Source organism: Streptomyces nanhaiensis, from assembly GCF_046614825.1.
Lineage (GTDB): Bacteria > Actinomycetota > Actinomycetes > Streptomycetales > Streptomycetaceae > Streptomyces > Streptomyces radiopugnans.
Window position 1 is genome coordinate 1 of record NZ_JBKJFM010000023.1, and the last position, 52,755, is coordinate 52,755.

The following is a 52,755-nucleotide window of genomic DNA, read 5'->3' on the forward strand; positions in this document are numbered from 1 at the left end:
GGGGGGGGGGCGGGGCGGGGGCGGGCGGGAGCGCGGCGCGGCTCCGGCCAACAGCGAGATGGCCGAGGCCCTGCGCCGCGCGGGCCTGCTCTGACGTCCGGACGACCCCGCGGAGGCGGGGGGGGGCGCTGTGCGCCGCCCCCGCCTCCGCCGTTTTCCGCCCCGCGGCTCCCGGGGCTCCGAGGCCTGCCCGCCCTCGGGCACGCACCGTCCCCACCTGCTCACGGAACCGATATTGCCTTTTGCGGTCCCATCAACCTACGGTTTCGTAACCTACGCTCTCGTAGGTAGTGTTTCCCCCATCCCCGTGGAGCCTTCATGACCCTCGCCACCCCGTACGCCCCCGGATCGGAGCAGTGGACGGACGCCCGTCTGCTCTACGCCCTGGAAGAGGTGGTGGAGAAGGAGCTCAACCGTCATCTGAAGATCGCCAAGGACTGGATGCCGCACGAGTACGTCCCCTGGAGCGACGGCCGCAACTTCGACGGCCCGCTCGGCGGCGACCCGTGGGAGCCGGAGCAGTCCAAGGTCACCGACATCGGCCGCATCGCCCTGGTGGTCAACCTGCTGACCGAGGACAACCTCCCCAGCTACCACCACGAGATCGCCACCCTCTTCGGCCGGGACGGCGCCTGGGGCACGTGGGTGCACCGCTGGACCGCCGAGGAGGGGCGGCACGGCATCGTGATGCGCGACTACCTGCTGACCTCCCGCGCCGTGGACCCGGTGAAGCTGGAGGAGTTCCGGATGGCGCACATGTCGGAGGGCTTCGAGTCCGACAACCGGCACTCGATGCTCCACTCCGTGGCCTACGTCGCCTTCCAGGAGCTGGCCACCCGCATCTCCCACCGCAACACCGGCCACCAGTCCGGCGATCCGGTCTGCGACCGGATGCTCGCCCGCATCGCCACCGACGAGAACCTGCACATGGTCTTCTACCGCAACCTGCTGCGGGCGGCCTTCGAACTGGCCCCGGACCAGACGATGTCGGCGGTGCGCGACGTGGTGGTGAACTTCCGGATGCCCGGCCACGGCATGCCCGGCTTCGAGCGGGCCGCCGCGCAGATGGCGATCGGCGGCATCTACAACCTGCGCATCCACCACGACGACGTGCTCCAGCCGGTGCTGCGCCATCTGAGGGTCATGGAGATCGGCGGGCTCGGCCCGGAGGGCCTGAAGGCCCAGGAGGAGCTGGGCCTGTACCTGGACGGACTGGACGGCGAGGCCCGCAAACTCGACGAGCGCCTGGCCGCCCGCCGCGCCCGTATCGAGGCCCGCAAGGCGGCCGCCGGGGCCTGAAGCCCTTCGCCGCGCCCCGCCCTCCGGCGGGCCGCGCCCGATCCCGCCGCCGCGCCCGTCCCGTGATCCGACACGGGGCGGGCACGGCGCTGTCGGCCCGCAACGGGGTGTCAGGTCCGGACCATTGACACGGGCGCCGCCGCGGCCGATCCTGAGAGCGCTCTCACAAGGTCCGTCACCGTTCCGCCCCCTGACGACCGCCCGGCAAAAACCCGGCAAAAGCCCGGCGGACCGGGCCGGACACCTTCCGTACGAGCCCCTCACGTTGGAGAGACCTTGCCCCACACATCGTCTCCGCCCCGAATCCGCCGCGGAGCCCGGCGCCTGCGATGGCTCACGGCCGCCGCGGCGACCGCCATCTCCGGTGTCCTCTTCGCCAACTCGGCCGCGGCGGCCCCCGTCACGGAGCACTGGACCGGCGACTCCCCCTACTTCTCCCGGACATCGGCTCCCGGCGGCACCGTCGGCGTCGTGTCGATGAACGGCCCCGACGACGGCCGCGCGCTCCGGCTCAGGCTCGGCGCCCGCCCCGGCGCCGGCCCGGGCAACGGCGTGGAGATCAGCAGCAACGAGGCCACCTACCGCTACGGCACCTACGGCACCCGCATCAGGACGGCGGACTGCACAGGCCAGGGCCGCCTCGGTGTCGTCACCGGAACCTTCACCTACTCAACCGACCACTCCGACGGCAACGGCAACGGCCTGCCGGACAACGACGAGATCGACATCGAGGTCCTCTGCGCCCAGCCCCACGTCGTCTGGCTGACCATCTGGACCGACTACGACGGGTCGGTGGCGCCGGGGCAGCCGGTCCCCGTGCGCAAGATCTCCCGCGCGATCGACATGCGCACCGGGAAGGTCGTGCACAACTGCTACATGGTGCGCCTCGGCGGGGACTGCCAACCCGAACTGCCGGGCGAGAACAGCCCCGCGAGCGTCACGCCCGTGCCCGGCTTCGACTCCTCCACCCAGTTCCACACCTTCATGTTCGACTGGCAGCCGGACTCGGTGACCTTCTGGAGCCACGACGACAGCGGACGCAGGAACGTGCTGTGGGACTACCGCGGCCCCGCCTCCCGCATCCCGGACAAGCCGTCGGCCTTCATGCAGAACGTCTGGCACACCGACCAGTGGGACCCGCTGGACGGACCGGCCCGCGAACAGCCCCGGGCCGCGGTCTCCGCCTACGTCGACTCCACCACGCTCCCCCGCTGATCCCGGCGGCCCGGCGGCGCGCGGGCAGGAGGGCCGGGCCCTCCCCGCGCGCCGTCTTCGTCGCCTTCCCCGCGCACCGGTACAGGTCAGATCCCCACGGCGCCGATCTGCCGCAGCGCCCCCAGGTCGTCCCAGTTCCACCAGCTCTCCGCGATCTTCCCGTCCTCGAAGCGGAAGGTGGCGTGGCCGGTGGTCGAGATCTCCTTGCCGGTGGGTTCCAGCCCCTGGTAGGCGCCCGAGTGGCGGCCGGTGTAGGACAGCCGCGCGCACACCTTGTCGCCCTCGGCGACCAGGTCCTCGACGGCCACCATCGGCTCGAACGCCTCGAAGGCCTGCGCGTTCTCCTCCTTGGCCCGTGCGAGCCCGAGGTCGTAGGAGGTCAGCGCGGGGTCGTGGTGCGTGTAACCGTCGGTGCACAGCCCGTCGGCCGCGTCGAGGTTCCGCCCGTTGATCACCTCCTCGACGAAGGTGCGGACCACACCGGTGTTGAGCTGCTCGTCCCGGGAGACCTCCAGGTCCGTGAACGTCGGTCCCTCGTCGCAGGCCGCAGTCAGCCTCTGGAAGATCCGGTCGGTCTCGGGCAGATGGGAGTTGCGCATCGCCTCCTCGTAGGAGGGGAACTCCACGATCTCCACCACGTGGGCGGGGTCGGAGCGGTCGCGCGCGACGACCGAGTGGGTGGCCGTCCGCTTGCCCTGGGTCGCCCGGACCCAGTCGTCCATCAGCCGGTCCAGTTCGTCGGCCTGATGGGTCCTGCAGTCGATGACCTGGATGAACGTCATGGTGTCGCCTCCCACCGCTAGGAAAGTCGAGGCATTTCCAGGCTATAGCCGTTATGCGGCCTATGTCCCGTCCGCTGGGCGCGCTCCTCCCCCGGGGTCGGCCTCGGCCCGGACGGTCTTCCCGCGGTACGGCCGGCCACGCCCCACCGGGAGGCCAAAGCCTCCATCAGCGCAGGCCCACGCTCGGAATCCGCCTCCGGGCCCGCCCGGGGGTCGGGGCGCCGGCCGGCGTGGGCTCGGAGCCCGGGCCGGCCGGTGTCAGGGAGCGGGCGGCGGCTGCCGGTGGAGGCTGCGGATGGCGGCGACGTCGGCCGGCACGGCCGGCACGGGCGGCAGTGGCGGAGGACGGGCGCTGAACGCGTCGAGGCGGCGGCGCACACTGGTGGCGATGCCCTTGCCCAGCAGGTAGCGGGTGGGGGCGGCGGCGCGCGGGGCCGCGTCCAGGAGGCGGTGGGCCTCACGGCTGCGCATGCCGGTGTGGGACAGGACCAGGTGCGTCATCCGGTGCGGTCGCTCGGCCGGCACCGCCCCGATCGCGGCGGCGGCCTCCTCGTCCACGTGGTTGTCACGGGCTCCGAGCGCTCCGGCCGCCCTGACCCGGCCCAGGTCGCACACCTCGACCCCCGCCGCCGCGGCCGCGCCCACCAGGGTCGCGACCGCTCCCGGGCCGATGCCGTTGCTTGCGACGGACAGGCGCCGCAGCCGCCCGTACGGCGCGGTGGCCAGCGCCGCGGCGAGCGTCCGCGCTCCCTCGTCGCCGAGCCCGTCGGTGCCCAGCAGCAGGTGCCGTACGGGGCCGGGGCGCAGCGCCTCGGCGACGGCCGCCGCGCCTTCCGGGCCCAGCGCCTGCTTGCACAGGTCGAGCCGCCCGTCGGGCACCGCCGTACCGGCGGTGAAGTCCATTCGCCCGTGCGGGACCTGCCCGGTGCGCAGCCAGGCCAGCAGGGGTGCCAGGTCGGCGGCCGGGCGGGGCGCGACGGGCGCGACCCCGGTGAAGCCCGCCGGTCCTGCGGTGTGTCCCGTCACCACTCGGCCTCCCGGTAGTCCTTGAGGAAGACCCCGGAGACCGGTGATCCGGCCTCGCCGCGCACGATGGGGTCGTACACGCGGGCCGCGCCGTCGACGACGTCGAGCGGCGTGCGGAAGCCCTGCCCGGCGAGCCGGGCCTTCTTCGGCGCCGGGTTCTCGTCGGTGATCCAGCCGGTGTCCACCGCGCACATGTGCACGCCGCGGGCGGCGAGTTCGGGGCCGCTGGTGCGGGTGAGCATGTTGAGGGCGGCCTTGGCCATGTTGGTGTGCGGATGGCGCGCGGTCTTGTTCCGCACGGCGAACCGGCCCTCCACCGCGGTGACGTTGACGACGTAGCGACGCGGGTGCGGGGAGGCCAGCAGCAGCGGCAGCAGGCGGTCGCACAGCAGTGCGGGGGCGAGGGCGTTGACGAGTTGGGTCTCCAGCACCTCCACCGGATCGAGTTCGCCCAGCAGCGCGGACCAGGAGTTGCGCGGGGCGGTGTCCGGCAGCAGCCCGGCCTCGTCCGTCCCGGGAAGGACGCCGGGCCCGGGCAGCGCGTCGGCGAGCGCGGCCGGTGGCAGGGCTGCGCCGGGCATCGGGCGGTAGCCGGGCGCGTACAGGGCCTTGCCGGAGGGCAGTTCGCGTTCCCCGGCCGCGAGCGGGGCGTACGCCTCGGGCGGGCGGCGCACCGTCTGGGCCGCGTTGTTGACCAGGATGTCCAGCGGCCGGCCGTCGGCGCGCAACCGCTCGCACAGGCCGACGACCTGGCGCGGGTCCCGCAGGTCGATGCCGACGACCGTGAGCCTCTCCAGCCACTGCCCGCTGCCGGGCGCGGCCTGGAAGCGGCGCAGCGCGTCCGCGGGGAAGCGGCTGGTGACCATCAGCTCGGCGCCGTCGCGCAGCATCATCAGGGCGAGCTGGAAGCCGATCTTGACCCGGCCGCCGGTGAGCAGGGCACGGCGGCCGGCGAGGTCGGTACGCACCTGTCTGCGGGCGGAGTTGTCGGCGGCGCAGTCGGGGCACAGACGGTGGTAGAAGGCGTCGGCGCGGCGGTAGGGACGCTTGCAGACGTAGCAGTGGCGGGGGCGTGCGAAGACGCCGAGTGCCCGGTCCTGCCCGGACGTGTCCGGTGACGCGTCCAGTGGCACGTCCTCGCGCCGGGTGTCGGATCCGGTGGCGGTGGACGCGGTGACGGCCGCGTCGGCGGCGGCCCGGTGCTCTTCCCGCGCCTTCCTGCGACGCAGCCGGCCGTCGCGGGCGAAGGAGGCCGCGACCTGTTCGGCTCGCAGCCGCACCGGATCGTCGGCGGGCAGGGCGCGCAGGCGCGCCACCGTGCGGTCGAACGCGGCGAGTTCGTCCCCGGTGACCCCGCCCGCCGTCTCGGCCCCGCCCATGTCCTCCCCCGTGCTCGGTGCCCCGGTGGCCCCGGCCGGATTCGAACCGGCGTCCTCCCGCATGGCATGCGGGCGCGTCCGCCGCTGCGCTACGGGACCTCCGCCGGCCTGCCCGGACGGCCGGATTCGAACCGGCGTCCTCCCGCACGCCATGCGGACGCGACTGCCTCTGCGCTACGTCCGGGCATTGCCGGGGATGCTACCGCCTCCGGCGCGGCCCGTTCGACGCGTTTTCGCACGCGGTCGGCCGCGGTGCGGTCCGGCGGCCGGGCCGAGGGGTGGCGGGGGATCAGTCGCAGGTCCTGCGGTACTCCGTGCCGCCCGCGTACGTCTCCCACTCGGCCCGGCCGAGACCGGCCCCGCCGAGCCGTTCGCACGCGGTGGACAGCGGGTCTGCGCGGACCTCCAGGGCCCCGGACAGGTCCCACAGGTCGAGCTGCGTGACCGTCTGGGAGGCGAGGGTGCGGCCGTCGGGGAGGAACGCCAGCGACACCGGGAAGGGGGTGTCGCCGTACAGTGCGGATCCGATCCGGCGCGGGCGGCTGCGGTCCCTGATGTCCCACAGCAGCACCGCGTCGTCCCCGATGGAGCTGGAGGCGAGCAGGGAGCCGTCCGGCGAGAGCGCGACCGCGGCCACCGCGCCGTTGTGGCCCACGCCGGTGCGTGCCAGCCTGCGCGGCCGCCCGGGGTCGGAGACGTCCCACAGCGACAGGGCTGCCGAACTGTGCCCGACCGCGAGCAGCCCGCCGTCGGCGGACACGGCGGCCGACGAGCGGCCGGCGCCGATCTGGCCGGTGCTCACCTCGCCGATCCGCGAAAGGCGCCCGCCTGCCTCCGGGATCCTCCACAAGAGCGCCCTGCCGTCCGTGCCGGCGGTGATCAGCCTGCGGCCGGTCGCGTCGAAGGCGACCATGCGCACCGCGCCCCCATGGGCCGACTCGGCCTCCCGGGCGGTCCCGTCCGGGTCCGAGGCGTCCCGGAGGAGGATCCTCCCCCTGTCGTCACCGGTCGCCAGCAGCGAGCCGTCCCGTGACCACGCGAAGGCGGTCGGGGTACCCCGGTGGCCCTTCAGCGGGCTGCCCGCGGGGCGGAACGAGCCGCCCTCGGCCCTCCACAGGGCCACGCCCCTGCCGTCCGGGCCTCCTGCGGTCGCCAGGCGGCGCCCGTCGGGCGAGAGGGCGGAGGCGTACGGCGGGTTGGAGCCCCACGGCCCCGAACCGGGCTGCGAGTAGTCGACCGGCGGGAGTCCCCGGGGGCGCTTCGGCCGCCTGACGTCCCAAAGGAGCACCCGCCCGTCCGGGGCGCTGCTGGCCAGCAGGCCGCCGCCGAGGGTGAGCGTCCCGTCGGTCGATCCCGAGGCGTGTCCGGGCAGGGGGGCACGGAGGCGGCGCGGCCGGTCCCGGTCCCCGGTGTCCCACAGCAGCACCCTGCCGTCGGTGCCTCCCGTGGCCAGCAGGCGGCGGCCGGTGGCTGCCGACAGCGAGGTCACCGGCGCGCCGTGGACGAGCGGCATGTCGGTGCGCCGGGGCATCGACGGGGACAGACTCACCAGTTGCACGGTCCCGTCGTGGCCGGCACAGGCAAGCACGCGGGGGTCGCCGGTGAAGCTCACCCTGTCCACCGGCATGAACAGGCCGACGTTCAAGGAGGAATGAAGCCGCCTGGGGTCGCGGGGGTCCTCCACGTCCCACACCTCCACCTCCGAGGCCAGGGTGCCGAGCGCAAGCGTCCGGCCGTCGGGCGACAGGGCGGCCGAGATGACGGACGAACCGGCGCTCTCCCGGGTCAGGGGGAGCGGGGACCCGGACTTGACGGGTTCGGGGCCGTCGGCGTCCCAGAGCTGGACCGAATCGCGGCCGTCGCTGGTCACCAGCAGGCTCCCGTCGGGCGACAGGGCGAGCCGCGTGTTCTCCCGGTCGTGGGAGGGGTCGCCGCCGTGCGGGATCTTGGCCCTGACGGTGACTTCCCGGGGAACCCGTCCGGCGTCCGCCGCGCCCATGTCCAGCAGGTAGGTGTTGTGGTAGTTGGCGACGGCGACGCGGCGCCCGTCCCCGGTCCACACGGCCGAGGTGAGGGGCGCGCCGAAACCGGGCACCTGCCCGATCTGTTCGGGACGGCTCCGGTCACCGGTCTTCCACAGGCCCAGTTCCTTGTCGTCCCCGGTGATCAGGACCTTGCCGTCGGGCCGCCAGGCCAGCGCGGTGACCCCGGAGCCTTCGGAGGAGACCTCGGCCGTCCCGGCCGGCTCCGGCCGCTCCGGCTCCGAGACGTCCCAGAAGCGCAGCAGCCCGTCGTTCGTTCCCGCCGCCAGCATGCGCCCGTCGGGTGAGAGGGCGACCGCGGTCAGTTCGGCGCCGAGGCCGTCCACGGTGGCTGTGTGGCGGGAGGTGGTGAGCGTCTCCAGCAGGCTCGCCCGGGTGGCCGGGGCGTCCGGATCGAGCCGGTGGGCGGCCACCCCCAGTTGCAGGGCGAGCCGCGGGTCGCTGTCCCGCAGCGCCTCGGCCCTGGTCATCATGGCGCGGGCGGCCGACTCCCGCGCGTGGCGCAGCGCCTCGCCGCGCTGCCACAGCGCGACCCCCGCCGTCGTCACCGCCACCACCAGGAGGAAGGCCAGCGCGGTGACCGCGGTGTTCCTCAACCGCCTCAGGCGCCCCTGCCGACGGGCGCTGGCCGACAGGAACTCCCGTGTCGCTCCGGGCAGTCCGCGCCGCGTGGACCAGGTCAGGCCCTCGGTGAGGTCGGTGCCGTCGAGCAGGTCGCCGGGGTGGCCGCTGGCGGTGTGGCGCGCCTGCCGCTCCTCGGCCCGGTGGAGCCAGGCGTGGAAGTCGCGGTCCTCGGCGACCCAGTCGCGCAGTTCGGCCCAGTCGCGGACGAGGGCGTCGTGGACGAGTTCGGCCGTCGCCCGGCCGGGGGTGCCGTCGGGCCGGGGCGTGGTGCGGGTGGTGACGATGCGGTGGCGGGTCAGGGCGGCCAGCACCGCGTCGAAGGCCTGATCGGCCTCCTGCCCGTCCGGTGGTGCCGCCAGGGGACCGGTGGCCAGGGCGCGCAGGTCGGCCAGGGGGACGTGCCGCCGCGTGGCGGGGACGGCGTGGGTGTCGTCGGCGGGCCTCACCAGCGCGGTCAGGACGCGCCGCGCCATGGGCCGGTGCTCGGCGGGCAGGCGGCCCATGGCCGTGTCGCACCAGGTGGCCAGGCTGCCGTCGACCTCGCCGATGCGGTCGTACGCCCGGTGGGTGAGCCGCCCGTCCTCGCGGCGCTCCCACAACTGGCTCAGCGCCAGCTCCAGCGGGGGCAGCAGGGTGACCGGCGCCTGTCCGGCCGCGGACGGGCCGGCGGCCAGGACGTCGGTGACGATCCGCTCCGGCAGTCCGTCCTCCAGCCGGAGGCCCACCGCCTCGGCGGGGGCGGTGACGATGGCCCGCAGGTCCGCCGCGCTCAGGGTGGCGGGGACGTTCAGCAGTCCCGGCGTCAGGGCCTTCAGCAGCTCCGGGGCGCGGGCGGCCAGGCGCGGGTAGAAGTCGTCCCGCATCACCAGGACCAGGCTCACGGGAACCGGTGATCCGATCAGCTCGACGAGCTGCCGTTCGGCGGCGGCCAGGCGTTCGTCCCCGTCACCCTCCCTGTCCCCGCCCCCGTCTCCGTCACGGGCGGCGTCGCGCGTGGGCTGGGCGAGGAGCTCCTCGAACTGGTCGACGACCAGCAGCAGGCGGCGCCCGGCCGGTTCACCGGCCAGTCTGCGTTCCGCGGCGGACAGAAAGCCCTCGCTCGCGGCTCCGGGCAGTCCGGCCTGCTCCAGCTCGGCCGGGAGGTCCTGCCCCGGGCGGGCGAGCACCGGCAGCCAGCGGTCGCTGCCGGGCAGCCTGCCCTCGGCCAGGGCCGGCAGGACGCCGGCCTGGAGGAGCGAGGACTTGCCCGCGCCCGAGGGTCCCAGCAGCAGCACCGCCCGCCGCTGCCCGCCGAGCTCGGCCAGCACCTCCTCCACGGCTGCGTCCCGGCCGTGGAACCACCCGGCGTGCTCGGCGGTGAAGGGTTCCAGCCCCCGGTAGGGGCACACCTGGTGCTCGCTCAGCTCCGGTAACACTTCGCGCAGTTGCCGCGCCGGCGTGGCGTAGGCGATGCCCACGCCCCTGGAGTGCCGGTCCGGTCCGGTGATCGCGGTGACCATGCCGATCACCAGGCCGGTCGTCTCGTCCAGGACCGGCCCGCCGCTGAAACCGGTCGTCAGGTCGTTGGCGTCGGCCAGTTGCAGCAGTGTGCCCGCCTCACCGGCCGGCAGCAGGTCGCCGGCCGTGCCGTAGCCGAAGTGGCCTCCCTCCGGCGCCTGTACGGGGAACCCGAAGGAGGAGACGCGGTGGCCCCGGCCGTCCTCCGCGGATCCCAGGGCCACCGGTTCGGCGCCCGCCGGGGTGCTCTCCAGCCGCAGGACGGCGATGTCCTGGGCCTCCGGCGCCCGCCAGCCGCCGGGCAGGACGTGCCCCTCCGGCCGCGGTGCGCCCGGCAGGTGGGGGAAGGCCAGCCGCACCCGCCCGCCCGGCTCGCCCCCGGCGGCGCGCACCACGTGCGCGCAGGTGACGACGGTGTCCGCGGCGACCAGGAACCCCGTCCCGGCCGTGGCACCGCCGTCCGCGGTGATCCGTACGACCGAGGCCGGGAGCGCTCGGCGGCGCCCGCCTCCGGCGCCGGCGGGCGCGGGGTCCGCGAGGGTCACTCGGTTCCCCCGTCCCGTCCGGTGGACCCCTCGCCGCGCTCACCGCCGTTCCACAGCACCCGTACCTTCAGGTGGACCGAGGAACCGCCCTTGGTGATGACGGCTCCGGCCTGGGCCGACAGGTCCACCCCGAACTCGACCTCGACCTCGTCGGGACCGGCCTGCCGCAGTTGGTCCAGCACCGCCCTGGCGGTGTCCGCGACCGGGGCCAGCGTCTGCTGCAGCGTGCGGGGCATCTCGCGGACCGTGTCGGCGATCCGTCCGGCCTTCACCGGCCCGCCGGCTCCGGCCGCGCCCGGTTCCGGCGGCGCCTCGAACAGGACCGTGCCCCCGTTCTCCAGCGGAATCCGCGCAAGGTCTCGCATCGTTTCCCCTCCCCGTTCCGGCCCGCGGCCAGGCCTGCGCGCCTGACCGGACAGCCGGAAAGGCTAGCCGGTGGTGCCCCGCCAGGAGGCGGAACGCACTGTTCGCACCGGCGGGCGCCGCGCCGGGAGGGCCGCGCCGGCCCGCAGCGCCTCCCGTGACCGGGTTCGGGGGACGGCTCCCGGGAAGGGGTTCCGAGGACGGCGGGCGCTCCGGGCGGGTGGTCAGCCGTTGACGCCGGTGTAGTGCCGCAGGCTCCGGTTCCACAGCAGGCGCGCGGCGACGAAGAGCGCAAGGCCCACCGCCGGGGAGGCCGCCGCCAGCCAGAACGGGACGCCCAGCGCCGCGCCGTTCCCGGTCAGCGCACCGGCCGGCAGATAGGCGACGAACGCCAGCGGCAGCACGAAGGTGAAGACCCCGCTCACCGCCTTCGGCAGGATCGACAGCGGATAGCTGCCGAAGGTCGCCATCAGCTCGTCCACCCAGGTGCTCCAGTAGAAGGCGGACGGGAAACGCAGCGCGGCGCAGGAGACGGCGGTGAAGACGGCCGCCTCCACCAGCATGCCGCCCGCCACCCCGGCCGCCAGGAAGAGCGCCCGTCCGGCCGTCCAGGGCTCGGCGGCCTGCTGGACGGCGAAGGCGAACATGGTGGCGCCCACCGCCAGGTCCCCCAGGCCGTGGGTGGGGAAGACGCTGAGCTGGATCTGCCGGTAGACGGGCATCGGGCGCAGCAGGCAGGCGTCGAGCCGGCCCTCCTGCACCAGGAACGACAGGCTGTGGACCCGGCCGAAGATCAGCACGTACAGGGCGTGGGCCAGCATCCGCATGCCGACGATCAGCAGTACGTCCGCGCTGCTCCAGCCGCCCATGCCGGGAAAGCGCTGGAGCAGCACGGTGGCGAAGACGATGACGGACGACTGCCAGGCGACCCCCATCCCGACGGACATCAGGAACTCGGCGCGGTACTCGAGCTGCGCGCGGAAGTTGAGCCGGGTGATCCGCCAGGCGACGCGCCAGGCGCGGGCCCACCGCCGCAGCCGTCCGGCGGCGGCGGGGTCGACGGCGAGGGACACGGCGGTCACCCTCCCTGGGAGACGACGCGAAGGGCGGCGCGGTGCCACAGCCACCGGGTGAGCACGGCCAGCCCGACCGCCCACACCGCCTGCACCAGCAGCGCGTGCGGGGCCTCGGAGGGCGGGATGCGGCCGATGTAGAGGGACAGCGGGGTGCTGAGCGTGGCCTGGAAGGGCAGGAAGTCGCTCATCGTGCGGAACCAGCCGGGGAAGAACCACAGCGGCGCGAAGGCGCCGGAGAGCAGGTTCTGCGCGAACTGCACGATCCGCAGGGCCGCGCCGTCGCGCAGCGTCCAGAAGCACAGCAGGTCGACCAGGAGCATCACCCGGTACAGGACCAGCTGCCCCAGCACCACACCGGCCAGGAACGCGGCGCCCGCCTCGGCGGAGGCGGGCGGGGGCAGCACTCCGGCCGAACGGCACAGCAGGTAGCCGGCCGCCACCCAGGCGAAGCCGTAGAGCTGGTCGCCCAGGGCGCGCAGCGCGTGGTAGCGGCGCGGCGCCACCGGGCGCAGGAACCAGTGGACGATGGTGCCGTGGTGCAGATGCTGCTGGACGGTGTCGCGTCCCGAGTGCCGGTCCAGTTCCCGGATGCGCAGGACCAGTACGGCCAGGACGGCGTAGGCGACGGCCTGCTCGCGGTCGAGCCCGGCGACGGCGCCGTCGGTCTGCGCGTACAGGCCCCGCCACAGGAAGACCACCAGGAAGACCTGCACGGTCAGGCGCAGGGCGGTGGCGGTGAGCCGGGGCGGGGAGAGCAGCTCGCCCCGCGGGGTGATCCAGGCCGTCCGCCAGGGCCGGTGCGGCGCCCGGGCCGGTGCCGCCATCAGGCGCTCCGCCCGGCGGCGGGCGCCGCGCCGTCCCCGGCCGCACCGTCCGCCACCGCGCCGTCCCCGGCCGCGCCGTCCGCCACCGCGCCGTCCCCGGCCGCGTCCCGCACCGGACGTTCCTCCCGCCGCAGGTAGGCGGCGCGCATCACGTCCTCCAGGTCGTTCTCCTCCAGCGCCAGGTCGGTCACCCGGTAGCGCTCGACGATCGCCCGCAGCGCCCGGTGGACGGTGGGCGGGGCGGCACCGCCGGAGCCGCCGGAGCCGTCGGAGCCGTCCGGACCGAACACCACACGCGGCCCCTCCCGGCGCACCACCCGGATCCCGGGCGGCGGCGCGTCCTCCAGCTCGGCCGGGTCCAGCGTCGCGTGCACCTGCCAGGTGCCGCCGAACCGTCCGCGGATCTCCTCCAGTGAGCCGTCCAGCACGATCCGGCCGTGGTTGATCAGCACCACCCGCTCCGCCAGCCGGGCCACCTCGGTCATGTCGTGGGTGGTCAGCAGCACGGTGCGGCCGCGCCGCTCCACCTGGTGCCGCAGGAAGCCGCGGACCTGTTCCTTGACCACCACGTCCATGCCGATGGTGGGCTCGTCCAGGAAGACGACCGGCGGGTCGTGGAGCAGCGCCGCGGCCAGGTCGCACCGCACCCGCTGGCCGAGCGAGAGGTGGCGCACACGGGTGTCCCAGAACTCCGACAGTTCCAGCAGGGAGTCGAACTCGGCCAGCCGGGCGCGGTGTTCGGCCTGCGGCACCCCGTAGACGTCGCGCAGGACGGCGAACGACTCGCGGGCCGGCAGGTCCCACCACAGCTGGGTGCGCTGGCCGAAGACGGCCCCGATGTTGCGGGCGTTGCGCTCCCGCTCCCGGTAGGGCACCACCCCGGCGACCCGGGCCTCACCGGAAGTGGGGGTGAGGATGCCGGTGAGCATCTTGATGGTGGTGGACTTGCCCGCGCCGTTCGGCCCGAGCAGGGCGAGCAGCCGGCCGCGCTCCACGCTGAAGGAGACGTCCCGCACGGCCGTCTTCTCCACCCGCAGCGGGTCGACCAGCGATCTCAGCGCGCCGGCGAGACCGGGCCGCCGTACCGCGGTGCGGAAGGTCCTGGTGAGGTTCCGGGCGACGATCCCCTCCGCCGCCGTGTCCGGTCCGGCTGCCAACGTTGCCAAAACGCGTCTCCGTCCGTCGGTCCCCGACGAGGCTGCCGGACCCCGCGGAGCGTCGGCAAACGATTTCCCGGGCCCCCGTCCGCGGGCGTCGGCGCGCCCGCCCGGGGCAGACGGGGCGGTATGAGGACATCGACGAGGACATCCGCACCGGCACCGGCGTCGATACGCGGGGGCGCCAGACGGGCGGCGAACAGCTCCGCCATGACGACGGCCGCCCGCTGGGGGCTGGTCGCGTACGGCGTGATCTACCTGCTGATCGGTCTGCTGGCCCTGCGGATCGCCTTCGGCGACCGGGAGGGCCAGGCCGACAGCGGCGGCGCGCTGCGGGAGCTGGCCCAGCAGCCGTTCGGACGGGTACTGGTGTGGGCGGTCGGCATCGGGCTGGCCGGGCTGGCCCTGTGGCGGCTGTCGGAGGCCCTGCTGGGCGCGGCGCGCCCGGACGGGCACACGGCGAAGGAGCGGCTGCGCTCGGCCGCGCGGTGCGCGGTGCTCGCCGTGCTGTCGGCCTCCGCGATCGCCTTCGCCGCGGGGGGCGCGGACGGCGGGTCCAGCGACCGGCAGTCCCAGGACCTCACCTCGCAGGTGCTCGGCCTGCCCGCCGGGCGCTGGCTGGTCGGCGCACTCGGCCTGGCGATCGTCGCGATCGGCGTGTGGAGCGCGGTGCGGGCGCTGCGGCACGAGTTCCGCCGGGAGCTGGGCCCGGTGCCCGCGCGCCTGCGCCGAGCCGTGGACTTCCTGGGCGTGGCGGGCGGCCTCGCGCGCGGGCTGGTGTTCGCGGTGGCGGGCGGCTTCGCCGTCCTGGCGGCCGTGCGGTACGACCCGGACCGGGCGAAGGGCCTGGACGACTCCCTGCGCGCCCTCGCCGCCACCCCGGCCGGCCCGTGGCTGCTGGCGGCGGTCGCCGTGGGGCTGGCGCTGTACGGGCTGTTCATGTTCGCGATGGCCCGCTGGCACAAGGGGTAGGAGGCGGGCGCCGCCTTGCCGGCGGGCCGCTGCACTCCTCCGGGGGACATGCGTACGGGCCGTTGCGGTGGCTCGGATGGTGATCCGACCGGTGTTCCGCCGGGTGGAGCCTCTTTCTCCCGATCATGGTCCGGCCACCGAACCGGATCCCGGGGAGTCCCCTCAGAACCTGGTGCCGCATCAGGCGGCTTTCACCCCGGGCGGTCTGCGACGATGGCGCCATGGACGAGGAAGTCATTCCCATCCTCCGCGTCGAGGACGCTGCCGCAGCGGTCGCCTGGTACGAGCGGCTGGGCTTCGCCAAGCAGTGGGAACACCGCTTCGAGCCGGGACTTCCGGCGTTCGTCGAGGTCGCCCGGGGCGGGGTGCGGTTGTTCCTGTCGGAGCACGACGGTGATGCCCGTCCCGGCACGTTGGTCTACCTCCGCGTTCGGGACGTCGAGGCCGTCGCTTCCGAGTTCGGTGCGCAGGTGCAGGACGCCCCGTGGGCGCGTGAGATCGAGCTGCGCGACCCCGACGGCAACCGGCTTCGGATCGGCACACCGGCGGAATGACACTCGCCGGCAGCACGCGGCGGTGAAACCGTCACGCCGCCGGTCGACGGCTGCGAGCCGTGGTCGGCAGGGCGAACGCTGCCTGACGTGGCACAGGACGTGCCCGCGCGGAAGGTGGTGCTGGGCGTCCCGTTCTACGGCTACGGCTGGAAGGACGTGCCGCCGCACGGCCACGGGCCGCCCCGGCCGGCCGGGGCGGCGCTGGAGGGCCGGCCCTACCGGTTCGTCGCCGGGCAGCCGGGCCGGGTCTTCCGCGACCGGGCCGCCGGGGCGGTGTGGAAGTACGACGCGAGCAGCCGGACGTTCTGGACCTTCGACGACGCCTCGACGGTGCGGGCCAAGGCCGCCTTCGTCCGCGAACAGGGCCTGGGGGGCGTGATGGTGTGGTCGCTGGACGGCGACGACGCACGCGGAACCCTGCTGTCCGCCCTCGACGCGGGCCTGCGGGAGGGGAGTTGACGGGCGGTTCGGCCGGGCGCGGCAGGCGGGTCGCCCGAACGGGTGGAGATGAGTACGAGCACTCATGAGGCGGCACCGCGCAGCCGCCATGCCGGCCACCGGAATCAGGTGTGCCCTGCCCCTCAACACCCTTCCGCACTTTCACGCGGCACGGGGGCGGGGCGGCATGACCTCGGTGATCGCATGGGGCGGGGCGCGGAATGGCGGAAGACCGGCAGTCGGATGTCTGGCAGCAGTTACTCGACCTCGCGGAGAGGCCCAGGGGGATGGGCTCCCCTGCCGCCGACAGCCCACGTATGACGCTGGCGTCCACCGACACCCCGGGGTCCGGTCCCGGCGGCACGGGTGGCCTCAAGCAGAGCAACGGCCCGTGGACGTCGGCCGCCGGTGTGGCCGACGATCTCGCAGGCAGCATGCGGACCGCGGAGAACCGGCTCGGGACCTCACACTGTGACGTGGGTGCCGAGGGAGCCGGGCCGGCGAGCATCGCGGCCCTGCACACCGTCCGCCGGTCGTGGGAGCGGCGCCTGGGGGACGCCCGCAAGGAGTGCGAGAGCCTCGGCGGGAAACTGCGGCAGGTGGCCAAGGACCACGACGAGAACGAGACGGCCGCCAAGTCGTCCTTCGAACGGCTCGGGGGGTGACGGTGGCGAGCACACTGACCTGGCGGCAGCTCCGTGATCTGGACGTCGCCGGAATCGAGGAGGCCGCCGACGGCTGGGCCGGGGCGAGCAACCGGTCGGGATCGGCCCGCGACCGGGTCGACAGCGAGATGCTGGCCAAGTTGAAGGGCTCACAGGAGGGAGAGGGCGCACGGGCCGCAGTCCGGAGACTGGGCCGGCTGAGCGAGAACTTCCACTACATCCACGTGGAATGCGGGCTCGCACGCACCGTCCTGGACGGTTTGGCGCACGAGCTCAAGGGCTTCCAGAAGAAGTTGAGGGACGCCCTCGACGACGCCGAGGCCCTGAAGTTCACCGTCCACGCCGACGGTACCGTCAGTTACCCCTCGGCCGGGGAGGGAGTGGACGGTGTCAAACCACCGGGTGGGACCGTCACCGGCTCGCACGACCTGTTGAAGCCCACCACAGATCCGTCCCTGAAACTGCCCGACCGCAACCCGAACCGTGCCAGGGCCCAGGAGATCGCCGACCGGATCGCGCGCGTGATGAGAGACGCACGGACCGCGGACGGCGACTACGCGGAGGCGATCCGGAGGCTGAGGACGAAGCCGGGGATCGAGGTAAGCGACGCGATGTGGGCCGACGCCCACCGCGACTCCGCCATCGCACGCGACGCGGCCTACGACTACCTCGGCAAGGAGATCCCCCGTGACCTGACCCCGGCCCAGCGCAAGGAGTGGTGGGAGGAGCTCGGCAAGGAGGAGCGGGAGCAGTACCTCACCCTCCACCCCCGTGAGATCGGTTCCCTGGACGGCATCCCCGCGGAGGTCCGCGACAGCGCCAACCGGACCTACCTGCCGCTGCTGATGGGCAAACTGGAGGGTGAGGGGACGGAGAGCGCAAAGATCCGGAATCGAACGCCAACATCGGCGCCATCGTCGCCGACCGGCCCGACCTTGTCACCTCCGAGGAGCACCGGTGAGAGCCAGATCGGCAGCGGCAGTACTGATGGTGCTGGCAGTCTCCAGCTGCGGGATCGCAAGGGAAACGGGGAAGAGCGTGGAAGAATCGGCCATGAGCATGCAGGAAGCGGCCGAGGAAGCCGACAAGATCGTCAGCAGCACCATGCGGGCCGTCAAGCCGCCCGTCGCATGGGCCCACAGCGTCTCGTCCGAAAGCTCTTGCGGCACCTCCGGCGAGGGCACCAGGACAGGGTCGGTCACCCGGCGTGCAGCCGTCCTGACCGTCATCTCCGACGAGCGGAGAGGGAACTTCCTCGGTGTCCTGGAACGCCACTGGAAGAACCGCGGATACGAGATCACCAGCGTACGGAACCACCCTGACAACCCGGCTGTATTCGCGGCGACTCCGGACGATTTCCGCATGTCCCTGGAAGTCGGTTACAAGGGACAGGTCTTCCTCGATGTCACGACTCCCTGCATGGCGGAATCCGAGGTGACGCCGCCCAGGCCGGAGCCCGGCGGACCGGAGTACACGGGAAGGAAACCGCCACTCCCCGACAGGCACTCCGACTTCTGGTCCGCGCGGACCCCCGTGCCGTCCGGCGGGCCGGAGGCGGACGAGGGCTGAGCGGGCGCCCCGCCCGTCCGGCCCGGTGCCGGGTCAGCCGGTCCAGGCCGGACGGCGCGGATCGTCGGCGCGGACGACCACGTCGGCGGCCTCCCCCGGCCGCACCTCCTCCTCGTAGCGGGCGAAGGCCGGCAGCTTCCAGTGGTCCTCGGCCGGGGTGCGGCGGGCCAGGGCGGCGGGGGTGAGCAGCAGGTGGACCGCCAGGTCGAGCGGGAAGCCGCGGCCGAGCAGCAGCGGGCCGTCCATCACCAGCACGCCGCCGGGCGGCAGTTCGGTGTACGGGCTGCGGGTCGCGCGGTCGGCGGCCGGGTCCCACAGGTCGGGCAGCACCCGGCCGGTGCCGCCGGGGCCCAGCGGGCCGAACACCTCGCGCCACAGGGCGCCGTCGTCCAGCCACAGGTCGTAGTACGCGTCCGGGTCCCGGTGGCCGTACTCCAGACGCAGGGAGGCGGGCCGCAGGAAGCCGGCCGCGCTCACCCGGTGCACCGGGCGGCCGCGCAGCCGCAGCGCCCCGGCCAGGTCGTCCGCCCACTCACCCGGCCGGGCGGCCGGGGCGCCGTCCACGGCGGCCCGCAGCCAGGGCGAGCCGTCGGCGGCCTCGGCGCCCGCGAGGCGGTCGGCGAGCGAGGCGGTCGCCCGCTCCCGGGTGACGGGCGTGAACGCGCCGCGGGCCGGAGGTGTCACAGCCGCACCATGACCTGCTCCAGGTCCTTGCGGCGGATGTCGGGGACCTGCGCGCCGTCGGCCGGGTAGCCGACCGGGATGACGTAGGCGGCGCGCTCCTCGGGCGGGCGGTCGCAGACCTCGTTGAGGAAGCGCATCGGGCTGGGGGTGTGGGTCAGCGTGGCCAGGCCCGCCTGGTGGAGGCAGGCCAGCAGCAGGCCGACGGCGATGCCGACCGACTCCTTGGCGTAGTACGGGCGCGGGGAGCCGGGCCCCTTGTGGACCTCGAAGACCACGATCACCGCGGGCGCGGTCTCCAGGAACGGCTTGCGCCAGTCGGTGCCCAGCGGTGCCAGGGCGTCAAGCCACTCGTCGGACGCGCGGCGGCCGTAGAACTCGCGCTCCTCCGCCTCGGCCGCCGCGCGCAGCCGCGCCTTGCGCTCGGGGTCGGTGAGGACGACGAAGCGCCACGGCTGGACGTTCGCCCCGCTGGGCGCGGTGGCGGCGGTGCGGACCGCCCACTCCAGGACGCCCTCGGGCAGGGGGCGGTCGGAGAAGTCGCGCACGGTACGGCGGCGGGCCATCACGTCGTGGAAGGCGCGAGCACGGCTCTCGGCCTCCTCGGCGGGGACGCGCAGCGGCCGGTGCGGGACGGTGGGGCAGGCGGCGGGCGGCTCGTCGGCGAGCCCAGCGGTACGGTCCATGTGCCGCAGCACAGCACACCCTCGGGCGGCGGTAAACACCGCGGTGCGTCCGTCCGCGTGCCCGTCCGCGCCGCCGTTCGCGCGTCCGGCGGTACGTCGGCGGAAAACCGTTTGCGGCACCGGACCGCCCGTCCTAACGTCTTCCCCGGCCCTGTAGTCGTCGATCGGAGAAGGCCGTTGCTCGCCTGAGGTCCTGAGGCACCGGACCGCGGGACGCCTGTGCGTCCGCGCGGCACCCGCCTGTGCGACGACCTCGGGCTTCGAGCCGCCCTCCGGACCGACCGGGCCGTACCGGCCGACCGGACCGTCCCCGTCCAGGGGTTCCGGCTCCGCGCCTTCCACGCGCTCCCCCACCGTCGTACGGGTCCCTTCCCGGTGCCTCCCGCATGTCGCTCCCCTTCCACGCCGAGAGCAGCAGGAGGCCCCCATGGCGCTTTCCCCTTCCCACCCACCCGCACCGTCCGCTCCGTCCGTCGTCTGCACCGGGGTGCACTTCGCCTGGCCGGACGGCACCCCCGTGCTGGAGGACTTCCAGTTCTCCGCGGGCCCCGGCCGCACCGGGCTGGTCGGCCTCAACGGCGCCGGCAAGTCCACGCTTCTGAAGCTGATCGCGGGCGAGCTGGCCCCGGCCAGGGGCTCGGTGCGCACCACGGGCGAGGTGGGCCACCTCCCCCAGACCGTCCACCTGGACACCGCGATGCGCGTGGACCGGGCCCTGGGCATCGCCGGGACCCGCGCCGCGCTGCACGCCATCGAGGCCGGGGAGGCGAGCGAGGAGAACTTCGCGGCCGTCGGCGACGACTGGGACGTGGAGGAGCGCGCCCGCGCGGTCCTCGACCAGCTCGGCCTGGGGCACATCGGCCTGGACCGCACCATCGGCGAGGTCTCGGGCGGCGAGGCGGTCCTGCTGCGGCTGGCCGCGCTGCTGCTGGCCCGGCCGGAGATCCTGCTGCTGGACGAGCCGACGAACAACCTCGACATCACCGCGCGCGGGCGGCTGTACGAGGCCGTCCGCTCCTGGAACGGGGTGCTGCTGGTGGTCAGCCACGACCGCGAACTGCTGCGGCACATGGACCGGATCGCCGATCTGCGCGACGGCGGGGTCCAGTGGTACGGCGGGAACGTCGACGCCTACGAGGAGGCCCTGGCCACCGAGCAGGAGGCGGCCGAGCGGGCGGTCCGCGCGGCGAGGGCGGACGTCAGGCGGCAGAAGCGCGATCTGGTCGACGCGCACGACAAGCTCGCCGGGCGGATGCGCCAGGGCCGCAAGGCCGCCGCCACCGCGGGCCTGCCGAAGATCGTGGCGGGGGCGCGCAAGCGCGCGGCCCAGGTCTCGGCGGGCAAGCACCGCATCCTGCACGAGGAGCGGCTGGAGGAGGCGCGGGGGCGGCTGGACGAGGCGGCCGAGGCGCTGCGGGACGACGACGAGATCCGCGTCGACCTGCCGTACACCGCGGTGCCGCGCGGCCGTACCGTCCTGACCCTGCGCGGTCTGGAGCTGCGCTGCGGGGCCCGTGCGGAGCTGGAGTTGCGCGGGCCGGAGCGCGTGGCGCTGGTCGGGCGCAACGGCGCGGGCAAGACCACCCTGCTGCGCACGATCGCCGGGGAGCTGGAGCCGGCGGCGGGCGAGGCGGTGGCGCACGTTCCGGTGCGGTATCTGCCGCAGCGTCTGGACGTGCTGGACGACGAGCTGTCGGTCGCGGCGAACGTGGCGCGCTTCGCGCCGGGGGCGACCGACAACCGGGTCCGGGCGCGGCTGGCCCGCTTCCTGTTCCGGGGCGCGCGGGCGGACCGCCCGGCCGGGACGCTGTCGGGCGGCGAGCGCTTCCGGGCGGCGCTGGCGGCGCTGATGCTGGCCGAGCCCGCACCGCAGCTGCTGCTGCTGGACGAGCCGACGAACAACCTCGACATGGCGAGCGTGCGGCAGCTCACCGGCGCCCTGGCGGGCTACGAGGGCGCGCTGGTCGTGGCGAGCCACGATGTGGCGTTCCTGCGGGAGATCGGGATCACCCGGTGGCTGCTGCTGGACGGGCGGCTGTCCGAGACCGATCCCCTGTAGCCGCCGAGGGGGCCGGGCGGCCGGGGGCGGGGCGGGGGCGCGCCTCCGGTTCAGCTCCCGGCCGTTCCCGGGCGCGCGCCGCCGGTGAGCATGCGGCGGGTCAGCTCCGCGAGCCCGTCCTCCAGTTCCGTCCGGGACGCTCCGGGCAGGGCGGTGCCGCGGAAGCGGTGCGAGGCGACGAACGACAGCAGCCACCACGCGCCGGCGGCCGGGTCGAGGTCCGCCGTGATCTCGCCCGCCCGCTGTCCCCGGGCCAGCAGCGCGGTCAGCTCGTCGGCGAGGCGGCGGGTGCAGCGGCCGTACGCCTCGGCGATCGGGGGCTCCTCGGTGAGGGCGGCGGCGTCGGCCAGCAGGGCGCCCAGGCTGCCGCGCGCGTGCATCCGGTCGATGTGGCCGGGGGCGAGGACGTGGTCGAGCAGGGTGGCCACCGAGCCTCCGCAGCAGGTCTCCAGTTCCTCGCGCAGTTCCGCGCCGACCCGGTCGGCCACCCGGTCGAGCACGGCGGCGTACAGCGCGGCCTTGGAGCCGAAGTTCTGGAAGACCACCGGTTCGCTGACGCCGACGCGGGCGGCGATCTCGGCCGTACGGCCGCGCCGGTAGCCGGCTTCGGCGAAGACGGCGGTGGCGGCCTCCAGGATCGACGCCCTGCGGTCGGCCGCGCTCAGCCGGGTGCGGCGGGGGGCGGTGGTCGGTTCCTGCTGGGACACCGCCCCATCGTATCCGTCCGCTTGCCCGGCTGCTTAGTGGCGACTAAGGTGAGGTTTGTTAGTCGCCACTAAGTAGTTGGGGGAACCGCCATGCCCAAAACCACGGCCGACAGCCCCGGCCTCCTCATCAACCACCCCCGGCGCTACGAGCTGTTCAGCTCGCTCGCGCTGCCCCTGGTGCGCCGCCGGCTGTTCGAGCGGCTCGCCGAGCGCTCCGGGGTCCGCCCCGGCGACCGGGTGCTCGACGTCGGCTGCGGCACCGGGGCACTGACCCTCGCGGTCGCCGCGGCCGTCTCGCCGGACGGCTCCGTACTGGGCGTCGACCCGTCGGAGCCGATGGTGGAGCACGCGCGCCGCCTGGCCGCCCGCCGCGGTGCGAACGCCTCGTTCACCCTGGGCACGGCCCAGGAACTCGACGCCGCGGACGGCTCGTTCGACGCCGTCGTCACCAGCTTCGCCGTCCACCACGTCCGCGCCGACCGGCGCGAGCACGCCTTCGCCGAGATGTTCCGCGTGCTGCGGCCGGGGGGCCGCCTGCTGGTGGCGGACTTCCGCGGGCCCTCCGGGCGGCACCGGGAGATGATCGCCGCGGCCGGCTTCACCGGCCTGACCCGGGGCCGGGAACTCCCCTTCGCCCACTGGATCACGGCCACCCGCCCCTGAGGCGCGGGGAGAGGTTTCACAACCACGGTGAGACAGCAATACTGTCCGACATGGATCCGGCTGCCTCACTGACCGTCGACGAGCTGGCCGCGCGCGCCGGCGTCACCGTCCGCACGATCCGCTTCTACTCCACCCGGGGGCTGCTGCCGCCGCCGGAGATCGGGCCGCGGCGGGTGGGGCGGTACGGGCCCGGCCACCTGTCGCGGCTCGCGCTGATCGAGGAGCTGCAGCACCAGGGGATGACGCTGGCGGCCATCGAGCGCTACCTGCGGCAGCTGCCCCCCGACCTCAGCCCCGAGGACCTCGCCCTGCACCGGGCCCTGGTGGCCTCCTGGGCTCCGGACGCCGAGGCGGAGGCCACCAGGGAGAAGCTGGAGCGGCGGGCCGGGCGGCCTCTGACCGAGGAGGACCTCGACCGGCTCGCGGCGATGAACGTCCTGGCCCGGACCGACGACCCGGACGTCTTCCGCATAGACCCGGTGATCCTGCACCTGGGGGTGCGGCTGCTGGAGGTGCCGGTCTCGCTGAAGACGCTGCTGGCGGCGCGCGAGGTCGTCCTGGAGCACAGCCGCGAGGCGGCCCGCGAGCTGAGCAGGATGTTCAAGGAGGAGGTCTGGGATCCCTACCGGCGGCGGGAGTCCGATCCCGAGCAGGTGGAGACGATGCGGACGCTGTCGGCCCATATGCAGCCCATGATCGTGCAGGCACTGGTGACCGCCTTCCAGCGCTCCATGCGCGAGGAGCTGAAGGCGTCCTTCCCCGACGAGGGCTGACCCGCGCGGCGCGGGACGTGCACTCCGGCGGTCCGGAGGGCTTCCCCGCGCGCAGGGAAGGGAACGCCGGCCGTCGCGGGGATCGCCGCCCCCGCCGCACGGCGCGGCCGGCAGGACGCAGCGGCCGGGGCGGCCTCCCCGGCCCCGGCCCCGTCCGCGGCGGTATTCACGGCCCCGGCCACCGGGGCCGTGACGTACAGGCGGCCCGGCCCGCCCCGTGGAAACGGATCCGGCGCTGGGATGGCCCCGCTTCCGGAGGCGTCCCAGCGCGATCCCGGCCCTGCCGGGGGTGCGGGGCACGCGGAGGCGGACGCCCCTCGCGCACCGGGCGCGGGGCGGGGGCCGCGGAGGCGTCCCCCGCCCGGCAGGGCCTACGCGGCGGGCTCGGCGGGCGTGTCGGTGAAGGTCTCGCCCTTCTCCGCCTTCTCCACCAGCAGCGCGGGCGGCGCGAACCGGTCGCCGTACAGCGCCTGGAGCTCGCGGGCGCGCGCCGTGAAGCCGGGCAGGCCGCCCTCGTAGCCGTTGATGTACTGGAGCACACCGCCGGTCCAGCCGGGGAAGCCGATGCCCAGGATGGAGCCGATGTTGGCGTCCGCGACCGAGGTCAGCACGCCCTCTTCCAGGCAGCGCACGCTGTCGAGCGCCTCGGAGAAGAGCATCCGCTCCTTCATGTCCTCGAAGGGCACGGCCGCGTCGGAGCGGGTGAAGTGCTCGCGCAGCCCCGGCCACAGGCCCGCGCGCCGGCCGTCCGCGTCGTACTCGTAGAAGCCGGCGCCGCCGCTGCGGCCGGTGCGGCCGAACTCGTCGACCATCCGGTCGATGACCGCGTCGGCCGGGTGCGGCTCCCAGGTGCCGCCCGCGGCCTCCACCGCGCGCCGCGCCTCGTTCCGGATCTTCCGCGGCAGGGTCAGGGTCAGCTCGTCCATCAGGGAGAGCACCTTGGCGGGGTAGCCGGCCTGGGCGGCGGCCTGCTCCACGGAGGCCGGGTCCACGCCCTCGGCGACCAGCGCCACGCCCTCGTTGATGAACCGGCCGATCACGCGCGAGGTGAAGAAGCCGCGCGAGTCGCCCACCACGATCGGGGTCTTGTTGATCTGGCGCACCAGGTCGAAGGCGCGGGCGGTGGCCTCGTCGCCGGTGCGCCCGCCGCGGATGATCTCCACCAGCGGCATCTTGTCGACGGGCGAGAAGAAGTGCAGTCCGATGAAGTCCTGCTGCCGCTCCACGCCCTCGGCCAGCGAGGTGATCGGGATGGTGGAGGTGTTGGAGCACAGCAGCGCGTCGGGGGCGACGACGTCCTGGATCTCGGCGAACACCTTGTGCTTGAGGGCGGTGTCCTCGAAGACGGCCTCGATCACCGCGTCGCACCCGGCGAGGTCGGCGGCCTCGGAGGTGGGGGTGATGCGGGCCAGCAGCGCCTCGCGCTTCCCGGGGGTGGTGCGGCCCCTGGCCAGCGCCTTGTCCAGCAGTCCGGCGGAGTACGCCTTGCCCTTCTCGGCGGCCTCGGCGCTCACGTCCTTGAGGACGACCTCGATCCCGGCCTTCGCGCAGGCGTAGGCGATGCCCGCGCCCATCATCCCGGCGCCGAGCACGGCCACCTTGCGCACCTTGCGGGGCTCGACGCCCCGGGGGCGGCTGCGGCCGGAGTTGACGGCCTGGAGGTCGAAGAAGAACGCCTGGATCATGTTCTTGGCGGTCTGCCCGGTCGCCAGCTCGGTGAAGTAGCGCGACTCGATCGCCTGGGCGGTCTCGAAGTCGACCTGGGCGCCCTCGACGGCCGCGGCCAGGATGTTGCGCTGGGCCGGGTAGGGGGCGCCGCCGAGCTGCTTGGCGAGGTTGGCGGGGAAGGCCGGGAGGTTGGCGGCGAACTTCGGGTTGGCGGGGGTGCCGCCGGGGATCCTGTACCCCTTGACGTCCCAGGGCTGGACGGATGAGGGGTTGTCGTCGATGAACGCCCGCGCCCGCGCGAGCATCTCCTCGGGGGTGTCGGCGACCTCGTGGACCAGGCCCTTGTCCTTGGCCTGGCGCGGGCGGTACTGCCTGCCCTGGAGCAGTACGTTCAGCAGGGCGTCGGTGATGCCCAGCAGCCGCACGGTGCGCACCACTCCCCCGCCGCCGGGCAGCAGGCCGAGTGTGGCCTCGGGCAGGCCGATCCTCGAGCCCGGGGCGTCGAGCGCGACGCGGTGGTGGCAGGCCAGCGCGATCTCCAGGCCGCCGCCGAGGGCCGCGCCGTTGATGGCGGCGACGACGGGCACGCCGAGGGTCTCGACGCGGCGCAGGTTCCGCTTCATGGCCATGCCGCGCTCGTAGAGCTCGCCTGCCTGCTCGGGCCGTACCGCCAGCAGGTCGTTGAGGTCGCCGCCGGCGAAGAAGGTCTTCTTGGCGGAGGTGACGATGACGCCGCGGACGCTCTCGCGCTCGGCCTCCAGGCGGTCGGCGACGGCCGCGAGCGAGGCGGCGAACGCGGCGTTCATGGTGTTGGCGGACTGGGCGGGGTCGTCCAGGGTGAGGGTGACGACACCGGTGTCGTCCTGCTCCCAGCGGATGGTGGAGGGGGTTGCGGGGGCTGCCATGGTGGGTTTCGGTCTCCGTTGAGGTCTGGCTGCGCCGGAAGGTTCCAGGCGGGCGGGGCCGGGGGCGCGGTGGGGGTCGGTGGGGGTCAGAGCCGCTCGACGACGGTGGCGATGCCCATGCCGCCGCCGACGCAGAGGGTGGCCAGGCCGTAGCGCAGATCGCGGCGCTCCAGCTCGTCCACGAGGGTGCCCAGGATCATCGCGCCGGTGGCGCCCAGCGGGTGGCCCATGGCGATGGCGCCGCCGTTGACGTTGACCTTCTCCATGGGCAGGCCCATGTCGCGCACGAAGCGCAGGACGACGGCGGCGAACGCCTCGTTGATCTCCACCAGGTCCAGGTCGTCGACGGTCAGCCCCGCCTTGGCCAGTGCCTTGCGGGAGGCCGGGGCCGGGCCGGTGAGCATGATCGTCGGCTCGGAGCCGGAGACGGCGGCCGAGACGATCCGGGCGCGGGGGGTGAGGCCGTAACGCTCGCCGACCTCGCGGCTGCCGATGGCCACCAGCGCGGAGCCGTCCACGATGCCGGAGGAGTTGCCCGCGTGGTGGACGTGGTCGATCCGCTCCACCCAGTGGTACTTCTGCAGCGCCACCGCGTCGAAGCCGCCCGCCTCGCCGATGGTGGCGAAGGACGGCTTGAGGGAGGCGAGGGAGTCGGCCGTGGTGCCCGGGCGCATGTGCTCGTCGCGGTCGAGGACGACCAGGCCGTTGCGGTCGGTGACGGGGACGACCGAGCGGTCGAAGCGGCCCTCCTTCCAGGCGGTGGCCGCGCGCTCCTGCGACATCGCGGCGTACTCGTCCACGTCGCGGCGGGAGAAGCCCTCGATGGTGGCGATGAGGTCGGCGCCGATGCCCTGCGGGACGAAGGCGGTGGAGAAGCTGGTCATCGGGTCCATGGCCCAGGCGCCGCCGTCGGAGCCCATCGGCACCCGCGACATCGACTCCACGCCGCCGGCCAGGACCAGGTCCTCCCAGCCGGAGCGGACCTTGGCGGCGGCCAGGTTGACGGCCTCCAGACCCGAGGCGCAGAAGCGGTTCTCCTGGACGCCGGCGACGGTGTCGGGCAGCCCGGCGGCGATGGCGGCGGTGCGGGCGATGTCGGCGCCCTGGTCGCCCAGGGGGGTGACGACGCCGAGCACGATGTCGTCGATGGCGGCCGGGTCCAGGCCGGGGAAGCGGCGGCGCAGCTCGTGGATCAGGCCGACGACCAGGTCGATCGGCTTGGTGCCGTGGAGGGCGCCGCCGGCCTTGCCGCGCCCGCGCGGGGTGCGGATGGCGTCGTAGATGTACGCGTCGTTGCTCGCGTGGGTCGTCACGGTCGAAGATGCCTTCCGGAAAGGGGTGGGTCAGGAGATCAGGAGAGCAGGGAACGGCCGATGATCTCCTTCATGATCTCGGTCGTGCCGCCGTAGATGGTCTGGATGCGCCCGTCGGTGAACGCCCTGGCGACGGGGTACTCGCTCATGTAGCCGTAGCCGCCGTGGAGCTGGAGGCAGCGGTCGGCGGTGCGTTTTTGCAGTTCGGTCGCCCACCACTTGGCCATCGAGGCGTGGACGGCGTCCAGCCCGCCGCTGACGTGGTCCTCGATGCAGCGGTCGACGAAGGCGCGGGTGACGGCGCACTCGGTGGCCATCTCCGCCACTTCGAAGCGTACGTGCTGGAGCCGGGCGAGCGGCCGGCCGAACGCCTCGCGCCCCATGACGTACTCGCGCGTGATCTCCAGCAGGTGCTCGGCGCCGGCGATGCCGGCCACCGCGATGGCCAGCCGCTCCTGGGCGAGCTGCGTCATCAGGTGGACGAACGCGCCGTTGAGCTCGCCCAGCAGGTTCTCCTTGGGCACGCGCACGTCGTGGAAGAACAGTTCGGCGGTGTCCTGGGACTTCTGGCCGATCTTGTCGAGGTTGCGGCCGCGTTCGAAGCCTGGCATGCCGCGCTCGACGACCAGCAGGCTCAGCCCCTTGGCGCCGCCCTCGGGGGTCGTCCTGGCGACGACGATCACCAGATCGGCCAGGATGCCGTTGGAGATGAAGGTCTTGGAGCCGTTGAGCAGCCAGTGGTCGCCGCGGTCCTCGGCCGATGTGCGGATGCCCTGGAGGTCGGAGCCGGCGCCGGGCTCGGTCATGGCGATGGCGGTGATCGTCTCGCCGGAGCAGAAGCCGGGCAGCCAGCGCTTCTTCTGCTCCTCGGTGGCCAGGGAGGTCAGATACGGGCCGATGACGTCGTTGTGCAGGCCGATCGCCAGGCCGGGCGTGCCCGCCCTGGTGAACTCCTCGGCCAGCACGGCGCCGTAGCGGAAGTCGTCCTGCCCGCCACCGCCGTACTCCTCGGGGACGGCCACCCCCAGCAGGCCCTGGCGTCCGGCGGCGCGCCACACCTCGCGGTCGACGGCGCCCTCGCTCTCCCAGCGCTCGTAGTGCGGCAGCACCTCCCGCTCCAGGAAGGCCCGGACCGTCCGCCGGAAGGCCTCGTGGTCCTCGGTGAAGATCTTCCGCTTCATCGTGAGCCCTCCTCGGGCATGGGGACGGGCAGGTCCCAGTCGCGGGCCACCTCGGCGGCGTCCGCGCCGGGTGTGGCGGGCGGGCGGCGCAGCGCGCCGGGAGTGGCGGAGAAGCGGGGGGCGGGGGCCGGCTGGACGGCTCCCGCGTACTCGGTGTAGGTGCCACGGGCGGCCAGGTGGGGGTGGGCGGGGGCCTCGCGCAGGGAGAGCACGGGGGCCACGCAGGCGTCGGTGCCCTCGAAGACCTCCGTCCACCGCGCCCGGGTGCGGGTGCGGAAGCGGGCGGCGACGGCCTCGCGCAGCCCGTCCCAGCGGGCGGGGTCGTCGCGGTGGGCGGCCGTCTCCGGATCCAGGCCGAGCAGGCGTGCGAACTCGTCGTAGAACGGCCGCTCCAGCGCGCCGACCGCCATCCAGCCGCCGTCGGCGGTCTCGTAGAAGCCGTAGAAGGGGCAGCCGCCGTCCAGCAGGTTGGCGCCCCGGCGGTCCTGCCAGGCCCCGGCGGCCAGCATGCCGTGGATCATCGCCGTGAGGTGGCTGGTGCCGTCCACGATGGCGGCGTCCACGACCTGGCCACCGCCGCCCTCGGTACGGGCGTGGTGGAGGGCCGCGAGGACGCCGACGACGAGGTAGAGGGAGCCGCCGGCGTAGTCGCCCAGCAGGTTGGCGGGGATCGCGGGCGGACCGCCGGCCGGGCCGATCATGCCCAGCGCGCCGGTGACGGCTGTGTAGCCGATGTCGTGTCCGGCGCTGGCGGCCAGGGGGCCGTCCTGGCCCCAGCCGGTCATCCGCCCGTAGACCAGTCTCGGGTTGCGGGCCAGGCACGGCCCGGGGCCGACGCCCAGGCGCTCGGCGACCCCGGGGCGCCAGCCCTCGATCAGGACGTCGGCGCGTTCGGCGAGGTCGAGTACGGCTGCGGGGCCGCCGTCGGCCTTGAGGTCGACCACCACCGAGCGCTTGTTGCGGCCGGTGACGTCGAGGGCGGGGTCGATGCCCAGCGTCTGCCCGCCGGGCCGGTCGACGCGGACGACGTCGGCGCCGAGGTCGGCCAGGAGCATCCCGGCGAACGGGCCGGGGCCGATGCCCGCCAGCTCCACCACCCGCACTCCGGCCAGCGGGCCGGGGCCCGTGCCTGCCGCTGCCATCCGGTCTCCAACCGTCCGGGCCGCCGCGCCGCGACCGTATGACACCAATGATGTAACACCGGCGATGCTAAGAACACGTTCCACTTTCCACAACCCCTCGCGGGACATGGTGTGCCGCCCCGACGGCCGGGCCGCCGGGGCCGCGGAGAACGCGCACCCGTGCGGGGAACCGGTGCGCTGCCCGTGCGCGAGCGGTGCCCGGATCTCGCGGGCCTGACTCCGCGGCCGGTGGCCACGGACGGGGCGACCGGATGCGGCGCCCGGACGGGAAGCCGACCGCAAGCCCGCCGCGCGTCTCGCGCCTCCCGTGCTGTGGGCGCCGCCGGCCCACCGCCCCGGCACGCGGTCAACCGGGGGCCGCCCGGACTCGGGCACCCGTCGAACGCGGAGCGGCGCGGCCGAGGCACCGACGGGTCTCTCGCAGGGGTCCCAGAGGCAGCACCGGAAAGCTCGGCGGATCCACTCCGCCGCCAGGTCAACAGAATTCGAAGAGCACCGGCAGGTGGTCGGATCCCCCGACCAGGGGGATGACGTGCGCCCGCTGCTTCGTCACGTTCCTGGCCACCGCGTAGTCAAGTTCAGCCGAAGAGGAGGGGTACGTCACCTCCCCCGAAGCGATCACGGTCCAACCAGGATCCCACCCGACGCGGTCCTCGAGCTGCCGACTCTGGCGATTCCTGCGGTTCACGTTGTAATCACCCAGCGCGATCCACGGATAGTTCCTCAGCGGCGCGCTGGCCGAGATGTTGGAGAGCAGTGGAACGGCATCTCCTCCCCCCTTGGGGAAGGCATGGAGACTCCAGATCAGCATATTGCCGTAGCGGATACCGATCGCCGGCCTGGAACTTTGCCTCGGCAGGCCGGGGCCGCATATGAGGACATCTTTCAATATGTCCAGCCGCACTGGCGCGACCAGTGCCAGATTAACCCGTCCAGGGGCATCCGGAGTTCCCGACACGTCGGTGATGACGTAGTAAATGTAGTAGCTCACGCCTTGACGATAGATTTTTATGTCCCACTTCACCTCGTAGAACTCCACCCCACCCCAGTGGAAGTGAGCCAAAACGTTCGCCGGCGGGTTCCCGTATCCCTTCGGGGGGTCTCCTGCCTCTTGAAGAGCCAAAACGAGGTCAAATCCCGCTCCACACCTGTTCAGGAGAGTCATCACGTTACTGGCATATTTACTCTCCCCCATCCCACTGGCGCCCTGCATGTTCCAAGTGATTGCCCGCATTGACTTCCCCTGTTGGCCGTGAAACCCGTTTCCCCGGCTCTCCCTCCGAGGCGCGGACCGACTCACGTGGTGACGCGGTGATCCCCGGCCGGATTTCCTCGAACGTAGGACCCGATCAGCGTCCGGTTCCCGTCCGGATACGGGATACGGCCGCGACGCCGTACTCGCCGTTCACGCCGGACCACCGGCGCGGCACAGGCCGCCGGGAGTTCCGGTGCGACAGCGGCGCCGGACTGCCGGGGGGTGGTTCCACGCCGCTTCTCCGAGCCCTCTTCAGGCGCGCTCGCCAGTCCGTTCCGGCGGATCGGCCGCCTGACCGGCCAGGCCGCTCGCGTACGCAAGGCCGGCTCCCCTGTCGTCTTCCAGCGCGAGTGCCGGAGGTTTCCGTGAAAGCACGTCCTGCATGGTCGAGGACATGGGAAGAAACCTGTCGAGTGGGGGGTCAGCAAGGGATTCGACGGTGTAGGGCGTCGCGGCTACGGCAGGGTCCTCCGAGCCGTAGACGAGAGACGCCTCAGGCGCTCCATCGGCACCGAAGACGGTCACCACGTTGACGAGTTCCCAGAAGAGAATGATCTTTCCCACGTCCCCCTCGTTCACGAACTCCTGAGAAACGAAGGACGTGTTGCTTGTGCGTGTGTTGACCTGTTGCGAGGTGCTGGAGGCCGTGCTCAGCGACGCCGAGATGCTGGTGGATATGGGCCCCCACCCGGCATTCGCGCTCAGTCCCAGGGACGCGGCAAGGGTGCTTTCCTCGCTGGTGGTCACATCCCTGCCCGATGTGACGGTGTAGTTTTCCACTCGACTTTGGTGCGGCCCCATACTGTAAGACTTCGGAAGCCTGCGCCAGTACTGCTCGAGGGCCACCTGTTTCCTCTCGCCATGGGCGGTTGTGGTTCCGCATCCCACGGTGACCCGCGGCGAGTCCGGAGGTATCACAACATTCTTGTACGGTTTCGGGGGAGGGCCGATCCCATGCGGAACGAGCAGGTCCTGCAGCGTGACGGCGACCGGGTTCGGCTGGTCTCCTTCCTTTCCTATCGACACCTGTTTGACGGCCGCAAATGCCCCCGTGTACTGGTTGACGAACAACAGGTACCACCCCGTGAGGAGCGGGCCGACGTAGAACTCACTCCTCTTCTCCGGGAGGACGACGCCCGCCGGTAGGTCCGCGCCGAACCGCTTGCGCCCTTTCTCTGGGCCGAGTCCGAGCTGTGCCCCCGTGTCCGAGACGAGGTACACTCCCAGTCGCAGTGGCGTCCTGTTATCGAGCACGACCCACCCAGTCGGACTCTTGGTGTTCACCGGAGAGGCCAGGTTGCCGTAGAGGGCGTCCAGGCACGTCCGATTCATCTTCATGTCGCCGGTCTCTCTACGGAGTGCTTTCGTCGAGTTTGAGCTCTGTCGCGTGGACCACCGTGGGCTGCGTACTGGCGAATATCGACCCCACAGCCGACTGCTGGAACAGGTCCGGCTGTGCCACCTTCCGGCTGTCATAGACCGTCACCCGGTCCACCAGCTGCCAGTACATGACCATCATCGGATATTTGTGATCTGCCGGACTCTGCGGAAGCTCCCTTTTCTCGGACACATAGGACCGGGTCTCCTCACTGATGGAAACCTGCTGGAAAGTGGTGGAGGACGCGTTCAGAGAAGTGGAGATCGAAGCAGACACCGGTCCCCAGCCCGCGCCGACGGAGACTCCCACCGATTCCTCCAGGGTCTTCTGCTCGGTGGTGGTGCTCTGCAAGCCGGACACCACCTCGAAGGAGTAACCCTTCGTTTCCCCCGGCGCGATGGTGTAAGACTCGGGAAGGCTCTGCCAGAACTGCTCCCGAACGACGACGTTCGGCGGCTCGGTGACATCGGCGAATTTCGGCAGGCTGCCACACCCGACGACCACCGGAGGCGAATCATCCGGGATGATGACGCCCTCATCGATGTTCGGGACCGGGATTGGTCCCACGTTGCAGGGCTCCAGCAGAAGCCAGCCGGTGACGTTCACCTCCCTGGTCTCGGATGTGACGAGAACGACTGCGGCGAATCCTCCGCTCAGACTGTTCTCGAACAGTAGGTAGGAATCCCGGATCGGCCGTACACACGTTTCCGCGTTCGACTGCACCGCCAGACCCGGCCGATCGGGCGCCGGAGTCCGCAAGTCCGCAGCGAAGCCCCAGCGGCCGTCCACGACCGTGTACACGGTCACGGGAATCGGAAGCCTGTTGCGAATTGTGACGTCTCCGGGAAGCAGAGCAGCCGCGTCCGGTGGAGACGGCAGTTTCCCTGTGAGTGCTTTCCGGTAAACGCTGTTCATCTGCATGGCTGATCCTCTCTCCCGGAAGACGACTTCCGGGTCTGCGAGGCCTGCGCCACTCGCTTTCGGGGTTGTGATGCTCTTTCAGGTCAGCCCCGCATGTCACGCTAATCCATCCGGGTGCACGTCGCATCTCCACGGCTGTAGGCCGCCTGGGATCGCCGTCCGGCTCCGGTCACCACTCGGCCTTTCGAGATCCCGGACTCCGGGGGCATGCGATGCGGTCCCTCCTCGTGAATTTCCCGCCGATGTGCCCGCAGGCGGGACGCCGGGCCCGTCGTCCCGTTTTCGGGCCGAGTTCCACGACTTCCCCCGCCCCCGCGGCGACGCGCCGTTCGGGTTCACGGACGCGGTCCCATGCTCCGACGAGGCGGTGAGGCACCGGTCGTGCGGCCGGTGCATGACCGGACGCCGCGCGGGGCGAAGGCTCCGGGCGAGACGGAGCCGACCCACCGGGTGACCACACGCACGGTGACCGACGTCTGGGGGTAGGCGGTGGGAAAGGCCCGCAGCCCGTCGTCGCCCCCGAGACGTGGAACGGCTCCTCCCCCGTACGCGGCCCGGGGCCGGTCCTTCAGGCGCCCGGATGCCCCGCTGCGGAAGCAGCCCGCCGCGGGGCATCCCCGTGGGGCGAGGGACCGGGGTCAGTCCGCGTCGAGCTCCGCCACCAGCCGCTTCGGCGCGACGGTGCGGTAGCTCTCCTCCACCCAGTCGCACAGCAGCTCCGCGTCCGGCGCGCCCGCCTCGCCCAGCGGGACGGTCACCCAGCCCGCCCGGCCGAGCCCGTACCCGGTGGGGAGGGCGCCGGGGGCGGACATCGCGTGGGCGTGGGCCCCGGGGTCGGTGAGTTTGACGGTGACGGTGGGCGGGGAGTCGCCCTGCCCCGCCACGAGGTGCCCGAGGAAGAGGAAGACGAAGATCTTCCGGTTGACCTTGACCACGGACTCCCCCCAGGGGAAGTCCTCGTACGCGCCGGGCAGTTCGAGGGCGAATCCGCGCACCCGCTCACGTACCGCCCGCGGATCACGCCGTGCCCCCCGCACGTCGTCGCGTCCCCCGCGCCCCCTCGTCCGATCGTTCATGGCTCCAGCGTAGGGTCGGCAACCGGCAGGTGATCCCGTCCGCCACTCCCGCTCACTCCACGGAACAGGCGAAGCCGGAAGAAAACCGAATGAGAAAACAGAGAAAGACCAACCTCTTGGTTCTCGGGTCCACCGCCGTGGCAGCGGCGGTCTTCCACTTCGGGCACTCTCTGCCGTCCTCCGGCCATTCGGTTCGCTCCGGCCCGTTCTCCGACGACCCGCTCTGCGCGGACGTCGTGTCCAAAGTGCCCGAAGCGGTCCTGTCGCGGCAGCGCGACGGGGCCACGAGAGCCGGCACCGCATCGTGGGGGGACGCGTCGATCGTTCTGCGGTGCGGAGTCGGGCCGGTGCCGCCGACCCTCGATCTGTGCATGAACGTCAGCGGCGTCGACTGGGTGCTGGACGAGGGCAGGATGGAGGCCGACGGCGTCCAGGTCCTCACGACGTACGGGCGCGCACCGGCCGTCGAAGTGACCATCGAAGACGCGCCCGGCCGCGCCGGGGACGTCCTGGTCGACATGAACCGTTCGGTCAGGGACGTACCCCAGAAGTCGAAGTGCCTCAGTCTCGACGAGGTTTCATGACCGGGTCGCCTGATCCGCCCCGGTCTCACCGGGCAGGCCGACTCCCGCACGCGGCGCCTGCGCCGGGGGCGGGAGTCGGACTTTCGCACCCGTCGCGGCCGCGCCCCTTCGCGCGCTCGCCCATGCCGCCGCCGTAGGGTCGGACCCCGACAGACGTCTCCGTCCGCTTCCCCCCTCTCACCCCCAGGAGGTCAGGAGTGCCCCGCAACGACCGCGAGTACGACGTGGTGCTGTTCGGCGCGACCGGTTTCACCGGCGGGCTGACGGCCGAGTACCTGGCCGCCCACGCCCCCGACGGCTGCCGCTGGGCGCTGGCCGGGCGCAACCGCGACAAGCTGCTGCGGCTGCGCGAGCGGCTGGCGCAGATCAACCCGGCCTGCGCCGAACTGCCGCTGCTGCACGCCGATGTCACCGATCCCGGCTCGCTGCGCGCGGTGGCCCGGAGCGCCGCGGTGGTGGCCACCACCGTCGGCCCGTACGTCGAGTACGGGGAGCCGCTGGTGGCCGCGTGCGCCGAGGCCGGGACGGACTACGCCGACCTCACCGGCGAGCCGGAGTTCGTCGACATGATGTACCTGCGCCACCACGACCGGGCCCGCCGCACCGGTGCGCGGCTGGTGCACGCCTGCGGTTTCGACTCGGTGCCGCACGACCTGGGCGTGCTGTACACCGTCGAGCGCCTTCCCGAGGGGGCGCCGCTGCGGATCGACGGCTACGTGCGGGCCTCCGCGGCCTTCTCCGGGGGTACGTTCGCCTCCGCGCTGACGGCGTTCTCCCGGGGCCGGCAGATGCGGGCCGCGGCTCGGGAGCGGCGGCGGGTGGAGTCCCGTCCGGCCGGGCGCCGGGTCAGCGCGCCGCTGGACCGGCCGCGCCGCAGCGGGAAGGCGGGGGTGTGGGCGGTGCCGCTGCCGACGGTCGATCCGCAGATCGTGGCCCGCTCGGCGGCCGCCCTGGAGCGCTACGGCCCCGACTTCCGCTACCGCCACTACGCCGCCGTCCGCACGCTGCCCATGGCCGTGGGCGGCATGGTCGGGGTGGGTGCGCTCTTCGCCGCCGCCCAGCTCCCGGCCGCGCGCCGCGCGCTGTCGGCCCGGCTGGCGCCGGGGGACGGGCCGAGCCCGAGCAAGCGCGCGGAGAGCTGGTTCAAGGTCCGCTTCTTCGGCGAGGGCGGCGGCCACCGGGTGGTGACGGAGGTGTCCGGCGGCGATCCGGGCTACGACGAGACCGCGAAGATGCTGGCCGAGTCGGCGCTCTGTCTGGCGCTGGACGACCTGCCCGCGACCTCGGGCCAGGTCACCACGGCCGTGGCGATGGGGGACGCGCTGATCGACCGGCTGGTGCGGGCCGGGGTGGGCTTCCGGGTGGTCTCCTCCACGGAGCGCCGCTGAGCGTTCCGGAGGGACCGGGTCCGGGGAGCCGGGTGGCGGGCGGGTGGTCAGCCCGTCACCCAGGAGGCTATGACGTAGAGCATGGCTATCACCCAGCCCACGGCGAGCGTGCCGGCCAGGGCGAACGCCAGGGCGGGGCCGCGCCCGAGGTCCGAGGCCAGGGAAGGGGCCATTTCGGGGGTTCCGTGCATGTTCTCCATGATCCGCTCCATGCCCTCAGGGTGCCGTGCCGGCACGGCTTCCAAACATCCGTACGCGTACTCATCCGCGTCGGGGATCAAGCTAGTTGCGGGTACTGACAACCCGATCCCCGTGCGGGCGCACGGGAGCGCGGGCACAATGCGTGCATGGATCAACGGTCTTGGGCCCGGCTGTGGGCCGCGCTCGGCGGCGATCCCTCTCTGTGCGAGCGTGTCCGTCTCGTCCCCCGCACCTCCCCCGACGGGGCCGGCGGCGTGCTGCCCGCACGGCTGCCGGTGCGGGAGCTGGCACGCTCCACCGTGGCGGTGTGCGCGCTGGCGGCGGCCGAGTTCGAGGCGCGCTGCGCCACGGGGAGGACGGGGACGGCCGTGCCCGGGGTCGGGGTGGACGACGGGGCGGTGGCCACCGCGTTCGTCAGCGAGCGCCATCTGCGGATCGACGGGCGCGCGCCGGCCACCTTCGCACCGCTGTCGCGTTTCTGGCGCACCGACGGCGGCTGGCTGCGCACCCACGCCAACTACCCGCACCACCGCGCCCGGTTGCTGTCCGCCCTCGGCGTGCCGGACGACGGCGACGACGAGGCACTGGCCGCCGCCGTCGCCGCCGTACTGGCGGAGCGCCGCGCCGAGGAGGCCGAGGAGGCGGTGTACGCGGCGGGCGGTCTGGCCGTCGCCGTCCGCACCCCCGAACGGTGGTCGGCGCATCCGCAGGGCGCGGCCGTGGCCCGGCTCCCGCTGGTGGGGATGGAGCGGCTGGACGACGCGCCCGCGCCGCCGCTGCCCTCCCCCGGTTCGGGGCCGGGCGCCGGTCTGCGCGTGCTGGACCTCACCCGCGTCATCGCCGGTCCCGTGGCCACCCGCACCCTCGCCCTGCTGGGCGCCGACGTGCTGCGGATCGACTCGCCGCACCTGCCCGAGAGCGCGGACGCGCACGCCGACACCGGGTTCGGCAAGCGGTCGGCGCTGCTGGACCTGGCGTCCCGCTCCGGCCGCGCCTCCTTCGAGGAGTTGTTGGGGAAGGCCCATGTGGTGGTCACCGGCTACCGTCCCGGCGCGCTGGACCGCTTCGGGCTGTCGGCCGGGGAGCTGGCCGGGCGGCGGCCGGGTGTGGTGGTGGCGGAGCTGAGCGCCTGGGGCGGTCCCGGTACCGGGCCGTGGGGCGGCAGGCGGGGCTTCGACAGCCTGGTGCAGGCTGCGAGCGGCATCGCCGTGACCGAGGGCGGGCCGGACGGCGGGCCGGGTGTGCTGCCCGCGCAGGCCCTGGACCACGGCACGGGTTATCTGCTGGCCGCCGCCGTGCTGCGTTCGCTCACCGACCAGCGCGGCGACGGGGGTTCGCGGCTCGTACGGCCGGCCCTGGCGCGGACGGCGCACTGGCTGCAGCACGAGCTGGAGGATCCGCGGGCTCAGGAGGAGCCGGGCGAGGCCGGGGAGCCGTACGACCCGGCCGACTGGCTGGACGAGACCGGCAGCCCGCTGGGCCGGCTGCGGCACGCCGTCTCCCCGGTGGCCTACGACGGCGGTCCGGGCGGCTGGGCCCGGCCGCCGGGGCGGCCGGGTGCGGACGCGCCCGTGTGGGAGTGAGGAGACCGCGGGTCAGTCGTCCCGGTCGTCACGCCGCCTGTCGTGGCCGTGCCCGTACGTGTGGCCGTGGCCGTACGTGTGGCCGTGTCCGCCCTCCAGGCGTTTGCGCTCCCGGCGCTCCTCGCGCCTGCGCTTGCGCTCGACCCCGACTCCGCCCCAGAAGGCGAAGCCGCTGACCACCACGCGCGGCGCGCCCGGCTCGCCCCGGCCCGCGGCGCTGTGGTCGAAGCCGCCCATGACGCCGATGCCACGTACGTCGACCTCGGCCTCGTCCGGGACGATCACGTTGACGCCGCCCATGATCGCGAAGCAGCGGATCTCCACCTCGCGGTCCTCGAAGTACGCCTCGCGCAGGTCGATCTCGCCGCCGCCCCAGAAGGCGAAGCCGGTGAAGCGGCGGGGAGCGGTCCACGGCCCCTTGCGCACGAAGCCGCCCATGATCGCCACTCCGCCGCGGGAGGTGGCGCTGCCGCCGAAGCGGTCGGCCCAGCCGCGGCCGGCCCGGGCGGGCTCGGCCGACGTGGCCGGCGCGGTGGTCCGGGGCAGGTCCCTGACCAGGGGCGTCAGCTCGCCCTGGGTGCGTGCGGCGTAGGCGGAGTCCAGCCGCTCCTGGAACTCCTCCATGTTCAGGCGCCCCTCGGCCACCGCCTCGCGCAGTACCTCGGCCACGCGTTCCCGGTCGGCGTCGGAGGCCCTCATCTCGGGCAGGTCGTCGGTCATGGCGGCAGGCTACCGGCCGGGCCCGCCCGCGGGTCGGTCCGCGGGCGGGCCCTCAAGGTCAGGCCAGGTCGATGCCGGGGTAGAGCGGGTGGCCGGCCAGCAGGTCTGCGGCGCGTCCGGCGGCGGCCTCGGCGACCTCGGGCTCCAGCAGGTACCGGGCCCTGGACGGGGCTCCGGCCGCGGTGGTGCCCGGCTCGGCGGCGGTCAGGACGGTGTGGATCAGGTCGGCGACCTCGTCCATCTCGGCCGTCCCCAGGCCGCGCGTGGTCAGGGCCGGGGTGCCGATGCGGATGCCGGAGGTGTACCAGGCGCCGTTGGGGTCGCGCGGCACCGCGTTGCGGTTGGTGACGATGCCGGCGTCCAGCAGCGCGTCCTCGGCCTGGCGGCCGGTGAGGCCGTAGCCGGTGACGTCCACCAGGGCCAGGTGGTTGTCGGTGCCGCCGGTGACCAGGCGCGCGCCGCGGCGCATCAGGCCCTCGGCGAGGGCCGCGGCGTTGTCCACCACCTGCTGGGCGTAGGTGCGGAAGGACGGCTGCCGGGCCTCGGCCAGCGCCACGGCCTTGGCGGCCATGACGTGGGGCAGCGGGCCGCCGAGGACCATGGGGCAGCCGCGGTCCACGTGCTCGGCCAGCGACTCGTCGCACAGCACCATGCCGCCGCGCGGGCCGCGCAGCGACTTGTGGGTGGTGGTGGTGACGATGTTGGCGTGCGGCACGGGGTCGAAGTCGCCGGTGAAGACCTTGCCGGCGACCAGACCGGCGAAGTGGGCCATGTCGACCATGAGGGTGGCGCCGACCTCGTCGGCGATCTCCCGCATGATCCGGAAGTTCACCTTCCGCGGGTAGGCGGAGTAGCCGGCGATCAGGATGAGGGGGCGGAACTCGCGGGCGGCGGCGCGCACCGCGTCGTAGTCCAGCAGACCGGTGGCCGGGTCGGTGCCGTAGCTGCGCTGGGCGAACATCTTGCCGGAGATGTTGGGCCGGAAGCCGTGGGTGAGGTGGCCGCCGGCGTCCAGGGACATGCCCAGCATCCGCTGGTCGCCCAGCGCGCGCCGCAGCTCCTCCCAGTCCTGCTCGGTCAGGTCGTTGACGTGCCCGGCCCCGGCCCGCTCCAGGGCGGGGCTCTCCACGCGCTGGGCCAGGACGGACCAGAAGGCGACGAGGTTGGCGTCGATGCCCGAGTGCGGCTGGACGTAGGCGTGGTCGGCGCCGAACAGCTCGCGGGCGTGCTCGGCGGCCAGCGCCTCGACGGTGTCGACGTTGCGGCATCCGGCGTAGAAGCGGCGGCCGACGGTGCCCTCGGCGTACTTGTCGCTGAGCCAGTTGCCCATGGCCAGCAGCACGGCCGGGGAGGCGTAGTTCTCGCTGGCGATCAGCTTGAGGGAGGCGCGCTGGTCGGTGATCTCTGCGCCGATGGCGTCGGCGACGCGCGGCTCGACGGCGCGGATCACGTCCAGGGCGCTGTTGAACGCGGCAGACCCGGTCGGCGCCGCCGGTGCCGTCGACACGGTGGCGGCGCTGCCGGTGTGCGGGGTGGGTGCGGTGGCCATGGGCCCCTCCTTGACGTCCTCGAAGACGGTGCGGGCGGCCCAGGCGCGCGGCTCTTCGGCGCGGCGGGCTCGTCACCCGGTGCGCGGGCCGCTCCCCGATGGTCGATCCCATCTGTACGCGCCAGTCACGGCCCGCCCGGAGCCTAGCACTCGCGGACCGCCCCGCCCTGGGGCACCGTGGAGACGAGAACCGATCGCCCCACCCTTAGCAGGAGGCACCATGTCCAGCCACACCTACCGGGTGACCGAGATCGTCGGCACCTCGCACGAGGGCGTCGACCAGGCGATCCGCAACGGGATCGCCCGGGCCTCGGAGACGCTGCGGCACCTGGACTGGTTCGAGGTGACGCAGGTGCGCGGCAACATCTCGGACGGCGAGGTCGAGCACTACCAGGTGGGGCTGAAGGTCGGGTTCCGCCTGGAGGGCGAGGCGTAGGGCCGCCTCGGCGCGCGTCCGCCGGAACTCCCCTCCCGACCGGTTCACCCGTCCTGCCGGGGGGCGGGAGGGATAGGAACGCCGCCGTGTGGCACTCGGACGCCCGGAAGAATGCCCCTGTATCGCACTTTTCGCTCGATACGGCCATTCCGGGAGGAACGCAGCATGCCCACGGCAGCCACCAACAGCCAGGTCACGATCACCGACGCCCCGGCCCACGGCCGGTTCGAGGCCCGGATCGGCGCGACCCTCACCGGTTTCGCCGACTACGTCCGCAACGACGGTCTGGTGACCTATCCGCGGGTGGTGGTGTCCCGGCCCTTCCTCGGCCGGGGCATCGGCGACCGGCTGGTGCGCACCGCGCTGGACGACGCGCGGCGGCGCGGCCTGCGGATCCGGCCGGCCTGCGCCTTCGTCGAGCAGTGGATCGTCATGCACCCCGAGTACCGGGATCTCGTGGCGGAGGAGGCCGGGGACGGCGGCCACGGCCCCGGCTCCGGGCCCGGTCCCGGCGGTGCGGGGCCGGTGGGCGGATAGCGCCGCGTCCGGGACCGCCGGGCGCCGGGCGCCGCGGCGCGTCACCGGCGCGTACGCACCGCTACTTTCCGCGGCTTCCCCTCCTCTGCAGCGCCAGCCGCCGCTTACGCAGTCCGGCCTGGCGCCGCCGGCTCTCTGCGCGCGCCCTGGCCCGCTCCCGCGCCTCGGGGTCCGCGGGCCTGGTGCGGCGCGTCTTCAGCAGCCCCCAGGCCAGGAGCGCGGCGATGAGCAGGCCGAGCACGCCGAGGGCCCCGGCGGCCGCCGGGGAGGTCCTGGAAGTCGATGCCCCAGTACCTGATGTAGTCCCGGCCGTGGTAGATCGCCACCTCCGCACGCCACACGCCCCCGCCGGTACGGGAAGCCCACACCCTACGCGCACGCCCCGCCCCCACCCGGAGCGGTCCCCGAGGCGGGTGACCGGAGGTGGGGGCGGGGCGGCGGGGAGACGGCCGGGGCCCGGACGCAGTACCGGGGAGGGGCCCCGGCCCCGTGCCGGATCAGGGCCGGATCAGGGCCGGATCAGGGCCGGATCAGGGCGTGTTCCACTTCTGGTTGGCGGTGCCCGAGCAGGTCCAGATCTGCGTCTTCGTGCCGTTGGCGGAGTTGTTGTCCCTCACGTCCAGGCACTTGTCGGCGTTGGGGTTGACGATGTCCCGGGCCCCGGTGACGACCCACTGCTGGGCGGCCGTGCCGTTGCAGTCCCAGATCTGGACGGGGGTGCCGTCCGCCCTGCCCGCGCCGGAGACGTCCAGGCACTTGCCGAGCGCCCGTATGGTGCCGTCCGTGCCGACGGTCCACTGCTGGGCGGCGTTGCCGTTGCAGTCGTGGATCTGCACGGGGGTGCCGTTGGCGGTGTCCGCCCAGGCCACGTCCAGGCACTTGCCCGCCAGACCGGTGATGGTGCCGGTGCGCCCACTGCCGCCACCGCTGTCGCCGCCGCTGGTGACGCGGACGTAGTCGACGACGAGCTTCTGCGGGAAGACCGTGCTCGAGTCCGGCAGGCCCGGCCAGTCGCCGCCCACCGCGAGGTTGAGGATCAGGAAGAACGGCTTGTCGAACACCCAGCGGTCGCCGCCCAGGTCGGCCGGGGTGCGGCGCTGGTAGACCTGGCCGTCGACCGACCAGGTGATGGAGTTCGGGGACCAGTCGACGGCGAAGGTGTGGAAGTCGTCGGCGAACGCCCTGCCGCCGGGGAGGGTGTAGCCGGCGCCGATGCCCTCGCCGCCGGAGTAGCCGGGGCCGTGCAGGGTGCCGTGCACGGTGCCGGGCTCGTAGCCGACGTTCTCCATGATGTCGATCTCGCCGCTGTTGGGCCAGCCGACGCTGCCGATGTCGTGGCCGAGCATCCAGAACGCGGGCCACATGCCCTGTCCGCGCGGGAGCTTCATCCGGGCCTCGATGTGGCCGTAGGTGGTGGTGAACTTCCCCGCGGTGTTCATCCGGGCCGAGGTGTACTCGCAACGCCCGTACCAGCACTGGTAGTTGCCCGGGTTCTCCTTGCGGGCGGTGATCACCAGGTTGCCGTTGCCGTCGAGCGCGGCGTTGGCGTTGCCCGGCGTGTAGTACTGCCGCTCGTGGTTGTTGCCGCTGTTGTCGCCGGTCTCCAGCTGCCATCTGCGGCTGTCGACCGCCGAACCGGCGGGGCCGTCGAAGTTCTCCTCGAACAGCACCGCCGCCGGGACGGCCTCGGCGCCCTGGGCGGCCTTCTGGACGGTTCTCCCGGCGGTCTCGCCCGCCGGGCCGGCGGCCGCGGTGCCGGTGACCGCCATGGTCGCGGCCAGGGTCAGCAGCGTGGCCGCCGACGCCCAGCGGCGGGACCGGCGGCGCCGGGCGGGTTTTCCGCGGGGAGGGTCGTGGGGCGTGTGGGGGGTTGTCGGGTGCATGACCATCACATCCGTCTGTCGTCCGGAGGATCCGGCGGTGGGGTGCCGCTCCCCGGGGCACGGGCGGCGGGTACGTGACCGTACGGCGGCCGCGGCGGCATGAAGCCGCCTCGTGCGCACGGAGCGCGGCGCGGACGGGATGCGGGCGGCGCTCGGCACACCAACCGCCCGCTTTCCAGGCTTGGTTCGGGCAGTGAGTCAACTCCCGGGGAAACCCGGTCGTCAAGGGCTTGGATGAGACCAATTGACTTCAAGAGGTGAACAAGAGAGCGCTCTTGAGAGCGTTCTCAAACAGTGACAAGCAATTTTGACGTGAAGTCTTGACGCCCTTGCTCGCTGCCGTTTGACTCCGTGCCCATGCCCGGCACCGGTCCCGGGACCGGTGCCGCCGCCTACCACTGCCGCGCCACCGCCGTCCCGTCGTCCGTCCGCCGGCCCCGTTCACCACCCCCGTCCCCGCCCCCGCCGCAGCCGAACCGAGCAGCACCGAGCCGCCGAAGGAGTGCACATGCGCGTCACCATCGCCGATGTCGCCCGTGCGGCCGGCGTCAGCAAGTCGACCGTCTCCCGGGTGCTCAACGCCAAGGGCGAGGTGGACGGCCGGACCGCCGAACGGGTGCGCGACGTCATCGGCAGGCTGGGCTACGTGCCCAGTTCGCGCGCCGTCGGGCTGGCCCGGGGCCGCAGCCGCACCGTCGGGATGCTCGCGCCCTCCCTGGCCTGGCCCTGGGTGGCCGAGCTCGTCCAGGGCGCGGTGGACGCCGTCGAGGCGGCCGGATACGGGCTGCTGCTGTTCACCTGCAGCCGGGGCCGGGAGTCGATGACGCGGCTGGCCGCGCAGGTGTCGGCGAACGCGTTCGACGGGCTGCTGGTGGTGGAGCCGGAGACCGAGACCGGCGCCGTCGCCGCGATGCACCGCTCGGGCCTGCCGGTCGTGCTGATCGACGACCGCGTCCGCCATCCGGGGTTCCCCTCCGTCGCGACCACCAACACCCTCGGCGGCCGGCAGGCGGCACACCGGCTGCTCGGCCTCGGCCGCAGCAGGCCGCTGGTGATAACCGGCCCCCGGCGGTTCGACTGCGTGCGCGAGCGGCTGGAGGGCTTCGTCCGGACCATGGAGGAGCACGGCGCCGGGCACGATCCGCGCCGCACGGTGGAGGGCGGCTTCGGGGAGCGCTCGGGCGAGGAGGCCGTGGCGCGCCTCCTGGCCGAGGGCGCCGGCTTCGACGCCGTCTTCGCCCACAACGACCTGAGCGCGATGGGCGCCCTGCGCGCCCTGCGCGCGGCCGGGCGGCGGGTGCCCGACGACGTCGCGGTGATCGGCTTCGACGACATTCCGCTGGCCGCCTACACCGACCCGCCCCTGACCACCGTCCGCCAGCCGCTGCGGGCCATGGGCGGGGCGGCCGCCGCCCTGCTGCTGGCCCGGATCGGCGCCGGCCCCCCGGACGGTCTCCCCGACGACATCCCGGACGGCGACCGGGTCGTCCTGCCCACCGAACTGGTGGACCGCGCGTCGGCCCCCGGCCCGGTCCTCACCCCCTAGAACCCCACCCCCCGTCCCGCTCGCACCTGCCGCAGAACCCCGATGAGAGCGCTCTCAAGCGCAGAGTCCCAGCCATTCTGAGAGCGCTCTCAAAAATCAGTCGAGATCGCTCCCTCACCCACCGCGATCGAAAACGGAAAGACCAGGAGGAGACACCATGAGAGTCAGGACCCGGACCAGAACCGCCATCGCGGTGGCCCTGGCCGCCACCGCCCTGCTCGCCGGCTGCACCGCGGGCGCCCCCGGTGCGGGCGGCGGACAGGCCAAGGGCGACAAGGGCGTGCTGACCGTCGGCATGCCCAACGGCCCGCAGACCGACAACAGCAACCCGTTCCTGGGCACCTCCGCGGGCGCCTCCCTGGGCTACCGCCACATGATCTACGAGCCGCTGGTGATGGTGAACGGCGTCCGCCCCGCCGACAAGGGCACGCCCTGGCTGGCCAGCGAGTGGAAGTGGTCGGACAACTACAGGAAGCTCACCCTGACCGTGCAGGACGGGCCCACCTGGTCCGACGGGAAGGAGTTCAGCGCGGGGGACGTGGAGTTCACCTTCCGGCTGCTGAAGGAGAACGAGGCGCTCAACACCAACGCCATCCCCTACGACGGCATCAGCCGCAAGGACGACACCGTCGAACTGACCTTCCCCGAGTCGCAGTTCGTCAACCAGAGCAAGATCCTGACCACCTTCGTCGTGCCCGAGCACATCTGGTCGAAGGTGAAGAACCCCGAGACCTGGCCCAACAAGAAGCCCGTGGGCACCGGCCCGTACACGCTCAGGACCTTCACGCCGCAGACCATCACCCTCGCCGCCCGCGACACCTACTGGCAGGAGAAGCCGAAGGTCCGGGAGCTGCGCTACACCTCCTACAACGACAACAACGCGCAGACCACGGCCCTGGCCAACGGCACCTGCGAGTGGTCCTTCGTCTTCACCCCGGACTACGAGAAGATCTACGTCTCCAAGGACCCCGAGCACCACAAGCTCTGGTTCCCCTCCGGGCTGGGCGTCCACGGCCTGTGGTTCAACACCGCCAAGAAGCCCTTCGACGACCCGGCGCTGCGCCGCGCCATCAACCACGTCGTCGACCGCGAGGCCATCCACGTCCGGGCGCAGGCCACGCTCTACCCGGAGATCGAGAGCGTGACCGGCATCCCGCTGCCCGCCGGCGAGCCCTTCATCGCCCCCGAGTACAAGGGCGAGAAGCAGGAGGTGGACGTCGAGGCCGCCAAGAAGGAACTGAAGAAGGCCGGTTACACCCTGTCCGGAGGCGTCCTGAAGGACCCCTCGGGCAAGCCGGTGACGATGACGCTCACCGACCCGGCCGGCTGGTCCGACTACCTCACCGGTCTGTCGATCATCAAGGACAACGTCAAGCAGATCGGCATCGAGGCCAAGGTCAGGACCCAGACCGTCGACGCCTGGACCACCGCGATGAACGAGGGCGACTTCGACGCCAGCCTGCACTGGACCAACAGCGGCGCCACCCCGTACGACATGTACCAGCACGTGATGGACGGCGAGCTGTACCAGCCGCTCGGCAAGGCGGCCCCCGGCGGCAACTTCGGCCGCTTCCGCAACGAGGCGGCCACCAAGGCGCTCAAGGAGTACGCGAACGCGAGCGACGAGAGCACCCGCACCGAGGCGCTGAACGAACTCCAGCGGATCATGGTCGAGGAGGTGCCGCTCATCGCCACCGCCGCCGCTCCCATCGGCGCCGAGTACAGCACCCGCAACTGGGTCGGCTGGCCCTCGGAGTCCGACCCGTACGCGCCGCCGCAGCCCACCCAGCCCAACTCCCTGGACGTCGTCCTGCACCTGCGCCCCGCCTCCTGACGGCACGCCGGGCGCCGGACGCCGGGCGGGCCGCCCGCCCCGCCGCACGCCTCATCCCATCCCCGCACCGCGGCGGGACGGGCCCCGCCCGGCACGTACCGGCCACGGCCCCGGCATCCGCGCACACGGCACAGGCAGCCCGACAGCCACGACCACAGGGACGACAGGAAGAGCCATGTCCGAAGAACGCTCCGAACAACACCCCGCACCACCACCCGACCGCGCGGCCGGTCCCGCCGGCCCGGCCCCCGCCCCCGCCCCCGCCCCCGCCCCCGGCACCGGCACCGACGAGCGCGTGGTGCTGGAGGCCGAGGGGGTGAGCAAGCACTTCCCCGTGCGGCGCGGCGCCCGCGCGCTGCTGGGCGGGAAGCGCCGGGCCGTCCACGCGGTGGACGACGTGTCGCTGCGGCTGCGCCGCGGTTCGGTGACCGCGCTGGTGGGCGAGTCCGGGTCGGGCAAGTCCACCGTCGCCCGGCTGCTCGCCCAGCTCCACCCCGCGACCGCCGGGGAGATCCGGCTGGACGGCAGACCGGTGCGGGCCGGGCGGGGGCGGGCGTTCCGCGCGTACTGCCGGCACGTCCAGCTGATCTTCCAGGACCCGTTCGCCTCGCTCAACCCGGTGCACACCGTCCGCTACCACCTCACCCGCGCGCTGCGCATCCACGGCCGGGCCGGCAGCGGCGCGGCGGAGCTGGAGAAGGCGCTGGCCGCTCTGCTGGAGCGGGTGCAGCTCACCCCGGCCTCCCGCTACCTGGACGCCTTCCCGCACGAGCTGTCCGGCGGCCAGCGCCAGCGGGTGGCCATCGCCCGCGCGATGGCCGCCGATCCGCGGGTGCTGCTGGCCGACGAGCCGGTCTCCATGCTGGACGTCTCCATCCGCCTGGGCGTGCTCAACCTGCTGCGCGACCTCAAGGAGCGGCTGGACCTGGCGATCCTCTACATCACCCACGACATCGCCTCCGCCCGCTACTTCGCGGACGAGACGCTGGTGATGTACGCGGGGAGGATGGTCGAGGGCGGCGACAGCGAGACCGTCACCCAGCGCCCCGCCCACCCCTACACCCGGCTGCTGCTGGCCTCCGCCCCCGACCCGGACCGGGTCACCGGGGGCGGCGGGACCGGCGAGGGCGGCGGGGACGGCGGGGACGGCGGGGACGGCGGGGATCCGGCCGATCCGTCGGCGAGCGAGCCGCCCAGCCTGATCTCGCCGCCCGACGGCTGCCGCTTCCACCCGCGCTGCCCGATGGCGATGGAGCGCTGCCGCGACCGGACCCCGCCGCGCTTCGACCTCGACGGCGGCCAGTGGGCGGCCTGCTGGCTGTACGACACCTCCCCGGACGTGCCGGCCCCCGGGGACGCGCGGACCGCCGGGACCGGGCGGGGGGCCGCCTCGTGAAGTTCGTCCTCCAGCGCCTGGCCTTCTACCTGCTGACCGCCTGGGCGGCCATCACCATCAACTTCCTCATCCCCCGGCTGATGCCCGGCGATCCGGTGCAGTCGCTGCTCGCCCGATACCAGGGCCAGCTCTCCAGCAAGTCCATCGCCTCCCTGGAGGCCCTCTTCGGGCTCGACCGGGACCGCTCGCTGTGGCTGCAGTACACCGACTACTGGGCCAGCCTGTTCCGCGGCGACCTGGGGACGTCGTTCACCTTCTTCCCCACCCCCGTCTCGGAGGTCATCGCCCAGAGCCTGCCGTGGACCCTGGCCCTGGTCGGCACCACGACCCTGATCAGCTTCCTGCTCGGCACCGGCATCGGCATCTTCGCCGGCTGGAAGCGCGGCTCCTGGCTGGACGGGCTGCTGCCGGTGACCACCTTCATCTCGGCCATCCCGTACTTCTGGCTGGGGCTGATCGCCATCGCGGTGTTCGCCGTGCAGTGGCCCCTCTTCCCCGCCTCCGGCGGCTACGACACCTCCCTGGTGCCGTCCCTGAGCGGGGCGTTCGTCTCCAGCGCGCTGTACCACGCGGTGCTGCCGGGCGTGACCGTCGTGCTCAGCGCGATGGCCGGCTGGGTCCTGGGGATGCGGAACATGATGGTGACCGTCTCCTCCGAGGACTACGTGATGGTCGCCCAGGCCAAGGGCCTGCCCGAGCGCCGGGTGATGTTCTCCTACGCCGCCCGCAACGCGATCCTGCCCAACGTCTCCGGCTTCGCGCTCTCGCTGGGCTTCATCGTCGGCGGCACCCTGCTGGTGGAGATGGTCTTCTCCTACCCCGGCATCGGCTACGTCCTCTTCCAGGGCGTCGGAGCCAAGGACTACCCGCTGATGCAGGGCGTCTTCCTGATCATCACCCTCGCGGTGCTGGCCGCCAACCTCCTGGCCGACCTGCTCTACATGATCCTCGACCCGCGCACCCGGAAGGAGGGCTGATCCATGGCAGTACAGGCGTCCGAAAGCGCCGCCGTCGTTCCCGCCGCCGCCCCGCCCGCGGCCCGCCGCGACCGGCTGCGCTTCCTGCGCAACGGCAAGACCGCCACCGGGCTGGCGATCCTGGGCCTGTTCGTCCTGCTCGCCGTCGCGGGCGAGTGGCTGGCCCCGTACGACCCGTCCGCGATGAGCGACGACGTGCTCCAGCCGCCTTCCTGGGAGCACCCGTTCGGTACCACGCAGACCGGGCAGGACATCTTCTCCCAGGTGCTGGTGGGCACCCGCGGGGTGCTCGTGGTGGGCTTCGTCGCGGGCTTCTTCGCGACGCTGCTGTCGGTGCTGGTCGGGGTGAGCTCCGGCTTCCTGTCCGGCGTCGGCGACGAGGTGCTCTCCGCCCTCACCAACATCTTCCTCGTCCTGCCCGGGCTGCCGCTGATCATCATCATCGCCAGCTTCCTGCCGGACTCCGGCGACGTGATCATCGCGGTGGTCATCAGCCTCACCGCGTGGGCCTGGGGGGCCCGGGTGCTGCGCGCGCAGACCATGTCGCTGCGCGGACGGGACTACGTCCAGGCCGCACGGGCCACGGGCGAGTCCACCTGGCGGATCATCGTCTTCGAGATCCTGCCGAACCTGACCGCCGTCATCGCCTCCGGATTCGTCGGAACGGTGATCTTCGCGGTGCTGTCGGAGATCACCCTGGCCTTCATCGGCGTGGCCGACATCTCCCACTGGAACTGGGGGACCATCCTGTTCTGGGCGCAGAGCAACCAGGCGCTCGGCCAGGGCGCGTGGTGGTGGTTCGTGCCCGCCGGGCTGTGCATCGCGCTGCTGGGCACGGCGCTGACGCTGATCAACTTCGGCATCGACGAGTTCGTCAACCCCAGGCTGCGCACCGCCGTACGCGTCCGGGGCGGGGCCCGGATGCGGGTCGGCTTCACCCCCGTCGCCCGCGCCCCGCGCGGCGGGGCGGGGCCCGCGGGGAAGGCGGGCGGGGCGCGCGAGACCCGCGAGACCGAGGAGACACCCGTATGAGCACATCGGCCACCTCCCCCGTGAGCGCCCCGCCGCACGCCTCGACGCGGCCTCCCGTGCTGGAGATCGGCGGTCTGTCCGTCGACTACGGCGTCGGGGACGGCGCTGTGCGGGCCCTGCACGACGTGGACCTGACCCTGCGCCGCGGCGAGGTGCTGGGCCTGGCCGGCGAGTCCGGTTCGGGCAAGTCCACCCTGGCCTACGCCGTCACCCGGCTGCTCTCCCCGCCCGGGGTGATCACCGGCGGGGACGTGCGCTACCACCCGCGCGAGGGCGAACCGGTGGACGTGCTGGCCATGACCCCGCAGGAGCTGCGGGCGTTCCGCTGGCAGGAGGTCTCCATCGTCTTCCAGGGCGCGATGAACTCCCTCAACCCCGTCCACACGGTGCGCACCCAGCTCACCGACGTCCTGAAGGCCCACCGGCCGGGGATGTCCCGGGAGGAGCGCACCGGGCGGGCGCGGGAGCTGCTGTCGCTGGTGGGGATCTCCCCCGACCGGCTGGGCGCCTATCCGCACCAGCTCTCGGGCGGGATGCGGCAGCGGGTCATGATCGCGATGGCGCTGGCCCTGGAGCCGGAGATCGTCGTCATGGACGAACCGACCACCGCGCTGGACGTGGTGATGCAGCGCCAGATCCTGCGGCAGCTCGTGCGGCTGCGCGAGGAGCTGGACTTCTCGGTCGTCTTCATCACCCACGACATCTCGCTGCTGATCGAGTTCTCCGACCGGATCGCCATCATGTACGGCGGCCGGGTCGTGGAGCAGGCCGGGGCCGCCGACATCTACCGCGACCCCCGCCACCCGTACAGCCACGGGCTGCTGCACTCCTTCCCCGCGCTGCACGGCCCGCGCCGCGAGCTGACCGGCATACCCGGCTCCCCGCCGGACCTGCGTGCGATGCCGTCCGGCTGCGCCTTCCACCCCCGCTGCCCGAAGGCCTTCGAGCCCTGCGGCCTGCACACGCCCCCTCTGGCGCCCGTGACCGGCACCGGTACCGGCACAGACACCGGCCGCAGCGTCGCCTGCTGGCTGAACGACGACCGCCGATCTGGAGAATCATGACCGCCACCACTTCCACGCCGACCCCGACCGCAACCTCCCCCGCCGCAGGGCCGGCCGCCGAACCGGTCGCCGGGCTGCCCGCGGACTTCCGCTGGGGGGTGGCCACCTCCTCGTACCAGATCGAGGGCGCGGTCGACGAGGACGGCCGCACCCCCTCCATCTGGGACACCTTCTGCCGCGTGCCCGGAGCCGTGGTGGGCGGCGAGAACGGCGACACCGCCTGCGACCACTACCACCGGATGCCGCAGGACGTGGAGCTGATCGCCTCCCTGGGCGTGGACACCTACCGCTTCTCGCTGGCGTGGCCGCGCATCCAGCCGGGCGGCCGCGGGAAGGGCAACCCGCGCGGCATCGCCTTCTACGACCGGCTGGTCGACGAGCTGCTGGACCGCGGCGTCACCCCGTGGGTCACCCTCTACCACTGGGACCTGCCCCAGGAGCTGGAGGACGCGGGCGGCTGGCCGGAGCGCGACACCGCGTACCGGTTCGCCGACTACGCCGAGATCGCCCACGACGCCCTCGGCGACCGCGTCCGGCACTGGACGACGCTGAACGAGCCGTGGTGCTCGGCGGTGCTCGGCTACGACCAGGGGGTGCACGCGCCCGGCCGGAGGGACTTCGGCGACTCCATGCGGGCCGTCCACCACCTGCTGCTCGGCCACGGGCTGGCCGCCCGTCGGCTGCGCGCCGCCGGGAACCCGCCCGGGGAGCTGGGCATCACCCTCAACCTGGGCACCGCCACCCCGGCGAGCGACGGCGAGGCCGACCGGGCCGCCGCGCGCCGGGCCGACGGCATGGGCACCCGGCTCTACCTGGACCCGCTGGTGCACGGGCGCTATCCGCAGGACGTGGTGGAGGACCTGGCCGCCAGGGGGGTGACCCTGCCGGTGGAGGACGGCGATCTGGAGGCGATCTCCACACCGCTGGACGTGCTCGGCGTCAACTTCTACTCCGGCCACGTCTTCTCGGGCACCGCCGAGGACGGCTCCACCACCGGTGAGGACGGGCTGCCGGTGACACGGGTCGTCCCGCAGGGCCGGCCGCGCACGGCGATGGACTGGGAGATCGTCCCCGAGCGCCTGACCGAGCTGCTGGTGCGGCTGCAGGAGGACTACGGGCTGCCGACGGTGATCACCGAGAACGGCGCCGCCTTCGACGACGAGCCGCCGGCCGACGGGGCGGTGCACGACGCCGACCGCACCGCCTACCTCGCCGACCACATCCGCGCGGTGGCGGCGGCCCGGAGCGCCGGGGCGGACGTGCGCGGCTACTTCGCCTGGTCGCTGATGGACAACTTCGAGTGGGCCTACGGGTACGCCAAGCGGTTCGGTCTGGTCCACGTGGACTACGGGACCCAGCGCCGGACCGTCAAGGACAGCGGACTGTGGTACCGGGACACGATCCGCCTGACCCGCCGGGCCGCGGGCGAGGCCGACGGGGAGCAGCCCGGCGGGGAGCGGGCCGACGGGGGTCAGGCCAGCGCGGACTGACGCCCGGGCGGCGGTGGCGGGTTGCGGTCCGTGGCCGCCACCGCCGCCCGTGCACCCGTTCCCAGGGCCGTCTCCACCGCCTCGCGTGCGGCGGCGGCCA

The 52,755-nt window shown here is 73.3% G+C and carries 47 protein-coding genes and 2 tRNA genes; 23 read left to right on the forward strand and 26 right to left on the reverse strand.

Annotation, left to right across the window (positions count from 1 at the left end; all coding sequences use genetic code 11):
* Positions 1-318 precede the first annotated feature (318 nt).
* Positions 319-1,299, forward strand: coding sequence for an acyl-ACP desaturase (locus tag ACLIYP_RS08595; protein WP_412712531.1), 981 nt, complete (start codon positions 319-321; stop codon positions 1,297-1,299).
* A 276-nt stretch (positions 1,300-1,575) separates the two neighbouring features.
* On the forward strand, positions 1,576-2,514 hold the full coding sequence (locus ACLIYP_RS08600; protein ID WP_412712532.1) for a glycoside hydrolase family 16 protein: 939 nt from the start codon (positions 1,576-1,578) through the stop codon (positions 2,512-2,514).
* Positions 2,515-2,600: 86 nt separating this feature from the next.
* On the opposite strand, the gene ACLIYP_RS08605 is transcribed toward ACLIYP_RS08600, so the two are convergent.
* From ACLIYP_RS08605 to ACLIYP_RS08650, 10 genes are all read right to left on the reverse strand, one after another.
* Positions 2,601-3,296: an ester cyclase gene (locus ACLIYP_RS08605; protein ID WP_412712533.1), complete on the reverse strand. Its 696-nt coding sequence runs from the start codon at positions 3,294-3,296 to the stop codon at positions 2,601-2,603.
* 258 nt (positions 3,297-3,554) lie between these two features.
* The gene (locus ACLIYP_RS08610; RefSeq protein ID WP_412712534.1) at positions 3,555-4,322 is read right to left on the reverse strand and encodes a hypothetical protein; all 768 of its coding nucleotides are present in this window, start codon (positions 4,320-4,322) and stop codon (positions 3,555-3,557) included.
* Complete coding sequence (locus ACLIYP_RS08615; RefSeq protein ID WP_412712535.1) at positions 4,319-5,701, reverse strand: SDR family NAD(P)-dependent oxidoreductase; 1,383 nt, start codon at positions 5,699-5,701, stop codon at positions 4,319-4,321. Before ACLIYP_RS08615 ends, ACLIYP_RS08610 begins: the two co-directional genes overlap by 4 nt.
* Before the next feature lie 26 nt (positions 5,702-5,727).
* Positions 5,728-5,800 (reverse strand) — tRNA-Gly (locus tag ACLIYP_RS08620).
* Positions 5,801-5,812: 12 nt separating this feature from the next.
* Positions 5,813-5,885, reverse strand: a tRNA-Ala gene (locus ACLIYP_RS08625).
* Between the two features lie 105 nt (positions 5,886-5,990).
* Entirely contained in the window at positions 5,991-10,409 is a 4,419-nt protein-coding gene (locus tag ACLIYP_RS08630; RefSeq protein ID WP_412712536.1) for an nSTAND1 domain-containing NTPase, read from the reverse strand.
* Positions 10,406-10,774, reverse strand: coding sequence for a CU044_2847 family protein (locus ACLIYP_RS08635; RefSeq protein WP_412712537.1), 369 nt, complete (start codon positions 10,772-10,774; stop codon positions 10,406-10,408). Before ACLIYP_RS08635 ends, ACLIYP_RS08630 begins: the two co-directional genes overlap by 4 nt.
* A gap of 222 nt (positions 10,775-10,996) precedes the next feature.
* Positions 10,997-11,845 (reverse strand): ABC transporter permease, encoded by an 849-nt coding sequence (locus ACLIYP_RS08640; protein WP_412712575.1) that lies wholly within the window; start codon positions 11,843-11,845, stop codon positions 10,997-10,999.
* Positions 11,846-11,850: 5 nt separating this feature from the next.
* Complete coding sequence (locus ACLIYP_RS08645; protein WP_412712538.1) at positions 11,851-12,672, reverse strand: ABC transporter permease; 822 nt, start codon at positions 12,670-12,672, stop codon at positions 11,851-11,853.
* Positions 12,672-13,838, reverse strand: coding sequence for an ABC transporter ATP-binding protein (locus ACLIYP_RS08650; protein WP_412712539.1), 1,167 nt, complete (start codon positions 13,836-13,838; stop codon positions 12,672-12,674). The genes ACLIYP_RS08645 and ACLIYP_RS08650 overlap by 1 nt, the downstream gene beginning before the upstream one ends.
* Before the next feature lie 201 nt (positions 13,839-14,039).
* On the opposite strand from ACLIYP_RS08650, the gene ACLIYP_RS08655 reads away from it, so the two are divergent.
* From ACLIYP_RS08655 to ACLIYP_RS08680, 6 genes are all read left to right on the forward strand, one after another.
* Positions 14,040-14,801, forward strand: coding sequence for a DUF1206 domain-containing protein (locus ACLIYP_RS08655; protein WP_412712540.1), 762 nt, complete (start codon positions 14,040-14,042; stop codon positions 14,799-14,801).
* Between the two features lie 221 nt (positions 14,802-15,022).
* Entirely contained in the window at positions 15,023-15,355 is a 333-nt protein-coding gene (locus tag ACLIYP_RS08660; protein ID WP_412712541.1) for a glyoxalase superfamily protein, read from the forward strand.
* 87 nt (positions 15,356-15,442) lie between these two features.
* Positions 15,443-15,814 (forward strand): glycosyl hydrolase family 18 protein, encoded by a 372-nt coding sequence (locus ACLIYP_RS08665; protein ID WP_412712542.1) that lies wholly within the window; start codon positions 15,443-15,445, stop codon positions 15,812-15,814.
* 296 nt (positions 15,815-16,110) lie between these two features.
* A complete protein-coding gene (locus ACLIYP_RS08670; RefSeq protein WP_412712543.1) occupies positions 16,111-16,458 on the forward strand; it encodes a hypothetical protein in 348 nt (115 codons plus the stop codon).
* Positions 16,459-16,460: 2 nt separating this feature from the next.
* Positions 16,461-17,780 carry a hypothetical protein gene (locus tag ACLIYP_RS08675; RefSeq protein WP_412712544.1) on the forward strand — a complete coding sequence of 440 codons (1,320 nt, stop codon included), beginning with the start codon at positions 16,461-16,463 and terminating at the stop codon, positions 17,778-17,780.
* A gap of 40 nt (positions 17,781-17,820) precedes the next feature.
* Positions 17,821-18,027: a hypothetical protein gene (locus ACLIYP_RS08680; RefSeq protein ID WP_412712545.1), complete on the forward strand. Its 207-nt coding sequence runs from the start codon at positions 17,821-17,823 to the stop codon at positions 18,025-18,027.
* 33 nt (positions 18,028-18,060) lie between these two features.
* On the opposite strand, the gene ACLIYP_RS08685 is transcribed toward ACLIYP_RS08680, so the two are convergent.
* Together ACLIYP_RS08685 and ACLIYP_RS08690 are read right to left on the reverse strand one after the other, a co-directional pair.
* Positions 18,061-18,711 carry a nucleoside/nucleotide kinase family protein gene (locus ACLIYP_RS08685; protein WP_412712546.1) on the reverse strand — a complete coding sequence of 217 codons (651 nt, stop codon included), beginning with the start codon at positions 18,709-18,711 and terminating at the stop codon, positions 18,061-18,063.
* On the reverse strand, positions 18,708-19,394 hold the full coding sequence (locus tag ACLIYP_RS08690) for a nitroreductase family protein (protein ID WP_412712547.1): 687 nt from the start codon (positions 19,392-19,394) through the stop codon (positions 18,708-18,710). The genes ACLIYP_RS08685 and ACLIYP_RS08690 overlap by 4 nt, the downstream gene beginning before the upstream one ends.
* A gap of 427 nt (positions 19,395-19,821) precedes the next feature.
* Here ACLIYP_RS08690 and ACLIYP_RS08695 point away from each other — a divergent pair, with 427 nt between their 5' ends.
* Positions 19,822-21,453, forward strand: a complete 1,632-nt coding sequence (locus tag ACLIYP_RS08695) for an ABC-F family ATP-binding cassette domain-containing protein (protein ID WP_412712548.1) — start codon at positions 19,822-19,824, stop codon at positions 21,451-21,453.
* Positions 21,454-21,503: 50 nt separating this feature from the next.
* Here the strand turns inward: ACLIYP_RS08695 and ACLIYP_RS08700 are convergent, their stop codons facing one another.
* Positions 21,504-22,160, reverse strand: coding sequence for a TetR/AcrR family transcriptional regulator (locus ACLIYP_RS08700; protein ID WP_412712549.1), 657 nt, complete (start codon positions 22,158-22,160; stop codon positions 21,504-21,506).
* Positions 22,161-22,250: 90 nt separating this feature from the next.
* Between ACLIYP_RS08700 and ACLIYP_RS08705 the strand changes: the two genes are divergently transcribed.
* On the forward strand, positions 22,251-22,823 hold the full coding sequence (locus tag ACLIYP_RS08705) for a class I SAM-dependent methyltransferase (RefSeq protein ID WP_412712550.1): 573 nt from the start codon (positions 22,251-22,253) through the stop codon (positions 22,821-22,823).
* 50 nt (positions 22,824-22,873) lie between these two features.
* Positions 22,874-23,596, forward strand: coding sequence for a MerR family transcriptional regulator (locus ACLIYP_RS08710; protein ID WP_412712551.1), 723 nt, complete (start codon positions 22,874-22,876; stop codon positions 23,594-23,596).
* A gap of 371 nt (positions 23,597-23,967) precedes the next feature.
* Here the strand turns inward: ACLIYP_RS08710 and ACLIYP_RS08715 are convergent, their stop codons facing one another.
* From ACLIYP_RS08715 to ACLIYP_RS08750, 8 genes are all read right to left on the reverse strand, one after another.
* Complete coding sequence (locus ACLIYP_RS08715; RefSeq protein ID WP_412712552.1) at positions 23,968-26,169, reverse strand: 3-hydroxyacyl-CoA dehydrogenase NAD-binding domain-containing protein; 2,202 nt, start codon at positions 26,167-26,169, stop codon at positions 23,968-23,970.
* 86 nt (positions 26,170-26,255) lie between these two features.
* Entirely contained in the window at positions 26,256-27,482 is a 1,227-nt protein-coding gene (locus ACLIYP_RS08720) for an acetyl-CoA C-acetyltransferase (RefSeq protein WP_412712553.1), read from the reverse strand.
* Positions 27,483-27,520: 38 nt separating this feature from the next.
* Complete coding sequence (locus ACLIYP_RS08725; RefSeq protein WP_412712554.1) at positions 27,521-28,663, reverse strand: acyl-CoA dehydrogenase family protein; 1,143 nt, start codon at positions 28,661-28,663, stop codon at positions 27,521-27,523.
* Entirely contained in the window at positions 28,660-29,805 is a 1,146-nt protein-coding gene (locus ACLIYP_RS08730) for a CaiB/BaiF CoA transferase family protein (protein ID WP_412712555.1), read from the reverse strand. Before ACLIYP_RS08730 ends, ACLIYP_RS08725 begins: the two co-directional genes overlap by 4 nt.
* 475 nt (positions 29,806-30,280) lie before the next feature.
* On the reverse strand, positions 30,281-31,039 hold the full coding sequence (locus ACLIYP_RS08735) for an endonuclease/exonuclease/phosphatase family protein (RefSeq protein ID WP_412712556.1): 759 nt from the start codon (positions 31,037-31,039) through the stop codon (positions 30,281-30,283).
* Between the two features lie 273 nt (positions 31,040-31,312).
* Positions 31,313-32,398 carry a hypothetical protein gene (locus ACLIYP_RS08740; protein WP_412712557.1) on the reverse strand — a complete coding sequence of 362 codons (1,086 nt, stop codon included), beginning with the start codon at positions 32,396-32,398 and terminating at the stop codon, positions 31,313-31,315.
* A 13-nt stretch (positions 32,399-32,411) separates the two neighbouring features.
* Positions 32,412-33,359, reverse strand: coding sequence for a hypothetical protein (locus tag ACLIYP_RS08745; RefSeq protein WP_412712558.1), 948 nt, complete (start codon positions 33,357-33,359; stop codon positions 32,412-32,414).
* Positions 33,360-33,997: 638 nt separating this feature from the next.
* Positions 33,998-34,435 carry an MmcQ/YjbR family DNA-binding protein gene (locus tag ACLIYP_RS08750; protein ID WP_412712559.1) on the reverse strand — a complete coding sequence of 146 codons (438 nt, stop codon included), beginning with the start codon at positions 34,433-34,435 and terminating at the stop codon, positions 33,998-34,000.
* Between the two features lie 29 nt (positions 34,436-34,464).
* Between ACLIYP_RS08750 and ACLIYP_RS08755 the strand changes: the two genes are divergently transcribed.
* Positions 34,465-35,019: a DUF3515 family protein gene (locus ACLIYP_RS08755; protein ID WP_412712560.1), complete on the forward strand. Its 555-nt coding sequence runs from the start codon at positions 34,465-34,467 to the stop codon at positions 35,017-35,019.
* A 197-nt stretch (positions 35,020-35,216) separates the two neighbouring features.
* Positions 35,217-36,407: a saccharopine dehydrogenase family protein gene (locus ACLIYP_RS08760; protein WP_412712561.1), complete on the forward strand. Its 1,191-nt coding sequence runs from the start codon at positions 35,217-35,219 to the stop codon at positions 36,405-36,407.
* Between the two features lie 47 nt (positions 36,408-36,454).
* Here the strand turns inward: ACLIYP_RS08760 and mmpA are convergent, their stop codons facing one another.
* Positions 36,455-36,619 carry a morphogenic membrane protein MmpA gene (gene mmpA, locus ACLIYP_RS08765; protein ID WP_177213893.1) on the reverse strand — a complete coding sequence of 55 codons (165 nt, stop codon included), beginning with the start codon at positions 36,617-36,619 and terminating at the stop codon, positions 36,455-36,457.
* A gap of 135 nt (positions 36,620-36,754) precedes the next feature.
* On the opposite strand from mmpA, the gene ACLIYP_RS08770 reads away from it, so the two are divergent.
* Positions 36,755-38,191, forward strand: a complete 1,437-nt coding sequence (locus ACLIYP_RS08770; protein WP_412712562.1) for a CoA transferase — start codon at positions 36,755-36,757, stop codon at positions 38,189-38,191.
* A 12-nt stretch (positions 38,192-38,203) separates the two neighbouring features.
* On the opposite strand, the gene ACLIYP_RS08775 is transcribed toward ACLIYP_RS08770, so the two are convergent.
* Positions 38,204-38,911 carry a DUF1707 SHOCT-like domain-containing protein gene (locus ACLIYP_RS08775; RefSeq protein WP_412712563.1) on the reverse strand — a complete coding sequence of 236 codons (708 nt, stop codon included), beginning with the start codon at positions 38,909-38,911 and terminating at the stop codon, positions 38,204-38,206.
* A gap of 58 nt (positions 38,912-38,969) precedes the next feature.
* The gene (locus tag ACLIYP_RS08780) at positions 38,970-40,460 is read right to left on the reverse strand and encodes a glycine hydroxymethyltransferase (protein WP_412712564.1); all 1,491 of its coding nucleotides are present in this window, start codon (positions 40,458-40,460) and stop codon (positions 38,970-38,972) included.
* Between the two features lie 220 nt (positions 40,461-40,680).
* Between ACLIYP_RS08780 and ACLIYP_RS08785 the strand changes: the two genes are divergently transcribed.
* Positions 40,681-40,896: a dodecin gene (locus ACLIYP_RS08785; RefSeq protein ID WP_412712565.1), complete on the forward strand. Its 216-nt coding sequence runs from the start codon at positions 40,681-40,683 to the stop codon at positions 40,894-40,896.
* Between the two features lie 165 nt (positions 40,897-41,061).
* Positions 41,062-41,433, forward strand: a complete 372-nt coding sequence (locus ACLIYP_RS08790; RefSeq protein ID WP_412712566.1) for a GNAT family N-acetyltransferase — start codon at positions 41,062-41,064, stop codon at positions 41,431-41,433.
* A gap of 61 nt (positions 41,434-41,494) precedes the next feature.
* Here the strand turns inward: ACLIYP_RS08790 and ACLIYP_RS08795 are convergent, their stop codons facing one another.
* Together ACLIYP_RS08795 and ACLIYP_RS08800 are read right to left on the reverse strand one after the other, a co-directional pair.
* Positions 41,495-41,674 (reverse strand): hypothetical protein, encoded by a 180-nt coding sequence (locus ACLIYP_RS08795; protein ID WP_412712567.1) that lies wholly within the window; start codon positions 41,672-41,674, stop codon positions 41,495-41,497.
* A gap of 289 nt (positions 41,675-41,963) precedes the next feature.
* The gene (locus ACLIYP_RS08800) at positions 41,964-43,202 is read right to left on the reverse strand and encodes an RICIN domain-containing protein (RefSeq protein WP_412712576.1); all 1,239 of its coding nucleotides are present in this window, start codon (positions 43,200-43,202) and stop codon (positions 41,964-41,966) included.
* A 622-nt stretch (positions 43,203-43,824) separates the two neighbouring features.
* On the opposite strand from ACLIYP_RS08800, the gene ACLIYP_RS08805 reads away from it, so the two are divergent.
* The 7 genes from ACLIYP_RS08805 (at position 43,825) to ACLIYP_RS08835 (ending at position 52,655) form a co-directional block, all read left to right on the forward strand.
* Positions 43,825-44,862: a LacI family DNA-binding transcriptional regulator gene (locus ACLIYP_RS08805; RefSeq protein WP_412712568.1), complete on the forward strand. Its 1,038-nt coding sequence runs from the start codon at positions 43,825-43,827 to the stop codon at positions 44,860-44,862.
* Positions 44,863-45,019: 157 nt separating this feature from the next.
* A complete protein-coding gene (locus tag ACLIYP_RS08810; protein WP_412712569.1) occupies positions 45,020-46,696 on the forward strand; it encodes an ABC transporter substrate-binding protein in 1,677 nt (558 codons plus the stop codon).
* A 175-nt stretch (positions 46,697-46,871) separates the two neighbouring features.
* Positions 46,872-48,092 carry an ABC transporter ATP-binding protein gene (locus tag ACLIYP_RS08815; RefSeq protein ID WP_412712570.1) on the forward strand — a complete coding sequence of 407 codons (1,221 nt, stop codon included), beginning with the start codon at positions 46,872-46,874 and terminating at the stop codon, positions 48,090-48,092.
* Positions 48,089-49,069, forward strand: a complete 981-nt coding sequence (locus ACLIYP_RS08820) for an ABC transporter permease (RefSeq protein WP_412712571.1) — start codon at positions 48,089-48,091, stop codon at positions 49,067-49,069. The genes ACLIYP_RS08815 and ACLIYP_RS08820 overlap by 4 nt, the downstream gene beginning before the upstream one ends.
* A 3-nt stretch (positions 49,070-49,072) precedes the next feature.
* Positions 49,073-50,101, forward strand: coding sequence for an ABC transporter permease (locus tag ACLIYP_RS08825; RefSeq protein WP_412712572.1), 1,029 nt, complete (start codon positions 49,073-49,075; stop codon positions 50,099-50,101).
* Positions 50,098-51,165, forward strand: coding sequence for an ABC transporter ATP-binding protein (locus ACLIYP_RS08830; protein ID WP_412712573.1), 1,068 nt, complete (start codon positions 50,098-50,100; stop codon positions 51,163-51,165). Before ACLIYP_RS08825 ends, ACLIYP_RS08830 begins: the two co-directional genes overlap by 4 nt.
* On the forward strand, positions 51,162-52,655 hold the full coding sequence (locus ACLIYP_RS08835) for a GH1 family beta-glucosidase (RefSeq protein WP_412712574.1): 1,494 nt from the start codon (positions 51,162-51,164) through the stop codon (positions 52,653-52,655). Before ACLIYP_RS08830 ends, ACLIYP_RS08835 begins: the two co-directional genes overlap by 4 nt.
* Positions 52,656-52,755: the final 100 nt, after the last annotated feature.

Coding starts and splice junctions, on each gene's coding strand:
- ACLIYP_RS08595 (WP_412712531.1), top strand. CDS start 319: ATGACCCTCGCCACCCCGTACGCCCCCGGATCGGAGCAGTGGACGGAC.
- ACLIYP_RS08605 (WP_412712533.1), bottom strand. CDS start 3,296: ATGACGTTCATCCAGGTCATCGACTGCAGGACCCATCAGGCCGACGAA.
- ACLIYP_RS08615 (WP_412712535.1), bottom strand. CDS start 5,701: ATGGGCGGGGCCGAGACGGCGGGCGGGGTCACCGGGGACGAACTCGCC.
- ACLIYP_RS08635 (WP_412712537.1), bottom strand. CDS start 10,774: ATGCGAGACCTTGCGCGGATTCCGCTGGAGAACGGGGGCACGGTCCTG.
- ACLIYP_RS08645 (WP_412712538.1), bottom strand. CDS start 12,672: ATGGCGGCACCGGCCCGGGCGCCGCACCGGCCCTGGCGGACGGCCTGG.
- ACLIYP_RS08655 (WP_412712540.1), top strand. CDS start 14,040: ATGACGACGGCCGCCCGCTGGGGGCTGGTCGCGTACGGCGTGATCTAC.
- ACLIYP_RS08660 (WP_412712541.1), top strand. CDS start 15,023: ATGGACGAGGAAGTCATTCCCATCCTCCGCGTCGAGGACGCTGCCGCA.
- ACLIYP_RS08670 (WP_412712543.1), top strand. CDS start 16,111: ATGACGCTGGCGTCCACCGACACCCCGGGGTCCGGTCCCGGCGGCACG.
- ACLIYP_RS08680 (WP_412712545.1), top strand. CDS start 17,821: ATGTCCCTGGAAGTCGGTTACAAGGGACAGGTCTTCCTCGATGTCACG.
- ACLIYP_RS08690 (WP_412712547.1), bottom strand. CDS start 19,394: ATGGACCGTACCGCTGGGCTCGCCGACGAGCCGCCCGCCGCCTGCCCC.
- ACLIYP_RS08695 (WP_412712548.1), top strand. CDS start 19,822: ATGGCGCTTTCCCCTTCCCACCCACCCGCACCGTCCGCTCCGTCCGTC.
- ACLIYP_RS08705 (WP_412712550.1), top strand. CDS start 22,251: ATGCCCAAAACCACGGCCGACAGCCCCGGCCTCCTCATCAACCACCCC.
- ACLIYP_RS08710 (WP_412712551.1), top strand. CDS start 22,874: ATGGATCCGGCTGCCTCACTGACCGTCGACGAGCTGGCCGCGCGCGCC.
- ACLIYP_RS08715 (WP_412712552.1), bottom strand. CDS start 26,169: ATGGCAGCCCCCGCAACCCCCTCCACCATCCGCTGGGAGCAGGACGAC.
- ACLIYP_RS08725 (WP_412712554.1), bottom strand. CDS start 28,663: ATGAAGCGGAAGATCTTCACCGAGGACCACGAGGCCTTCCGGCGGACG.
- ACLIYP_RS08730 (WP_412712555.1), bottom strand. CDS start 29,805: ATGGCAGCGGCAGGCACGGGCCCCGGCCCGCTGGCCGGAGTGCGGGTG.
- ACLIYP_RS08735 (WP_412712556.1), bottom strand. CDS start 31,039: ATGCGGGCAATCACTTGGAACATGCAGGGCGCCAGTGGGATGGGGGAG.
- ACLIYP_RS08740 (WP_412712557.1), bottom strand. CDS start 32,398: ATGAAGATGAATCGGACGTGCCTGGACGCCCTCTACGGCAACCTGGCC.
- ACLIYP_RS08745 (WP_412712558.1), bottom strand. CDS start 33,359: ATGCAGATGAACAGCGTTTACCGGAAAGCACTCACAGGGAAACTGCCG.
- ACLIYP_RS08750 (WP_412712559.1), bottom strand. CDS start 34,435: ATGAACGATCGGACGAGGGGGCGCGGGGGACGCGACGACGTGCGGGGG.
- mmpA (WP_177213893.1), bottom strand. CDS start 36,619: ATGGAGCGGATCATGGAGAACATGCACGGAACCCCCGAAATGGCCCCT.
- ACLIYP_RS08770 (WP_412712562.1), top strand. CDS start 36,755: ATGGATCAACGGTCTTGGGCCCGGCTGTGGGCCGCGCTCGGCGGCGAT.
- ACLIYP_RS08775 (WP_412712563.1), bottom strand. CDS start 38,911: ATGACCGACGACCTGCCCGAGATGAGGGCCTCCGACGCCGACCGGGAA.
- ACLIYP_RS08780 (WP_412712564.1), bottom strand. CDS start 40,460: ATGGCCACCGCACCCACCCCGCACACCGGCAGCGCCGCCACCGTGTCG.
- ACLIYP_RS08785 (WP_412712565.1), top strand. CDS start 40,681: ATGTCCAGCCACACCTACCGGGTGACCGAGATCGTCGGCACCTCGCAC.
- ACLIYP_RS08790 (WP_412712566.1), top strand. CDS start 41,062: ATGCCCACGGCAGCCACCAACAGCCAGGTCACGATCACCGACGCCCCG.
- ACLIYP_RS08800 (WP_412712576.1), bottom strand. CDS start 43,202: ATGGCGGTCACCGGCACCGCGGCCGCCGGCCCGGCGGGCGAGACCGCC.
- ACLIYP_RS08805 (WP_412712568.1), top strand. CDS start 43,825: ATGCGCGTCACCATCGCCGATGTCGCCCGTGCGGCCGGCGTCAGCAAG.
- ACLIYP_RS08810 (WP_412712569.1), top strand. CDS start 45,020: ATGAGAGTCAGGACCCGGACCAGAACCGCCATCGCGGTGGCCCTGGCC.
- ACLIYP_RS08815 (WP_412712570.1), top strand. CDS start 46,872: ATGTCCGAAGAACGCTCCGAACAACACCCCGCACCACCACCCGACCGC.
- ACLIYP_RS08825 (WP_412712572.1), top strand. CDS start 49,073: ATGGCAGTACAGGCGTCCGAAAGCGCCGCCGTCGTTCCCGCCGCCGCC.
- ACLIYP_RS08830 (WP_412712573.1), top strand. CDS start 50,098: ATGAGCACATCGGCCACCTCCCCCGTGAGCGCCCCGCCGCACGCCTCG.
- ACLIYP_RS08835 (WP_412712574.1), top strand. CDS start 51,162: ATGACCGCCACCACTTCCACGCCGACCCCGACCGCAACCTCCCCCGCC.